Origin of the sequence: Acinetobacter sp. NIPH 1852 (assembly GCF_022549455.1) — a bacterium.
Taxonomy (GTDB): domain Bacteria; phylum Pseudomonadota; class Gammaproteobacteria; order Pseudomonadales; family Moraxellaceae; genus Acinetobacter.
The window spans coordinates 1-57,671 of record NZ_JAKZGG010000018.1 but is presented as its reverse complement, the minus strand read 5'-3'; the positions used below and the strand labels follow the sequence as shown (position 1 = coordinate 57,671).

General features: G+C 40.5%; 55 protein-coding genes (1 of these 55 running past the window's edge). 33 read left to right on the top strand and 22 right to left on the bottom strand.

The window, feature by feature from the left end; translation table 11 throughout:
- On the top strand, nt 1-593 hold the 3' portion of the coding sequence (locus MMO38_RS13480; protein ID WP_241323873.1) for a TDT family transporter. Its footprint begins 541 nt before the window's first position; the window shows 593 of its 1,134 coding nt (coding positions 542-1,134); its start codon lies beyond the left edge, outside the window; it ends in the stop codon at nt 591-593.
- Between the two features lie 72 nt (nt 594-665).
- Entirely contained in the window at nt 666-1,232 is a 567-nt protein-coding gene (locus MMO38_RS13475; RefSeq protein WP_241323872.1) for a 5'-nucleosidase, read from the top strand.
- Between the two features lie 100 nt (nt 1,233-1,332).
- Here MMO38_RS13475 and MMO38_RS13470 read toward each other — a convergent pair whose 3' ends face one another.
- The 12 genes from MMO38_RS13470 to ubiG form a co-directional block, all read right to left on the bottom strand.
- Entirely contained in the window at nt 1,333-1,716 is a 384-nt protein-coding gene (locus MMO38_RS13470) for a hypothetical protein (protein WP_241323871.1), read from the bottom strand.
- A 124-nt stretch (nt 1,717-1,840) separates the two neighbouring features.
- Nucleotides 1,841-2,452, bottom strand: coding sequence for a TetR/AcrR family transcriptional regulator (locus MMO38_RS13465; protein WP_004667910.1), 612 nt, complete (start codon nt 2,450-2,452; stop codon nt 1,841-1,843).
- Nucleotides 2,453-2,693: 241 nt separating this feature from the next.
- Entirely contained in the window at nt 2,694-3,494 is an 801-nt protein-coding gene (locus MMO38_RS13460; protein ID WP_241323870.1) for an ATP-binding cassette domain-containing protein, read from the bottom strand.
- 13 nt (nt 3,495-3,507) lie between these two features.
- Nucleotides 3,508-4,311, bottom strand: coding sequence for an aliphatic sulfonate ABC transporter permease SsuC (gene ssuC, locus MMO38_RS13455; protein WP_241323869.1), 804 nt, complete (start codon nt 4,309-4,311; stop codon nt 3,508-3,510).
- On the bottom strand, nt 4,308-5,483 hold the full coding sequence (gene ssuD, locus MMO38_RS13450) for an FMNH2-dependent alkanesulfonate monooxygenase (protein ID WP_241323868.1): 1,176 nt from the start codon (nt 5,481-5,483) through the stop codon (nt 4,308-4,310). The genes ssuC and ssuD overlap by 4 nt, the downstream gene beginning before the upstream one ends.
- 17 nt (nt 5,484-5,500) lie before the next feature.
- Nucleotides 5,501-6,481, bottom strand: coding sequence for a sulfonate ABC transporter substrate-binding protein (locus MMO38_RS13445; RefSeq protein ID WP_241323867.1), 981 nt, complete (start codon nt 6,479-6,481; stop codon nt 5,501-5,503).
- A gap of 67 nt (nt 6,482-6,548) precedes the next feature.
- On the bottom strand, nt 6,549-7,541 hold the full coding sequence (locus MMO38_RS13440) for a sulfonate ABC transporter substrate-binding protein (RefSeq protein WP_241323866.1): 993 nt from the start codon (nt 7,539-7,541) through the stop codon (nt 6,549-6,551).
- A 306-nt stretch (nt 7,542-7,847) separates the two neighbouring features.
- A complete protein-coding gene (gene argA, locus MMO38_RS13435; RefSeq protein WP_241323865.1) occupies nt 7,848-9,203 on the bottom strand; it encodes an amino-acid N-acetyltransferase in 1,356 nt (451 codons plus the stop codon).
- A gap of 111 nt (nt 9,204-9,314) precedes the next feature.
- Nucleotides 9,315-9,695 carry an RcnB family protein gene (locus tag MMO38_RS13430; protein WP_004667917.1) on the bottom strand — a complete coding sequence of 127 codons (381 nt, stop codon included), beginning with the start codon at nt 9,693-9,695 and terminating at the stop codon, nt 9,315-9,317.
- Nucleotides 9,696-9,871: 176 nt separating this feature from the next.
- Nucleotides 9,872-10,618, bottom strand: coding sequence for a YciK family oxidoreductase (locus tag MMO38_RS13425; RefSeq protein WP_241323864.1), 747 nt, complete (start codon nt 10,616-10,618; stop codon nt 9,872-9,874).
- Between the two features lie 27 nt (nt 10,619-10,645).
- On the bottom strand, nt 10,646-11,344 hold the full coding sequence (locus MMO38_RS13420; RefSeq protein ID WP_241323863.1) for an HAD-IA family hydrolase: 699 nt from the start codon (nt 11,342-11,344) through the stop codon (nt 10,646-10,648).
- Complete coding sequence (gene ubiG, locus MMO38_RS13415) at nt 11,344-12,057, bottom strand: bifunctional 2-polyprenyl-6-hydroxyphenol methylase/3-demethylubiquinol 3-O-methyltransferase UbiG (RefSeq protein ID WP_241323862.1); 714 nt, start codon at nt 12,055-12,057, stop codon at nt 11,344-11,346. The genes MMO38_RS13420 and ubiG overlap by 1 nt, the downstream gene beginning before the upstream one ends.
- A gap of 421 nt (nt 12,058-12,478) precedes the next feature.
- Here ubiG and MMO38_RS13410 point away from each other — a divergent pair, with 421 nt between their 5' ends.
- Nucleotides 12,479-13,099: a thiol:disulfide interchange protein DsbA/DsbL gene (locus MMO38_RS13410; protein WP_004667924.1), complete on the top strand. Its 621-nt coding sequence runs from the start codon at nt 12,479-12,481 to the stop codon at nt 13,097-13,099.
- Nucleotides 13,100-13,154: 55 nt separating this feature from the next.
- On the opposite strand, the gene MMO38_RS13405 is transcribed toward MMO38_RS13410, so the two are convergent.
- Together MMO38_RS13405 and MMO38_RS13400 are read right to left on the bottom strand one after the other, a co-directional pair.
- On the bottom strand, nt 13,155-13,787 hold the full coding sequence (locus MMO38_RS13405; protein WP_241323861.1) for a TetR/AcrR family transcriptional regulator: 633 nt from the start codon (nt 13,785-13,787) through the stop codon (nt 13,155-13,157).
- Between the two features lie 106 nt (nt 13,788-13,893).
- On the bottom strand, nt 13,894-14,544 hold the full coding sequence (locus MMO38_RS13400; RefSeq protein WP_121930435.1) for a TetR family transcriptional regulator: 651 nt from the start codon (nt 14,542-14,544) through the stop codon (nt 13,894-13,896).
- Nucleotides 14,545-14,857: 313 nt separating this feature from the next.
- Here MMO38_RS13400 and MMO38_RS13395 point away from each other — a divergent pair, with 313 nt between their 5' ends.
- The 6 genes from MMO38_RS13395 to MMO38_RS13370 all read left to right on the top strand — a co-directional run bounded on the left by MMO38_RS13395 (nt 14,858) and on the right by MMO38_RS13370 (nt 21,130).
- Complete coding sequence (locus MMO38_RS13395; protein ID WP_241323860.1) at nt 14,858-15,898, top strand: ferredoxin reductase; 1,041 nt, start codon at nt 14,858-14,860, stop codon at nt 15,896-15,898.
- A gap of 29 nt (nt 15,899-15,927) precedes the next feature.
- Nucleotides 15,928-17,118, top strand: coding sequence for an acyl-CoA desaturase (locus MMO38_RS13390; RefSeq protein ID WP_241323859.1), 1,191 nt, complete (start codon nt 15,928-15,930; stop codon nt 17,116-17,118).
- A gap of 124 nt (nt 17,119-17,242) precedes the next feature.
- On the top strand, nt 17,243-17,959 hold the full coding sequence (gene rph, locus MMO38_RS13385; protein ID WP_241323858.1) for a ribonuclease PH: 717 nt from the start codon (nt 17,243-17,245) through the stop codon (nt 17,957-17,959).
- Nucleotides 17,960-18,108: 149 nt separating this feature from the next.
- The gene (locus tag MMO38_RS13380; RefSeq protein WP_004667931.1) at nt 18,109-18,252 is read left to right on the top strand and encodes a hypothetical protein; all 144 of its coding nucleotides are present in this window, start codon (nt 18,109-18,111) and stop codon (nt 18,250-18,252) included.
- Nucleotides 18,253-18,276: 24 nt separating this feature from the next.
- Nucleotides 18,277-20,457 carry a phospholipase C, phosphocholine-specific gene (locus MMO38_RS13375; protein ID WP_241323857.1) on the top strand — a complete coding sequence of 727 codons (2,181 nt, stop codon included), beginning with the start codon at nt 18,277-18,279 and terminating at the stop codon, nt 20,455-20,457.
- A gap of 502 nt (nt 20,458-20,959) precedes the next feature.
- Entirely contained in the window at nt 20,960-21,130 is a 171-nt protein-coding gene (locus MMO38_RS13370) for a hypothetical protein (protein WP_155757132.1), read from the top strand.
- On the opposite strand, the gene nadC is transcribed toward MMO38_RS13370, so the two are convergent.
- Nucleotides 21,127-21,972, bottom strand: coding sequence for a carboxylating nicotinate-nucleotide diphosphorylase (nadC, locus tag MMO38_RS13365; protein WP_004667934.1), 846 nt, complete (start codon nt 21,970-21,972; stop codon nt 21,127-21,129). The two genes, MMO38_RS13370 and nadC, sit on opposite strands and share 4 nt — an antisense overlap.
- Before the next feature lie 144 nt (nt 21,973-22,116).
- Here nadC and ampD point away from each other — a divergent pair, with 144 nt between their 5' ends.
- A complete protein-coding gene (gene ampD, locus MMO38_RS13360) occupies nt 22,117-22,698 on the top strand; it encodes a 1,6-anhydro-N-acetylmuramyl-L-alanine amidase AmpD (protein WP_004667937.1) in 582 nt (193 codons plus the stop codon).
- A 73-nt stretch (nt 22,699-22,771) separates the two neighbouring features.
- Nucleotides 22,772-24,322, top strand: a complete 1,551-nt coding sequence (murJ, locus tag MMO38_RS13355; protein WP_241323856.1) for a murein biosynthesis integral membrane protein MurJ — start codon at nt 22,772-22,774, stop codon at nt 24,320-24,322.
- A 56-nt stretch (nt 24,323-24,378) separates the two neighbouring features.
- Here murJ and MMO38_RS13350 read toward each other — a convergent pair whose 3' ends face one another.
- The 5 genes from MMO38_RS13350 to MMO38_RS13330 all read right to left on the bottom strand — a co-directional run bounded on the left by MMO38_RS13350 (nt 24,379) and on the right by MMO38_RS13330 (nt 29,741).
- Nucleotides 24,379-25,062, bottom strand: a complete 684-nt coding sequence (locus MMO38_RS13350; RefSeq protein ID WP_241323855.1) for an FKBP-type peptidyl-prolyl cis-trans isomerase — start codon at nt 25,060-25,062, stop codon at nt 24,379-24,381.
- Between the two features lie 59 nt (nt 25,063-25,121).
- On the bottom strand, nt 25,122-25,829 hold the full coding sequence (locus MMO38_RS13345) for an FKBP-type peptidyl-prolyl cis-trans isomerase (protein WP_241323854.1): 708 nt from the start codon (nt 25,827-25,829) through the stop codon (nt 25,122-25,124).
- 200 nt (nt 25,830-26,029) lie between these two features.
- Nucleotides 26,030-28,213, bottom strand: coding sequence for a polysaccharide biosynthesis tyrosine autokinase (locus MMO38_RS13340; protein WP_241323853.1), 2,184 nt, complete (start codon nt 28,211-28,213; stop codon nt 26,030-26,032).
- A gap of 17 nt (nt 28,214-28,230) precedes the next feature.
- Nucleotides 28,231-28,659: a low molecular weight phosphotyrosine protein phosphatase gene (locus MMO38_RS13335; protein ID WP_241323852.1), complete on the bottom strand. Its 429-nt coding sequence runs from the start codon at nt 28,657-28,659 to the stop codon at nt 28,231-28,233.
- The gene (locus MMO38_RS13330) at nt 28,659-29,741 is read right to left on the bottom strand and encodes a polysaccharide biosynthesis/export family protein (RefSeq protein ID WP_241323851.1); all 1,083 of its coding nucleotides are present in this window, start codon (nt 29,739-29,741) and stop codon (nt 28,659-28,661) included. Before MMO38_RS13330 ends, MMO38_RS13335 begins: the two co-directional genes overlap by 1 nt.
- 316 nt (nt 29,742-30,057) lie before the next feature.
- Between MMO38_RS13330 and tviB the strand changes: the two genes are divergently transcribed.
- From tviB to pgi, 15 genes are all read left to right on the top strand, one after another.
- Complete coding sequence (tviB, locus tag MMO38_RS13325) at nt 30,058-31,335, top strand: Vi polysaccharide biosynthesis UDP-N-acetylglucosamine C-6 dehydrogenase TviB (protein WP_241323850.1); 1,278 nt, start codon at nt 30,058-30,060, stop codon at nt 31,333-31,335.
- 17 nt (nt 31,336-31,352) lie between these two features.
- Complete coding sequence (locus tag MMO38_RS13320; protein WP_241323849.1) at nt 31,353-32,378, top strand: NAD-dependent epimerase/dehydratase family protein; 1,026 nt, start codon at nt 31,353-31,355, stop codon at nt 32,376-32,378.
- A 4-nt stretch (nt 32,379-32,382) separates the two neighbouring features.
- Nucleotides 32,383-33,618 (top strand): oligosaccharide flippase family protein, encoded by a 1,236-nt coding sequence (locus MMO38_RS13315; protein WP_241323848.1) that lies wholly within the window; start codon nt 32,383-32,385, stop codon nt 33,616-33,618.
- On the top strand, nt 33,615-34,148 hold the full coding sequence (locus MMO38_RS13310) for an acyltransferase (RefSeq protein ID WP_241323847.1): 534 nt from the start codon (nt 33,615-33,617) through the stop codon (nt 34,146-34,148). The genes MMO38_RS13315 and MMO38_RS13310 overlap by 4 nt, the downstream gene beginning before the upstream one ends.
- Nucleotides 34,132-35,247, top strand: coding sequence for a glycosyltransferase (locus MMO38_RS13305; RefSeq protein ID WP_241323846.1), 1,116 nt, complete (start codon nt 34,132-34,134; stop codon nt 35,245-35,247). Before MMO38_RS13310 ends, MMO38_RS13305 begins: the two co-directional genes overlap by 17 nt.
- A gap of 2 nt (nt 35,248-35,249) precedes the next feature.
- The gene (locus tag MMO38_RS13300; protein ID WP_241323845.1) at nt 35,250-36,395 is read left to right on the top strand and encodes a hypothetical protein; all 1,146 of its coding nucleotides are present in this window, start codon (nt 35,250-35,252) and stop codon (nt 36,393-36,395) included.
- Nucleotides 36,396-36,399: 4 nt separating this feature from the next.
- Nucleotides 36,400-37,542: a glycosyltransferase family 4 protein gene (locus MMO38_RS13295; RefSeq protein ID WP_241323844.1), complete on the top strand. Its 1,143-nt coding sequence runs from the start codon at nt 36,400-36,402 to the stop codon at nt 37,540-37,542.
- Complete coding sequence (locus MMO38_RS13290; RefSeq protein WP_241323843.1) at nt 37,543-38,154, top strand: sugar transferase; 612 nt, start codon at nt 37,543-37,545, stop codon at nt 38,152-38,154.
- Nucleotides 38,147-38,800, top strand: a complete 654-nt coding sequence (locus MMO38_RS13285) for a NeuD/PglB/VioB family sugar acetyltransferase (RefSeq protein WP_241323842.1) — start codon at nt 38,147-38,149, stop codon at nt 38,798-38,800. The genes MMO38_RS13290 and MMO38_RS13285 overlap by 8 nt, the downstream gene beginning before the upstream one ends.
- Before the next feature lie 21 nt (nt 38,801-38,821).
- Nucleotides 38,822-39,922, top strand: coding sequence for a Fic family protein (locus MMO38_RS13280; RefSeq protein ID WP_241323841.1), 1,101 nt, complete (start codon nt 38,822-38,824; stop codon nt 39,920-39,922).
- Between the two features lie 189 nt (nt 39,923-40,111).
- A complete protein-coding gene (locus tag MMO38_RS13275; RefSeq protein WP_241323840.1) occupies nt 40,112-41,287 on the top strand; it encodes a DegT/DnrJ/EryC1/StrS aminotransferase family protein in 1,176 nt (391 codons plus the stop codon).
- A 151-nt stretch (nt 41,288-41,438) separates the two neighbouring features.
- On the top strand, nt 41,439-43,313 hold the full coding sequence (locus tag MMO38_RS13270; protein ID WP_241323839.1) for a nucleoside-diphosphate sugar epimerase/dehydratase: 1,875 nt from the start codon (nt 41,439-41,441) through the stop codon (nt 43,311-43,313).
- Nucleotides 43,314-43,326: 13 nt separating this feature from the next.
- Nucleotides 43,327-44,205: a UTP--glucose-1-phosphate uridylyltransferase GalU gene (gene galU / locus MMO38_RS13265; RefSeq protein ID WP_241323838.1), complete on the top strand. Its 879-nt coding sequence runs from the start codon at nt 43,327-43,329 to the stop codon at nt 44,203-44,205.
- Nucleotides 44,206-44,223: 18 nt separating this feature from the next.
- Nucleotides 44,224-45,483, top strand: a complete 1,260-nt coding sequence (locus MMO38_RS13260) for a nucleotide sugar dehydrogenase (protein ID WP_241323837.1) — start codon at nt 44,224-44,226, stop codon at nt 45,481-45,483.
- Nucleotides 45,483-47,159: a glucose-6-phosphate isomerase gene (gene pgi, locus MMO38_RS13255; protein ID WP_241323879.1), complete on the top strand. Its 1,677-nt coding sequence runs from the start codon at nt 45,483-45,485 to the stop codon at nt 47,157-47,159. Before MMO38_RS13260 ends, pgi begins: the two co-directional genes overlap by 1 nt.
- Before the next feature lie 60 nt (nt 47,160-47,219).
- Here pgi and MMO38_RS13250 read toward each other — a convergent pair whose 3' ends face one another.
- Together MMO38_RS13250 and MMO38_RS13245 are read right to left on the bottom strand one after the other, a co-directional pair.
- The gene (locus tag MMO38_RS13250) at nt 47,220-48,590 is read right to left on the bottom strand and encodes a phosphomannomutase CpsG (protein ID WP_241323836.1); all 1,371 of its coding nucleotides are present in this window, start codon (nt 48,588-48,590) and stop codon (nt 47,220-47,222) included.
- A gap of 124 nt (nt 48,591-48,714) precedes the next feature.
- A complete protein-coding gene (locus MMO38_RS13245) occupies nt 48,715-49,920 on the bottom strand; it encodes an amino acid aminotransferase (RefSeq protein ID WP_241323835.1) in 1,206 nt (401 codons plus the stop codon).
- Nucleotides 49,921-50,346: 426 nt separating this feature from the next.
- On the opposite strand from MMO38_RS13245, the gene MMO38_RS13240 reads away from it, so the two are divergent.
- The 7 genes from MMO38_RS13240 to MMO38_RS13210 all read left to right on the top strand — a co-directional run bounded on the left by MMO38_RS13240 (nt 50,347) and on the right by MMO38_RS13210 (nt 57,595).
- Nucleotides 50,347-51,057, top strand: coding sequence for a GntR family transcriptional regulator (locus MMO38_RS13240; protein ID WP_241323834.1), 711 nt, complete (start codon nt 50,347-50,349; stop codon nt 51,055-51,057).
- The gene (gene prpB / locus MMO38_RS13235; protein WP_004667983.1) at nt 51,050-51,931 is read left to right on the top strand and encodes a methylisocitrate lyase; all 882 of its coding nucleotides are present in this window, start codon (nt 51,050-51,052) and stop codon (nt 51,929-51,931) included. Before MMO38_RS13240 ends, prpB begins: the two co-directional genes overlap by 8 nt.
- 180 nt (nt 51,932-52,111) lie before the next feature.
- Entirely contained in the window at nt 52,112-53,269 is a 1,158-nt protein-coding gene (gene prpC / locus MMO38_RS13230) for a 2-methylcitrate synthase (RefSeq protein ID WP_241323833.1), read from the top strand.
- 1 nt (nt 53,270) lies between these two features.
- The gene (gene acnD, locus MMO38_RS13225; RefSeq protein WP_241323832.1) at nt 53,271-55,892 is read left to right on the top strand and encodes a Fe/S-dependent 2-methylisocitrate dehydratase AcnD; all 2,622 of its coding nucleotides are present in this window, start codon (nt 53,271-53,273) and stop codon (nt 55,890-55,892) included.
- Between the two features lie 73 nt (nt 55,893-55,965).
- Nucleotides 55,966-56,136 carry an acetyltransferase gene (locus MMO38_RS13220; protein ID WP_241323831.1) on the top strand — a complete coding sequence of 57 codons (171 nt, stop codon included), beginning with the start codon at nt 55,966-55,968 and terminating at the stop codon, nt 56,134-56,136.
- A complete protein-coding gene (locus MMO38_RS13215; RefSeq protein WP_241323830.1) occupies nt 56,136-56,528 on the top strand; it encodes a type II toxin-antitoxin system death-on-curing family toxin in 393 nt (130 codons plus the stop codon). The genes MMO38_RS13220 and MMO38_RS13215 overlap by 1 nt, the downstream gene beginning before the upstream one ends.
- Nucleotides 56,529-56,737: 209 nt before the next feature.
- Nucleotides 56,738-57,595 (top strand): hypothetical protein, encoded by an 858-nt coding sequence (locus MMO38_RS13210; protein WP_241323829.1) that lies wholly within the window; start codon nt 56,738-56,740, stop codon nt 57,593-57,595.
- The last annotated feature ends 76 nt before the right edge of the window (nt 57,596-57,671 follow it).

Here is a 57,671-nt window from a genome sequence, read left to right as displayed (position 1 = left end):
CAGCAGATCAACATGCTTTTTATATTTTGATCACGGGTTATGTGTTGTGGGGAATTTCTGTTTTGCCTGCTTTTGCGGTATTGACGATTTTGATGTTGCGCTTGGCCTTGCATCAACTGCCTGAAAAAGAAGTGGCGATCTCAAGTTGGTTGTGTTTAGGACCGATTGGCACAGGGGCGTTGGCCTTACTGTTATTGGGTGAACAAGCACCACGGATCATGCAAGCCATGGGTTTCGAAAGCTTAGCAATATTATTGCCTGCTCTCGGGATTGTGGGGAGTCTGGTGTTGTTAGGTTTTGGGGTGTGGTGGTTCGGTATCGCCATTTTAACCACACTGAGACATGCACGAACTGGCATTCCATTTAACTTAGGGTGGTGGGGTCTGACTTTTCCATTTGGGGTCTTTATCTTAGCGATCTTTAATTTGGCACATCAGTTACATATTGATGCGCTACAGTATGTCGCTGTGGTTTTAAGTCTACTTTTAGTTGGCTTATGGGCTTTGGTAATGAAGAAAACAGTGGCGGGCGCATATAGTGGCCAATTATTTTTCTCTCCTTGCTTGGTCGCATTGCAGCAGAAGATGCAATAATATTTGAGCTGTGGGAGACCACGGCTTTTTTTATATATGGTTTTCAATTTCACCTAAAACGAGTTCTAGTGTATGCGTGCTGATGTTGCCTTGATTATGGCTTTGCCAAATGAATCTAAAGGTCTGTTTGAACAGGCGGGGATTAATGTTCATTACAGCGGAATTGGCAAAATCAATGCGGCATTTAAAGCCTTTGAGGTGATTCAAAAAACAGGATGTAAGACTTTAATTAACTTGGGTAGTGCAGGGAGTTCGCATTTTAATGCACATAGTCTGGTTGAAGTAATCACATTTGTGCAGCGGGATATGGATGTGTCTCCCTTAGGTTTTGCGGTGGGTGTCACGCCAATGGATGATGATATTCCTGCCGAAATTCATGCACAGCCCCATTTTGAGTATTTACCTAAAGGGGTTTGTGGAACGGGAGACTCCTTCGAAACAGGACAGCCGAAAGTAAGCTGTAATTTAGTGGATATGGAAGGCTATGCTTTGGCAAAAGTCTGCCGTAAGTTGGATGTGCGCTTGATTTCAGTCAAATATATTACCGATGGTGCGGATGATACGGCCCATCTGGATTGGGAAGAGAACTTACTCTTGGGTGCTCAGAAATTATTGGCATTTTATCAAGCGCATTTTTAAGTGCAAAGATTAAACGTTACAGCGTGTAAGAGTGGACTTTTTGGTATGTGCTTGAAATTAAAATTTTATTTTATTTCGAGTTCGCATAAGCGCCATTATGTTAAATGAAGTTTATAAAAGGAAAAGTTCGCTTAAATTTTTCTAATATATGGGGATTTTTCTTTAGGTATTCAATGGATTGTTCTTGCGTAGAAATAGGGTCAAAAATATCTATTCCCCTTATATAAGAAATGCCCTCTAACGCTATTTTCTCTTTTTTTGATAGTCCAGAGCCTGGTACAAATCCAATAACTAAATGAATCATTGCTAATGAGTCTTCGAAATCTATAAGATCAAACATATAAAGTGGTATTTCATCTTGATTTAAATCGTTAATACAAAGCTCAACCCATTGCCTAAACTCATTTAAATTAATTGCTTCTGAAAATAGACACCCAATAGCAAACCCAAGATCAGAACTTTCTTCTTTATATATTTTCCACATACTTAAATTTTTCTAAAATTAATATAATACGGCTTATGCGTAATCATTTGGCAAGAAAAAGCGACTAACAAAGTCGCTTTTTTAGTGTATTTCAATCGCTAAAATTAAGGCTTGTGAAGAAAATTTAACGTGGTAATGCGCCGTACAGCATCAAATGTACTGTGTGCTCAACAGAGCGTTGGTACATGCTGCGATTGCGCAAGGTTTTACCCGTCACCATTTCCATTTGTGTGGAAAAATCAGCATAGTTTTGGGTGATTGCCCAGATATTGATAATAAACAGTTCAGGATCAATTTCTTTAGACAATTTACCTTGTTCTTGCCAAATTTGGATCACTTTGGTTTTGCGTTTAAATAGCTTTTTCAAAGGACCTTTTAAGATAGGTAAAATATGCGGTGCACCTTGGATAATCTCCAGTGCAAACAAACGCGATGCTTTCGGTTGATCGCGTGAGCTTTCTAGCTTTTGAATTAAATAGTGGGTGAGTGCTTCGGTCGGCTCAAGTTCTGATTCCAATGTTTGCAAGGGCGCAAGCCACTTTTGCAACACCGTGGTTAGCACCTCGACGTATAGAGACTCTTTATTTTCATAGTAATAGAAAATATTAGATTTGTGCATACTAGCGAGTTGTGCAATCTCATCCAAACTAGCGCCACTGAACCCATAGACGGAAAAAACATCTAGGGCAGCATTCAGCAGTTGATTGCGCTTTTGTGTACTTTTTTTCTGTTCCATCTGCGAGCTTGATTCAAAAAATGTCATTGACATTGTAAGATAAATTGTCGGTTTTGTGCACAAGAACACAGTTTTTTATTAAAAAAAATGTAGTTCTTAGATTAACGGTAACGATGTGTTTGAAAATGATGGATATCTAAAAATTGAATTACATGATTTGTAAATTATTCCTGCTGCATTGAAGGGCAAGCACTTCGCATTTTTATGGTATTAACTATATTTTAAAGTCGATGAGACGGTTTCAGGTAGCTAAAACCGCATCTAGGACGTGCTGTTCGAGTTGTGCAAACGCAATACTTTTTTTACGTGGACGTGGCAGGTTGACCTGAAAGTTGTGAGCGATGTGTCCTTGATCGAGTAAAATAATCCGATCGGCAAGTTGGACTGCTTCACTAACATCATGGGTGACCAAAATCGCCGTAAAGCCTTGTTCTTTCCACAACTGTTCAATGAGCTTTTGCATTTCCAAACGCGTCAGTGCATCTAATGCCCCTAATGGTTCATCCAGCAACAGAATACGTGGCGTATGGGAGAGGGCACGCGCTAAAGCTGCCCGTTGGCGCTGCCCCCCAGAAAGTTGTGCGGGCCACTGCATCGCTTTGTCTTTTAAACCAACTTTTGCTAAAAGCGTTTCTGCTAGGTGATGCTGGGTTTTGGTTAAACCTAATTGTACATTTTGTAAGATGTTCTTCCATGGCAGCAAGCGAGGGTCTTGAAACATCACTCGAATATCAGCACTGGTGATGCCTTCCCGAAAGTTACGTGCAGACTGGAATTTAATTTCACCGTAGCTTGGTTTTTCCAGTTGGGCAATCAGACGCAGTAGTGTGCTTTTGCCGCAACCACTACGCCCTACAATGGCAACAAACTCCCCAGCTTGAATATTCAGATCTAAATCTTCTAAAACTTTGACCTCGCCATAAAACTTATAGAGTTGTTCAATCAAGATGTCTGCACCATTTGCGGGAGCGGTTGGCGTTTCTGGCTCAGCCACAGGTTGGATCAAGCTGTCATCAAAGAAATTTAAATTTAAGTTGCTCATATTCATCTCCTTTTTATTTTTGATAGCCTGCATGCCAGCGCAATAAATAATGTTCTAAAGCTTGTGCCAATACGTCCGCTAATTTGCCCAGTAAGGCGTAGAGTAAAATGCCGACCAACACGATATCTGTTTGTAAAAACTCGCGTGCATTCATGGTCATATAGCCGATTCCTGCTTGCGCTGAAATGGTTTCCGCCACGATGAGTAAGACCCAAACCAACCCTAAAGAAAAACGCAGCCCGACCAAAATAGAAGGCATTGCACTGGGTAAAATAATCTCTTTATAGAGTTGCCAGCGATTGAGTCCGTAACTCTTACCCATTTCAATCAGTTGAGGATCGACTGAGCGAATACCGTGGTAGGTATTGATATACATCGGAAAAAATACACCGACAGCAACCAAGAATAGTTTGGCCGTTTCATCGATTCCGAACCATAAAATCACCAATGGAATCAGTGCCAGTGCTGGGATGTTACGGATCATCTGTAAGGTGGTATCAAGCAAGGTCGAAGCAATTCGTGATGAACCATTCACAAGACCTAAAATAAGCCCTAAACCACCCCCGACCAATAAACCCAACAACGCTCGACCAGCGCTGACTTTGACATGTTGCCAAAGCTCACCACTCACCAATAAATGCCAAAAAGCACTCACGACAGCCGTTGGTGCGGGTAGCACGCGACTTTGTAATACACCCACACTTGAGGCGATTTGCCAGATCATGACCAATAAAATGGGGAACAACCACGGCAGCAAACCTCTCCCTAAACTTTTTGTTCCACGTGAAACATCATTGAATAGCGTCTGTGCACTCATACGCTCTCCTTAACCACTTTTCTGGGTTGCTTGACCTCAGGCACATAGTTATTGGCAATGATTTCACCAAATGGTCCTGTTAAATGCGGTTGTGCCAATTTCTCTCGAGTTTTAAGTGGCAGTAAAGGGAACACCAATTCAGCAAAACGAATTGATTCTTCTAGATGTGGGTAGCCAGAGAAAATAAAGGTATCAATCCCCAAATCAGCATATTCTTGGATACGTGCTGCAACTGTTTCAGGATCACCGACTAAAGCAGTTCCTGCACCGCCACGAACTAAACCAATACCCGCCCAAAGGTTAGGTGAGACTTCAAGTTGATCTTTACGGCCCCCATGTAGCGCTGCCATGCGTTGTTGCCCAACCGAATCCATTTGAGCAAATTTTTTCTGTGCTGCGGCAATGGTTTCATCGTCGAGGTATTGGATCAGTTCATCCGCAGCAGCCCAAGCCTGTTCATTGCTTTCGCGGACGATGACATGTAAGCGAATACCATAGTTCAGCGTACGTCCTTTAGCCGCAGCTTTGGCACGCAAGTGTTCGATTTTTTCTTTCACCGCAGCAGGTGGCTCACCCCAAGTCAAATAGGTATCCACTTGTTCAGCGGCAAGCTCAGTTGCTTCCTCTGATGAACCACCGAACCATAAAGGTGGATAAGGCTTTTGTACGGGTGGATAGAGCAGTTTGGCATCATCGACACTGAGACGTTCGCCGTGAAAAGTAAATGATTCACCTGTATGCGAGCGAGTGAGAATTTCTCGCCAAATTTTTACATATTCAGAAGCTGTCTGATAACGAGTGCTGTGGTCTTCATACAGACCATCACCTTTTAATTCTTGCTCATCTCCGCCCGTAACAAGGTTGAGGAGAATACGACCATTCGACAAACGATCAAAAGTTGCTGCCATACGCGCAGCGAGTGACGCTGTGGTGATCCCTGGACGTAATGCAACGAGGAATTTAAGTTGTTTGGTTGCATCGATTAAACTCGCCGCCGTGATCCACGGGTCTTCACATGAGCGCCCTGTTGGAATCAAAACACCGGCATAACCTAAATGATCGACTGTAACGGCAATTTGTTTCATATAAGCATGATCGACCTGACGAGCACCCTTACTGGTACCTAAATAACGACTGTCACCGTGAGTGGGGATAAACCAGAAAATATTCATGTCGAGGTTCCTATAAGTTATGGAGCGAGCCAAACTGCCTGTTTGATATTGATCGATTTGGGAATAAGGCCTTGCTGGGTAAAAATGTCTGCTAATTGTTGTTGCTCCGCAATGACTTTGCTGTTGAGGGGAGCGGCTGCGGATGGACGAGGGCGACGTTTAATAAACAGTTCACTGGTGGAGGTGTTTAGACCTGTACTCTGTCCAATACTCTTTGCGGTTTCCACTTGATGGGACTGTACCCATTTGTCTGCTACATTGATTTGCTTGATCAAGCCCAACGTCGCTTTGGGATGCTTCTGTATGAAGCTCGGTGCGGCTAGATAAAAGGTATAATTTGGACTCAAGCCGTTGCCTGTTGCCAGCACCCTAGCTTGATCTTCCAATTGGGCTGAAGCATAGTAAGGATCCCAAATTGCCCAAGCATCCACTGCACCTTTTTGAAAGGCAGCTCGTGCGTCAGCAGGTGTTAGCCAGATCGGCGTAATATCGCTCCATTTCAAGCCTGCCTTACGGACAGCCTGCACCAGCAAATAATGTGAGCTTGAACCTTTTTGTAGAGCAATGCGTTTGCCTTTCAGGTCTTTCAGTTGCTTGAGTGTTGAATTCTTAGGTACTAGAAGCGCGGAGGAAAGTGGCTTGGCTGCCTCATAAGCGAAGTAATATAACGGTTTGCCTGCTGCCTGTGCATAGACCGGTGGTGTATCACCCGTAACCCCAATATCCAGAGAACCAACGGCTAATGCCTCCAAAATTTGTGGCCCTGCTGGAAATTCGTTCCATCTAATTTTGGCATTTGGAAACTCCTGCTCGAATAATTTTTGCTGTTTGGCAATCGCAAAGTTAATGGAGCTTTTTTGAAAACCAATCCGCAGTTCTTTAACGGTAGGATCAATCGCCCAACCTGAACTGCTAAATGCTGCACTCAAGCTAGTCATCACCAATAGATATTTTAAATGTTTAAACCAATCACTCTTGTTCGGTGGAGCATATTGCATTGTGATTTCCTTATATTGCTTTTGACGGACTAGCCAATATGGTTGTGGACATTGTCGGAGCTGCAATTTATTTCACTTCATTTTTAAGTACAGCATCTTGAATCACCAATTGCTTTGGAATGAGTTTCTGAGCAAAGAATGCATCGGCAACATATTGTTGTTCTTTGGCGACTTGTGCAGAAATGGGCTGAACACCAAATCCCATACGTGAAATCGATGTTTTTAAAACATCAAACCCCAGTCCAGTCGGTTTTTCTAATAATTTTGCTGCATCGTCAGGATGGTTTTTAACCCAATCTGTGGTTTGATTGAGGGTACTGACCAGCGTTTTTAGAGCTTCTGGATGACTTTCCGCAAATTTGCGATCTGCTAAATAAAACTGATGGTTGCTGACGAGCTGTTCGCCACTTGCAATTACTCGAGCATGAATTTGATGTTGTGCCGCTGCGAAGAAAGGATCCCAAATCACCCAAGCATCAACCGCACCTTTTTCAAAGGCAGCGCGGGCATCGGAGGGTGGAAGATAGACGGGTTGAATGTCATTTAAGCTGAGCTTATTTGCCTCTAAAAGCTTGAGTAATAAGTAGTGGACATTCGAGCCTTTATTGAGCGCAATACGTTTCCCTTGGAGATCTTGTATGGATCGAATAGTCGAGTCTTTTTGCACAATGAGCGCTTCAGCCGTCGGTGCAGGGGGCTGATTGGCGACATAGACCAAGTTTGGATTGGCTGCTTGCGCAAAAATTGGAGGCGCTTCGCCTGCTTCACCAAAAACCACACTGCCAACATTGAGACCTTCTAAAAGCTGGGGACCCGCAGGAAATTCAACCCATTTGACATGGACACCTTGAGCAGCAAGACTTTTTTCTAATTCACCCTTTGCTTTAACAATCGGCAAGATGCCATATTTTTGAAAGCCGATGCTTAATGTTGTGGTCTGTTGTTTTGTGGTGTCTTGCTGCTCAGTTTCTTTTGCACAACCTGCAATCCCGATCACGCTGGCAAGACTTACTGCCAGAAAAGTGTATGTTGCCCATGAGCGATGAATAGAATTGACCATGTTGGTGGTGCTCCCCGAAAAATCAAAAAGACTTCAATAAGATGAGCAACCAAGCTAAAACTTTTTTTAATGCATAAAAAATAAATAATCGGGCATTACTTATAATGAAAAGTGCAAAATAGAAGATCGAATAATCTTATCTTTAGAGTGAATAACAGGAAATCATTTATAATTTATTAAGATATTGTTTTAAATCATTTTTATTATTTTTATAGATAAAGTGGATCGATGTTCTCGTCGTTGTTAAACAGAAATCATCATGAATTAGAGATATCTTTATCAGAAATAAAAATATCTCCAGTTTCATTAGGCCAGTACTTTTTTAAACACCAGCGAGTTACGTTGGTAGTTATATAGGGCTTGGCGCGCATTGGGTAAATCATCAATATGAGCGGGTACAAAGCCATGTTCTAAAAACCAGTGCGCTGTTCGTGTCGTGAGTACAAATAGCTGTTGAATCCCTTGTTGTTTGGCTTTGTTTTCTAAGAATTGCAGAATTTGACTGCCACGATTGGATTTGCGGTAGCTAGAGTCCACGGCAACGCAGGCAATTTCAGCTGAACGCGTTTCATTTTCTGCCGATGAAATCGGGTAGAGTGCTGCACATGCCAAGATCATTCCATCGCGTTCAATTACTGCAAATTGCTCGATTTCACTTTCAAGCAGTTCACGAGAGCGGTAAACCAAAATCCCTTCTTGCTCAAGCGGGCGAAGTAAATTAATTAAGCCACCGACATCGTTGATATTGGCAATCCGCACTTCTTCATAATGTGCATCGGTGATCATGGTGCCAATCCCATCACGGGTAAAGAGTTCCTCAATCAACGCGCCATCATAGGTATAAGAAATCAAATGCACGCGATGCACGCCAGATAAAGAGGCTTGTTGTGCTTGTTTGAGATGCAGGGCAAATTCTGGATGGTGTGCTTGATATTGTTGAATATAGGATTCAAGTTGACGAGGGCTTAACTCACGTAATAATTGTTGTTTTTCATTCATTAGACCCTGTTTTTCGCCCAAGAAAATAAGCTTATCCGCGTTTAATGCAGTCGCCGTTTTGGTTGCTACTTCTTCTGCCAATAAGTTGAAGACCTCACCAGTGGTTGAGTAGCCCGTAGGTCCTAATAATACGATATTGTGGTTGTCCAAATGTCGTTGAATCGCATCGGTATCGATGGAACGCACTTCCCCTGTCAACTGGAAGTCAACGCCATCACGAATACCGTAAGGCTTGGCCGTGACAAAATTACCTGAAACCACATCAATGCGAGCGCCGTACATTGGCGAGTTTGCCAATCCCATGGAAAGGAGCGCTTCAATCTCTAAACGAATTGAACCCACGGCATTCATCACCGCAGGCAACGATTCACGAGTGGTCATACGGCGATTTTGATGAAAAGGCGTTTCAATCTTTCTTTCAAGTAGATTCTGATTGATTTGCGGGCGTGCGCCATACACCAATATCAAGCGAATACCGAGAGAGTGTAAGAGCGCAATATCATGAATGATATGTTGGAAGTTTTGGTGTTGGACCGCTTCGCCACTAAACATCAGTACAAAGGTTTTATGGCGGTGTGCATTGATATATGGTGCAGAATGGCGAAACCAATGTACATAATCTTGTGTTGTACTTTGTGAAGTTTCAGTGAGTTGATTCGCCATGCTGATCTCAGATATACATCAATAAATCTGATTCTAACTAAAAAAACCAAAAGATAAACCGATTCCTAAAACAACCGCTCAATTTTATTCAGTTTAATGAGCGTGAAGTGTTTAGAAACCCATGATACGAACAATACTATTATCATTGGAATTGACTAAGATATAATCATTATTGACTTTATACCATTGTTGATCTCGACCCGGTTTTGGTAGATTATTCTCTTTATAATCAATCTTATAGCTATTGCCTCGATAATGTTGAGGCATGACATAGCCTGCTTGCCAGCGATGTTGTTTTAACCGCTCCACGCCACGTTCTTCACGCATACGGCGTTCACGCATACGATTGTCATTATCTGGACGTTCAAAATTGCGACTGTGTTTATGACCACGTGAATCGTCATCACGATCAAAACGCGGATTTGCAAAACTCACCATGCTGCTAAACAGGGTGGCTGAACCTAAGATTAAGATAATGAATTTATTTCTCATGATACACCTAAGATCGGATGTCTCTCATGTGAAAACTGTACCTTAAAAATGCAGAGAAACTGTGAAGATCGATTCAGTATTCGATTAAAAATATGGAGCATCTCTCCCAGTTTCGATCACAAAGGCAGACTTAAGGTCAGTTTTCAATGTTGTTTTAAATTGTTCTAATCAAGTTATTAACTTTGCGCATCAATGCTTTGCCCATTCATCTCTAAACTATCATCGCCCATCAAATAAAGATATGCAGGCATGATGCTATCTGGTGTTGGCAATACTTTAGGATCTTCATCGGGATAGGCTTTGGCACGCATTGCGGTACGTGTTCCACCTGGATTGATGCAATTAAAGCGAATATTTGCATAACTATTTTCTAGAGCAAAAATTTTGCTCATGGCTTCAGTCGCAACCTTAGAAACTGAATACGCACCCCACAAAGCACGCGCTTCACGACCCACACCTGAACTGGTAAAGATCACAGAAGCATGTTCAGATTGTTCGAGTAAAGGCAGTAATGCTTGGGTCATGGCAAAGGGTGCACGTAAATTCACCGCCATCACATCATCCCAAACATCTACAGGATAATTTGCCAGCTCAACGCGATCACCTAACATCCCTGCATTATGCAAAATGCCATCTAAACGTCCGAATTGCTGTTGCAGCGTATCAACTAAAAGCTCATAGTCATGGCTCGACGCTGTTGAAAGTTGCAAAGGTAAAATAGCAGGTTGTGGCGCACCTAAACCTTCGATTTCATCATAGATGACTTCGAGTTTATTGAGGGTTCGGCCATGCAATACAACCGTTGCGCCGTGTAGGGCATAACTCATCGCAGCAGCTCGACCAATACCATCACCCGCACCAGTAATCAGGATGATACGATCTTTGAGTAGATCTGGACGAGGTTGATATTCTGAATATTTCATTGTTATGCCTCCTGTTATCTTGCCTATTTAACTCATCATACCCTGATTTTCTGACAACACCGTGATTTTCTGTTTGAGCAGTTGATGAAGTTCAGGGACGGTTTGAATAATTGCATCTGCTTGCCAAGCGGCGAGATTATCTCGTGATTCGACTGGTAAATAGCCATAAGCCGCTAAGATGGTATACATGTCTGCGTTGCGACCTGCGTCTATATCACGTGGATGATCACCAACATAAATAATGTCTTTGGCATCGAGACCTAACTGCTTTGCTGCTAAATACATCGGTTCAGGATCAGGTTTGGTCTTACTGACATCTTCTGGGCAAACCAATACCGCACAACGCTCTGTCAGTTGTAATGCAGCGAGCAGTAACTCACTTAAACCACGGGGTTTATTGGTCACAATACCCCAAGGTATCTGATGTGCTTCTAACGCTTCAAGTAAAGGATACATGTCTGCGAATAAGTCGGTATCGACCACGATATTGTCGCCATAGGCATCTAAAAAGCGTTGGCGGTGTGCGAGAAACACGGGATCAGTGACATCTAATTCTGGATAAACCAACTTCACCATGGCACGCGCACCCTCAGAAACTTGAGTACGAATGGTTTCTGCATCTACAACTGGGCGTTGCTCATCCCGACACATCTGCTGAATAATACGAATAAAGTCCGTAGCCGTGTCAATCAGCGTACCATCAAGATCAAATAAAACAGCTTTCATTACGCACCTGTATTCATGGTGTAAACCATGTAGTTGACATCGACATTCGGCGCTAACCAATAATGTTTGGTGATGGGGTTATAATGTAAGCCGGTCATCTCTTTTAGGCTTAGACCTGCACTGCGAATATCATGCGCCATTTCTGATGGGCGAATAAATTTATGATAGTCATGCGTGCCTTTAGGCAATAAACGCAACACATATTCCGCGCCTATAATCGCGAATAAATAGGATTTTGGGTTACGGTTAATGGTGGAGAAGAACACGTGTCCACCAGGTTTTACCAGTGTTTGACAGGCTTTTACGATAGAAGCTGGATCTGGTACGTGCTCCATCATTTCCATGCAAGTGACCACATCGTATTGGCCAGCTTGCTCTTGTGCCAGTTGCTCTACAGGTATTTGACGATATTCAATGTTTTGCACATTGTCTTGTTGTGCATGTAAGCGTCCAACAGCAAGTGGCGCTTCACCCATATCAATTCCCAATACATCTGCACCACGACGTGCCATGCTTTCTGCCAAGATGCCACCCCCACAACCGACATCCAGTACTTTCTTGCCTGCCAAGCCGCCGACGCGTTCATCTATCCAGTTAAGACGTAATGGGTTGATTTGATGCAGTGGACGGAACTCCGAATGTTGATCCCACCATTTGGCAGCCAATGCTTCAAATTTTGCGATTTCTTGCGGGTCAACATTCAATTGCGACATGGACGTACCTCTATCAGTATTTTATGGAGATGTGGGGTTGACCGAATTCCTAGAATGTTGAACTAGGCGGAGTCTTGCCGAGTTCTCATCCAATTTCGGGATAGACCTTCGGTTCGACCTACTTTTCTTTCGGGAAAAGTAGGCAAAACCATTGTCATCTGCAAAACCTGTTCACTTCTTTCACTTATCTAATCTATTGCAAAAACAATATATTGTAGATAACCAACAGGTTGCAGATGACGTTGTCGAGTATCTAATTTCAGAGAGTATTTTGATTCTGAACTTAGCTTAGTGTAGCGATTCTGGCAAAAAAAGCGATAAATCGAATAAAAAACTTCACAGAAGCAAAACGAATTGCTCGTGTTTGTTTTATATTTAGCATATAAACTTACGAAAAATGCTTAGAGGAAAAGCAAAGGCAATGAAAAAGTTAGTATTAGGTGTTTTAAGCACGGCTGTTATCTCATTTTCGATGAATGCAATGGCTGCAGATTTTGTAGCAGGCAAAGATTATACCGTGGTGGCAAATCCGGTTAAAACGACTGCACCTGCTGGTCAACTCGAAGTGCGCGAATTTTTTTGGTACGGTTGTGGACATTGTTTTAACCTTGAACCGCACATGCAAACATGGTTAAAGAAAATTCCAAAAGATGTTTATTTCCTACGCACCCCAGCAGCCATGAATAAAGTATGGGAACAGGGTGCTCGTGGTTACTATGTGTCTGAAGCTTTAGGCGTGCGTAAGAAAACCCATATTCCACTTTTCCATGCCATCCATGACGGTGGTCAGCAGATTTTTGATCAAGCGTCTCAAGCAAAATTCTTTGCGCGTTATGGTGTGCCTGAACAGAAGTTTAATAGCATGTTTAACTCGTTCCCGATTACTGCAAAAATCGCGGAGTCAAATAAATTGGCACAGCAATATCAGTTGACTGGTGTTCCAGCGGTTGTGGTCAATGGTAAATATGTGGTGCAGGGTGAGGATGCTAAAGTCACTCAAGTGGTTGATTATTTATTAGAAAAAGAGCGTAAAGCTAAGTAAATTACCAATGCTTTAGACTAAAAAGGACTGTATCAACAGTCCTTTTTTGCATTTATTATTGTTCTGGTTGGAACTCGGTTAAGTCAATTTTCACAGTTTGAGTGGGTAAAGACAAAGCTTGGTTGACATATAAATTAATCAATTTTTCACGAGAACCAATTGAACGTTGGTAATAGCTCGAATTAAGTAATAGTGCTGCGCCGTAAGTCAGTGACCAGATATAAGATAGATAATCACGAATCGACATATCATAATTGAGTGATTTTAAATATTTCTCAGTCATGTCTTTGAGTGAAACAATACGTTGCTGTCGAATCGCATACAGCTCATCAAAGAGATGCTTCAGCTTAGACTCCGTCATGGTCAAGTGTTCTTCTAGCTGATGCAGCAAAATAGTACGACTAGGCGCCATAAGGTGATGCAACATATAGCGCGGCGCATATTCTTTGATATCAGTATGGTATTGGTCTGAAATTTTTAAAATTTCTTTTTCATTTTGAATAATAAGCTCAAGCAATAATTCATTTTTACTTCTGAAGTGCTTGTATAAGGTTCCTTTGGCGATGTCCAATTCGGCAACCAGTTCATCGAGGGTCATTTCTTGGTTATTTTCTAATAATAACTTTTCAGCAACCTGTAAAATTTTTTCTTTACGAATTAAGAACTGAGTATGACGATCAGGATTCATGATGCTTATAAGCTCCTCATAGTGTTCTAAACGGCATCGCATTATTGTCTAATGCATACTAACGCTAAGCAATGCTTTTATATATCAAACCGAGTCTTCGATATGATCAAGCGTTTTGTGGTTCCCAGTTAGAGATACCCCGAAACAACAACCGTACTTGAGTGGTTGCATTCTCAATAAACAAATTTTGTTGTTCTAATAAATCATCAATCGAAAATTGTTTAGGTAGATTGATCCACGTCATCGCCCACGTAAATGACATGTTGATCAAGATGGTTGAGAGGACTTGTAGATATTTGTCTTCTTTAATGTGCTTAAAGGTGTCGAGTTTGTATAAATCAACCGCCAAATCTTCAATCAGAAATTCAATCTCGCGTGCGATAGCAATGCGTACCGTTTCAGATCCACCCCAACGTTCCGCAATCATAAACTGCCACTGTTGTGGGCTATGATTCACGGCTTGTACAAAAAGTTCGATACTGTTGCGAGTTTTAGCTGCGCCGCTGTGTTTTAGATAGCTTTGACCCAATTGATGAATCAAGCTCTTAAGATGCAATGACACCTGATCAACCAGTTCTTGACCTAGTGCCTCCATATCTTGGAAATGACGATAAAAAGCGGTTGGTACTAAACCAACTTCGCGAGCAACTTCACGCAAACTAATACTACTAAATGAGCGCCCAGACGTGCTGAGATGGAGCGCTGCATCCAGTAGAGCCTGACGACTCTGTTGTTTTCGTTCATCTCTAATCGACATGAATAAGATCCATAAAATTTATACTATAGAGTCTAGCAAAAAAAATAGGTTTTTTTTAGTCTTAATCGGTTGCTAAATCAGATAGATTCTTCGGCTTTTGAAATGAATGGCTTTGTTTTAAAGGCTAAATGTGCCCCATGCCTTACTTATTTCTTTATTCTTTTTAATTATTTAAAAAAAAGTAGAAAAAATAATCAAAAAATTAGTGAACAAGTGTTGACTCAGTGAACACAAATAAATATAGTGTACACATGTTCACTATACGAACAGTTGTTCACTCAATATAAATAGCCAGATACAAAACGAGGAACTTATGAGCGCACAGTTAAGCTATCAGCCACATTGGGTTAGAGAAGATTTCGTTGATTTTATCCTTGCAAAGGTTAACCCGATGTGGACTTTGCGCCGCATTATGGCAAAAATCGAAGCGATTGAGCCTATTGCAGATGAAATGATCAAGGTCACCTTAAGCAGTAACAATAAATTTACAACCTATCAGCCTGGTCAATTTGTGATGGTGACGGTTCGTATTGATGGTGTGCAGCATCAACGAGCGTATAGCTTGGTGAGTTCACCAAGTCACGACAAATTGGTGTTAGGTATCAAAAAACAAGGTTGTGTATCTAACTATTTAGCTAACAGCGCACGTGCTGGTGATGTGATTGAAATTACTCAGGCGATGGGCGAATTTACGCTAAAAGACTTTGATACAGAAGAAGGTAAACAACCGATTCTTTTGGTATCTGCGGGTAGTGGTATTACGCCGATTATTCCGATTGCGAAAGAGGCATTAGCCCGTTCAAATCAACCTGTGACGTTGATTTATTACTCACGTGATCCAGCGTTTCGTACTGAATTGGAAACACTGGCAGCAGAATATGCGCACTTTAACCTACACATTATTGTCGATAGTGCTGAACAACCTGCTTATTTTGATGAAGAAACTTTGGACCGTTTGTGTGCCGATGCTGTTCAACGTCAAACCTATGTGTGTGCTGCTCCAGGTTTGATGAAAGCGACGCGTCAAATCTGGACGAAACGTGGTTGGTTAGACCGTTTAACGCAAGAAAGCTTCTTGCCAGTGACGATGGATGTGGATGCTCAAATCCAACCAGTCAATTTCCGTCGCAGTATGCAAGAGTTTGAAGGCCGTGGCAACCTGTTGGCCAGTGCTGAAGCTGCGGGTTTGAAACCATCTTTTGGTTGCCGTATGGGGATTTGTAATACCTGTGTTTGTACCAAGATCAGTGGTGCAGTGAAAAATCAACTTACAGGTGAAATCGATAACCAAAACAATGTGCAAATCAAATTGTGTGTGAGTGAAGCAGTGAGTCCCGTTGAGATTGACCTTTAATTCATATTGACCAGATAGAGTATAATATTATGAACATGATGACAGTAAATCCGACTAAAACGATTCCTCCAATCAAATTTGGCAGTAACACAAGTCGTGCATTAACACCAGAAGAAGTACAAGAGTTTGGCCGTAAGATTGATGCCATCCGTACTGAAACCATGGCTAAAATTGGCAAAGAAGATTCTGATTATATCTATAAAGTACGTAACTTTGTACGCTACACCGAAATTGCATCACGTGGCATGTTGATGTTCGGTGGCTGGATTCCACCTGTTTGGTTACTTGGTACAGCGATGTTGGGTGTGTCTAAGATCGTCGAAAACATGGAATTGGGCCATAACGTGATGCACGGTCAGTTTGATTGGTTAAACGATCCATCGCTTAACGGTGCAACCTATGACTGGGATACGGTGTGTACCGGTGAAGACTGGAAATATACTCATAACTATAAGCACCATACCTATACCAATGTGTATGGCATGGATCATGACATCAGCGGTTATGGTGTGATGCGCATGAGCCGTGAGCAAGAGTGGGAACCACGCTTTTTGTTCAACGTGCCAATGGGATTGTTTTTATCGACGGGTTTTGAATGGCTATTGGCTTTGCAACGTCTAGAGATGGAAAAAGTGTTGTTTGATGGCACTAAAACCTGGAAAGAAGTATATGTAGAATCTAAAAATCTACGTAAAAAAATGCTACGTCAGTTTGGTAAAGATTATGTGTTATTCCCACTGATTGCTGGCCCAATGTTCTTGCCCGTATTGGCTGGTAACTTTTTTGCCAACTTGATCCGTAACTACTGGGCATCGACTGTGATTTATTGTGGTCATTTCACAGAAGACTCTGAAATTATCACTGACAACATTGATAATGAAACCAAAGCAGAATGGTACTTACGTCAGATTCGTGGTTCAGCCAACTTTACTGGCGGTAAAATCATGCATTTCTTGAGCGGTAACTTGAGCCATCAAATCGAACATCATTTGTTCCCTGATGTGCCTGCCAACCGTTATATCGAGATGGCACCTAAAGTACGTGAAGTCTGTGCAGAGTATGGTCAACAATACAATACCGCTCCTTTTGGATCTCAGATTGTGAGTGTCTATAAACGTCTGGCGGTGCACTCTTTGCCTGACAATGTGGTAGATCGTTTGGTGGCAACCAAACGTACCTTTACTGCTGCGGTGAAAGGCATGTTTGGTAAAGCTGCTTAATCAAGATAGAGCATCGTTTGAGCCATAAAGCGGTGCTCGTCACCAATAAGTAAAAGGGAAAGTGCGTGTAATTGAGATATACTATGGGGCAATTATATTTGTGCCATCGTTTTAAGGAATCGTTATGCGTATTGACCAAAGAGCATTAGACCAATTACGTGAGGTAAAAATTACCCGTAATTATACCCGTTACGCAGAAGGTTCAGTTCTGGTTGAGTTTGGTCATACCAAAGTATTGTGTACTGCAAGTATCGACAATTCGGTTCCACGCTTTTTAAAAGGGAAAGGACAAGGTTGGGTCACGGCTGAATACGGCATGTTACCGCGCTCAACCCATACCCGTAGTGATCGTGAAGCAGCCCGTGGTAAGCAGTCAGGTCGGACACAGGAAATCCAACGTCTGATTGGTCGTAGCCTCAGAGCGATGGTTGACCTTAAAAAACTTGGTGAAAATACCATTAACATTGACTGCGATGTGATCCAAGCGGATGGTGGTACGCGTACCGCAGCGATTACAGGAGCAGCCGTGGCATTGGTTGATGCCATGAATGTGCTGTTGAGTAATAAAAAGATTAAACATGACCCGTTAAAAGGTTTAGTGGCAGCCATCTCGGTGGGGATGTATCAAGACGAAGTTCACCTCGACTTGTGCTACGAAGAAGATTCAAATTGCCAAACCGATTTAAATGTGGTGATGACACAGGCGGGCGAATTTATTGAGATTCAAGGAACGGCAGAAGATAAACCGTTTACTCGCCAACAGTGTAATGCCATGTTAGAGGTTGCTGAAAAAGGAATCGCGGAATTGATTCTGAAGCAACAGCAAGCACTCGGTTGGTAAGCTCCAGTTGATAGTGCGGGCGGTCTGTAAATTTTAGACCGCCTTTTTTTTTGCCTATTTTTTCTGTCATTGAATTGCTATCAAACAATCATCGAATTGTCATTTATATTGTATTGACTATCTGCACGAATATTTTAACGGATAGTAAAATGCGAAATACCTTCTTAGCTTTACTCACCAGTAGTATTTTCTTATTAAGTGCTTGTAATGAAAATGATAATGGCGATAACAACAATACCACGCCAAATCCAAAACCGCCGACTTCAGACTGTACTATTCACTGTGCACCCTAAATAATAACAATAAGGAAATAATCAATGAACCGTCGTGACTTTTTATTAAATTCAACCAAAGCATTATTTGGTACCGCCGCACTTGCCAGTTTCCCAATGAGTATTCAAAAAGCCCTCGCAATTGATGCCAAGGTCGAGACAGGAACCATTAAAGACGTTAAACATGTGGTGATCTTGACCCAAGAAAATCGTTCTTTTGACAATTATTTTGGGACGTTAAAAGGGGTACGTGGTTTTGGTGATCGTTTTACCATTCCTTTAAGCCAAGGTCGTACAGTGTGGGAACAATATGATGCCAATAAAAATAAAGTTTATCCTTATCATTTAGACAGTAGCCGTGGCAATGCACAGCGGGTGAGTGGCACACCACATTCATGGACAGATGGTCAGTATGCTTGGGATCATGGACGGATGGGCAATTGGGTGCAATATAAGCAGCCGCAATCGATGGGCTATTACAAGCAACAAGAAGTTGAATTCCAATTCGCATTAGCCAATGCTTTTACCCTATGTGATGCATATCACTGTGCCATGCATACAGGAACCAACTCAAACCGTATGTTTATCTGGACAGGAACCAATGGCCCAACAGGCGCCAACGTTGCCAGTGTAGTCAATGATTTGGACTCAATCGGGCCATCCACCGTCGGCTATGACTGGACCACCTATCCTGAACGCTTACAACAGGCGGGTGTAACGTGGAAGGTCTATCAAAACATGCCTGATAATTTTACCGACAATCCCTTGGCTGGTTTTAAACAATACCGTCGTGCCAATGTGTTATCAGGTAAACCTGTGAATAATATTACCATTTGCCCAGCCTATGATCCGGCTATTGATGCCACTCAGCCTTTGTATAAAGGGATCGCCAATACCATGCCAGATGGTGGTTTTTTGGGTTCGTTTAAAGAAGATATTGCCAATGGACAGTTACCCCAAGTAAGTTGGTTAATTGCACCAGCAACCTATAGCGAACATCCTGGACCGTCTAGCCCAGTTCAAGGAGCGTGGTATATCCAAGAAACGTTAAATGCGTTAACTGAGCATCCAGAAGTATGGAGTCAGACAGTTTTCTTAATCAATTTTGATGAGAATGATGGTTTCTTTGATCATATACCTTCACCAAGCGCACCCTCAATGGATGCTTCAGGTGCAGTACATGGCAAATCCACTTTAAGCCCAGAGCAGATGTCCTATGAGTATGCCACGCATGCTAAAGCTTCAGCAGGACAGCCAAACTTTACTGATCCAAAAGTGAGTAATGGCGTGGGGGTCTACGGCCCAGGTGTTCGAGTACCGATGTACATTATTTCCCCATGGAGTCGTGGTGGCTGGGTCAACTCACAAGTATTTGACCATTCTTCGGTGATTCGTTTCTTGGAACAATGTTTTGATGTACAAGAACCTAATATTAGTCCGTATCGTCGTGCGGTGTGTGGGGACTTAAGCTCAGCATTTAACTTTAAAACGCCAAATCTTTTACCTTTGCCTGATTTAGCTGGTAAGAAAACAAAAGCAGAAGTTGATGCGATTCGTAAAGCTCAGGAACGCTTGGCACAGGTCAGTCGTCCTTTAAGCCAAACTTATCCTGTTCAAGACATGGGAATACGACCATCACGTGCATTGCCGTATATTTTGCATAGCAGTGCCAAAGTCGATGTGTTCACGAAAACTGTTAAATTAATATTCTCCAATACAGGAGCACAGGCCGCAGTATTCCATGTTTATGATAAATTGAATTTAGACGCGATCCCACGCCGTTACATGGTGGAAGCAGGGAAGCAACTCGATGATATCTGGCAGACTAAAGATCATCAATATGATCTATGGGTGTTGGGACCGAATGGTTTCCATCGCAGTTTTGCTGGGAACTTGATACAAGCCACGCAGTTAGAAGCACTTCCAGAAATTCGCGTGTGTATGGAGGAGTGCGATTCCAAGCTTTTCTTGAAAGTGCGAAATGATGCAGCCCAAACAGCGCAGTTGGTTGTGACAGCCAATGCTTATTTACCCAATAAAACATGGCAAATCGAAACTGCGGCGAGTGAAACAGAGCTGAGTTGGGATATGTCTGAGTTTGGTGGATGGTATGATTTTACGGTCAGCATTCAAAACGAACCAAGTTATCGCCGTCGTTTTGCTGGGCGCATTGAAACCAATGAAGATTCTATTTCTGATCCATATATGGGCTTTATTCAATCATAAGCGCTTTATATTGGTTTGAAATAAGCAGTCTAGGCGGATGCTAGGCTGCTTATGCTGAAAGCTAACGAAAAAAGAACCAGTAAACACAAAGTAAAATAATCAATAGCCAAGTGAGGAAACCAACTATACACACTTCATCGCTATCAAAACTTATGCGCTTATGATGACGATAAAAATGAACAATAAAATACCCCGTAGTACGGAATAATCTCTCAACAATAAGTTCAACAAAAGCCCTGATGATGATGTCGATAAAGATGAATCGGACAATTTTAAAAATGATGTGAAATACGGTTTCAAAAATACTATCCATATCGTTTAATTCATTTTTTATTTTAATAAATTTAGTTGTTTAGATTATATGCTTGCGAGTGTAAAAACGAAAGTGGAGATGGCTCATATCTTAAACATAAGCACACTGAGCCTTTGCATACTGTAACAGAGCATGCGAATTTGCCCCATTTTGCTTTGCTATATTGAGGACACTGCAAGAAAAGAGATAATGATGTTACAAGTTTTTTTAATATTTCTCACCGCCGTCACTTTTATTTTAATGGCGATTGACCCACGATCTAGCCAATCGACTGAAGCGAAATCAGCATGGCAAGAGACCGAATCTCAAGCACTGGATTCGCCACAATCGACTCAGCAGCAAAAAGACCAACAGGTTTAAGCATTAAAACGCATAGATAAATCCACAGCGCGAACATCTTTGGTTAAAACACCCATCGAAATGTAATCCACGCCAGTGCTGGCAACTTCACGCAAATTTTCAATGGTGATATTGCCAGAGGCTTCTAATTTACAACGCCCCGCAACATGCTTCACTGCATCAATCATTTGTTGTTGGCTGAAATTATCCAACATCACAATATCAGCACCTGCTTCCAGTGCTTGATTAAGTTCATCCCACGTTTCAACTTCAACTTCGACAGGTTTTCCAGGTGCAATCTGATGCGCTTGAGCAATCGCTTGAACAATACCACCAGCCGCCATAATGTGATTTTCTTTAATCAAAAAGGCATCAAATAAACCAAGACGATGATTTTGACCACCACCCACGGCAACGGCATATTTCTGCGCGATACGTAAACCCGGAAGTGTTTTACGGGTATCAAGCAATTTGGTGTGTAGACCATCGAGCTGTTTCACGTAGCTGGCTGTTTTGGTCGCCACAGCGGAAAGAGTTTGTACAAAGTTTAAAGCTGGGCGCTCCACCGTTAACAAACTACGTGCCGAACCAGCAAGTTTTAAAAAAGCTTCATTAGCCGTAACCACATCGCCTTCTTGTTTTAACCACGTGATTTGTACTGAGCTGTCAAAAGCCTGAATTAAAGCGTTAACCCAAGGTTGACCTGCCAGAACCATATCCTCACGCGTGATAATGGTGGCTGTAGCTTGTTCATCCGCAGGTGAAAGCATGGCGGTAATGTCGCCGTCCCCAATATCTTCTTGTAATGCTTGTTGAATATTGATTTGAATAGATTGTTCAAGCAAAGATTGAGGAATACTCATAGCATTTCCAGTATATTCTGACCAAAAAACGTGTGCATTATATTAGCATCGTCCTCGTAAAAAATAAGTATTTGATCTCGATTATTGCGAATAAAGCATGTCAGAATGGGAAATATTAATATTAAATTGCTGATTCGAGTGACAATGCCGCAATCTAGATTTGCTCAAGTTCGAGATGGAATATTACAAGGTGCAACGCAAATTGCTTCACCTAACTTTAATTCGCGTCCTGCAGAGACGGACATTCAGCTGATCGTGATTCACAATATTAGCTTGCCGCCATCTCAATTTGGTGGGGGTTATATTCAACAATTCTTTCAGAATCAGCTGGATTGGTCGGTACATCCTTATTTTCAAACCATCGAAGGTATGCAAGTTTCAGCGCATCTGCTGATTTTACGCACAGGCGAAGTGATTCAATTTGTCAATTTTAATGATCGGTCTTGGCATGCAGGTCGTTCTAGTTATTTAGCCCAACCAGAATGCAATGATTATTCGATTGGCATTGAGCTAGAGGGTAGTGATGATTTGCCGTTTGAACCACAACAGTATCAGTCACTGGTCGAGGTGGTGCAGATATTACGTCAAGCTTATCCCAAAATCCAAAATCATCTTGCAGGCCATTCTGATATTGCACCTAAACGTAAAACAGATCCGGGTTTACACTTTGATTGGTCGTTGTTCCGTCGTTTGCTAGCGATTCAGGCAAGCTCTAAAAAAACATGATCGAATTTATGATTTCACAACGAAATCTATTTTTACTTTCATTACAATAACGCTTTTGAAAGATAAGCCGTAGGTGAGTGCGATGGCATTGTGGCGATCGACAGTAATTGTCAGTGCAATGACGATGTTATCCCGAGTTCTGGGATTGGTACGTGATATCGTGCTGTTGAATGTATTTGGAGCGGGCAAAGATTTTGATACCTTTGTGGTTGCCTTTCGTATTCCCAACTTTTTTCGGCGTTTGTTTGCTGAAGGGGCATTTTCTCAAGCCTTTATTCCTGTTCTGACGGAATATAAAACCAGTCGCACCCATGCAGAAGTTCAAATTCTGATTAGTCGTGTTTTTGGCTGCTTAATGACGGCAATGACACTGCTCACTTTTGTGGCGATGGTTGCTGCACCTGTGATTATTTATATCTATGCGCCCGGTTTCCATAGCGATACTGAGAAGTTTAACCTTGCTGTTGACCTGTTTCGTCTAACTATCCCTTATCTGATGTTTATGTCACTGACGGCTTTTGCCAGCAGTATTCTAAATAGTTATGGTTCATTTGCTTCACCTGCATTTGCCCCAGTATTGTTGAATATTGCCATGATTGCAGGAGCGTGGTGGTTAACTCCCTATATGGCAGAACCGATCATGGCGCTTGGATGGGCCGTGGTGGTCGCTGGTGTTTTGCAACTGGCCATTCAAATTCCTGAGCTATGGAAGAAAAATTTACTGATACCACCTAAAGTTGATTTTAAACATGAGGGTGTGAATCGTATTTTAAAGCTGATGCTGCCTGCATTATTTGGTGTATCCGTCACGCAAATTAACTTATTGCTGAATACGATCTGGGCATCCTTTATGCAGGATGGTTCAGTGTCATGGCTATACAGTGCAGAACGTATGACTGAACTACCACTGGGATTGATTGGGGTTGCGATCGGGACGGTGATCCTGCCATCACTTTCAGCACGCCATGCTGAACAAGATCAAAGTAAGTTTCGAGGGATGTTGGATTGGGCGGCTAAGATCATCATGTTGGTAGGGATTCCAGCCAGTATTGCTTTATTTATGCTGTCCACACCGATTATTCAAGCGCTGTTTCAACGTGGTGAATTTACTTTAGAAGATACACAAATGACTGCTTTGGCCTTGCAGTGTATGAGTGCTGGTGTGATCTCGTTTATGTTGATTAAGGTGTTTGCCCCAGGTTTCTATGCCCAGCAAGACACCAAAACACCAGTACGGGTCGGGTTAATCGCCGTGGCGACCAATGCGATTTTAAACGTGATATTTATTGGTATCTTTAAGTTGAATGGTTGGCAAGCAGAGCATATGGCGCTGGCGATGGCCTCTTCAGGTTCAGCGTTGGTCAATGCAGGTCTACTTTATTTCTATTTACACAAACGCAATATCTATCGCTTTGGCGCGCATTGGAAAAAACTGGCATTCCAGTTTGCAGTGGCCAATCTCATTATGATTATCGCGTTATGGTATGGCCTTACGTGGTATCAAGGTGAGATTTCTCAATGGCTACGTGTGGCTGAAGTTGCTGGTTTGTGTGTGCTTGGTGTTGTGGCGTATGTGGTCGGATTATTGCTAACAGGATTTAGACCGAGGCATTTAAAGCATTGAATTTGAGCGTTGCCCCCTTTGAACTGCGGATGTCGCAGCTCGAAGGGGATTTTAAATTATTTTATTTCTAGTAATTCAATATCAAAAATTAGGGTGCTATTTGGCCCAATTCCATCACCAGCACCCACCTCACCATAGGCGAGATTGGCTGGGATATAGAAACGGCTTTTACCACCTACCTTCATGGTTTGAACGCCTTCAGTCCAACCTGCGATGACTTGATTCAGTTGAAACTCGACAGGATGGTTGCGTGCGATCGAACTATCAAACACGGTCCCATCAAGTAACCGCCCTTCATAATTGACTTTAACCGTAGAGCTCGCTCTCGGTGATTTACCTTTGCCCGCTTGAAGGGCTTGGTACTGTAAACCTGATCTGGTGGTTACAATATTGGCCTTTTTCGCATTTTCAGCGAGAAAGGCTTTTCCTGTTTGATCATTCTTTTGAGCGATCTCTTGAAATTCAACCAGTTGCTTTGCTTCTATACGTTTTTTATATTGATTAAGCACATTTGCCATGTCTTCATCAGTCAAAGATGCTGCTTTTCCCTGTGTCGCTTCTTTCAAGCCTTGCACGAATGCATTAATATCCAAATCTTTCAGGGTGTTGGCATTGCCTTTACCCATCAAATAACCGTAACTATAACCCAACTGCTCTTGTTGTGGGCTTTTTAAAGTAATCGGTGCTGCATAAGCAGTACCCATCACGGATGTCATTAAAATAAGACTTAATTTTTTCATTATTTCTTCCAAAGTGCTTTTGCAAAAATAAGGGAGAGCACATGCTCTCCCTATATCCGTTATTTTACTGCGATGAGTTCGACATCAAAAACCAAAGTACTATTCGGTGGAATAGAACCAGGCACACCTTGTTCGCCGTAACCTAAGTTGGCAGGAATATAAAGTGTTGCCTTACCGCCTTCTTTCATTAATTGTAAGCCTTCAGTCCAGCCAGGTATAACTTGATTGAGCGGGAATTCGATTGGTTCACCACGGTCATATGAACTATCAAACACAGTGCCATCGGTCAATTGACCTTTATAATGAACTTTGACCACAGACGCAGCCGTTGGTTGTTTACCTGTTCCTGCTGTAATAATTTTATATTGCAACCCAGAGGCTGTGGTTTTCACACCTTCTTTTTTCGCATTTTCAGCTAAGAAGGAGTTACCTGTTGCTTCTGCTTTCTGGGTTGCTTCAATTTGTTTTTGCTGTAATTCTTTTTGGAATTCTACATAAGCAGCTTGTAGTTCTTCCTCGGTGTAGGCAGCAGGTTTTTCTGCATGGCCATCGCGGAAACCAGTGATGAAAGCAGCTGTTTCTAATTCTGGTGGCGTTTGTTTCGCAACTTCATAACCTAAAGCATAACTGATTTTTGCGCCTGGCCCTGCATTTTTGTCTGCTTTTACGCCAAGTTCAGTGGTAGGGTGTTGAGTTGCATAATAAATCGGTATAAGGGCTGCTCCGCCTAAAACGGCTGCGACAATAACAGGTAAAGCTTTACTCATGAGATGTCCAAAGGTGAGATTTTAGTAAAAAATATGGCACTGATCTTAGCATGTCTACGCTTCAGCATTGAATAACTGATCTGAAAAATGCGTGTATTTTTTATAGGGTTTATGTTTATTCAGTTTTGTTATATTTTCAAAATAAGTATAAAAAAGCCAGATCATACGATCTGGCTTTTTAGCTCATGTTTGCAGCTTAATTAATCATCTTTCTGTGCTTTGTAAGCATACGCATAGTTATATCCATAGCCATATCCAGCACTTGCACGTTGAATATCATTGAGAATAAAGCCATTCACTTTAACGCCAGCCTGCTCAAAGCGATTTAAGCTCAGTTCAAGCTCTTTCATTTGTGATTTAGCATAACGAGCAACCAACAAATTGACGCCAACATATTGCGAAATGATAATCCCATCAGTCACTGCCAAAATAGGCGGCGTATCAATAATGATATGATCATATTCGGAACTGAGTTTTTCGAGTAAAGCTTTAAATTGCTCAGAACCAAAAATCTCAGAAGGATTGGTTGGGTTTTTCCCTCGAGTAATCATACTTAAGCCCGCGACTTCAGTTTCATGAATCACTTGACCTAGCTCAGCTTGACTACTCAGCAACTCAGATAAGCCTGGTTTTACGTCTAAATTAAAGTACTTATGCAAATAACCACGACGTAGATCCGCATCAATCAATAAAACCTTTTTATTGCTTTGGGCAAAGATGGTTGCAAGGTTGGTGGAAATAAAAGACTTACCAACCTCAGGTGATGGGCCTGCGATCATAATAATATTATTTTTTTCATTACTCAGTGCAAAATGGATCGCGGTACGAATACTACGTAAGCTTTCAATCGCAATATCATCACTGTTTTTGACTGCAAGAATAGGAATACTCTTCTTCTTCTTCAGAATACTCATGCGCGTTTCTTGAATAGGAGAGTGGGGAACCGTTGCATAGACAGGTAGATCAAGCTCGCGCTCAATTTGGCTTGAATCCTTAATTCCCATACGTAACATATTGCGTAGTAGGGCAATTAAAGTACCAAGGAAGCCACCTAGGAAAATAGCAAGAATAAGGATTTGAAGTTTCTTTGGTTTAATTGGTTCGACGGGCTCAACCGCAGTATCGACAATACGGACATTACCGATCTCACCGGCTTTTGCGATTCTTAACTGCTGGTAAGAGTTTAAAAGAGCCGTATAGAGCTGCGTTTTAACTTCCACTTCACGATACAGCTGCAAATATCGTCTTTGTAAATCTGGCAATTGTTTTAAGGTGTTGTTCAGTTCACCAATCATTTTATTTAATGCGGTAATCTGAGCATTAATCTCACGCATCGCAGGGTGTTCAGCAGTGTATTTGGCAGCGATATCCGCCTGTTGCTGCTGTAATTCAATTTTCTTGGTTTCTAAAGTAATACTTTGCGTCAGGTATAACTCAGACTCTTTGGTGACATCAACAGTATTATATTGTTGGCGGAATTTATTGAATTCGCGCTCAGCCACGTCAAGTTGTTGTTTCAGCTCTGGAAGTTGTTCATCGAGAAATTTAAGTGTTTGTGCAGTTTCTGCAGATTTGCGTGCCACATTTTGTGCGCTATAAGCAGATAGGATTGCATTGAGTACTTTGGTAATGTGTTCTTTGTCTTGGCCTTGATAACTAAGACCCAATATACCAGTCAACTTGCCTTTTTCAGCAACAGAATAATTTGCACTGATGGCGCTAACAGCAGTTGGTAAAGATCGTTTTAGGATCTCATAATCTGTATTGAATTGGTCTTTTGTGGCGATGTTGATTTTCCATACACCATAACGATTTGACAGTTGATTAAGCTGATTTAACGGTGCTGTTAATAGGATTTCATCGGTTTTGCTATCGATTAATTGGAGTTTTCCTTCGTTTAACTTTAAACGTAGCGTTTTATCGAGGAAGTTTTGTGGCACCTCAAACTGACGAAATTCAAGTGCTTTTTCAGCGTCACGGAAAATGACCGCTTTGGGTAAGTACTCTGTGGCATAACTGGGTTTGCTGAGTAAACGCTGAGCAAAAGTATCTTCGACACTGGAAATACTGAGGTCAAGGTGCAATGCTTCAATCACTGAACCTAACACTAAGCGTGATTTTAAGATTTCGATCTCAGATTGAGCAGGAGACTTTTGATCGATCATTTGTGAAAGATCACCCAACAGCGCAGCAGAAGCACCTTTGCTGTTTTCAACCTGTACTAGGGCATCAACTGCGTATGTATTTGGTGTCGTGCGCAAATACAATAATGCACATACAAGACTCAGGATGACGCATAGCGCAATAAGCTTCCATTGCGCGAGCAAGGAGAAGAACAGTTCTTTTAGGTCAATTGTATCTTCAGTATTGGTATTTTGGCTCATAATCTTAAATCTAAAAGTTAAATGTAATTTTTCCAATCAGTCACACACTGCTGAATCAGCTGGCATGTACTATCAAAAAAAGCTTGATCGTGTTGATAGGGATCAGACACATTTTTATTTTGCCAATGTCCGAGGCGGAAGACTTTACCTTTAGCAAAGGGCCAGGTCTGCTCAATATGTTTTTGCTGATTTTGGCTCATCACCAACACCAAATCCGCTTTTTTAAGATGCTCTGTGGTGAGTTTTTTGGCGATATGTGCACTCATGTCAATATTGAGTGTGCGCATACAGTATTGCGCTTTTTCATCCGCTGGATGGCCAGTCAGACCAGCGATACCAGCAGACTCAATATCGAGCTGGGGATGAGCTTGTTTCAGCAAATACTCTGCCATCGGGCTGCGACAGATATTTCCCACACAAATCACCAAAATACTTTTAATCTGCATCAGTTCCCCAAACGATCAATATTATATAAGGCGTTGGAGAAAGGAATGACTTGATTGATGACACGTTGCCAGCGTGTCAAACCTGTTGCATCAACATACACAATATCATTGCTATGTAACTTAAATTGGTTGGCCAAGCCAAAATCACCCAAGCTCATCAGGTTCATATGATAGAGCGCGGTACTACGATCATTTGGATTGCTTCTCAATACATAGATACGGCTGGCGCTGGCAGAATTAGGATTGATCCCTAAACTTTCACCTAAGGCATCACTGAGGGTCATGCCTTGATCACGCATCGGTAAGGCTTGGTTTTTACCTGATTCACCCATCACATAAACCTTTTGATTTTCCCGAGTGCTGACATAAATGGTGTCATTGGGCTGAACTAAAAGCTTGTGCAGTGAATAGCCAGATTTTTCAAGCTCAATGGTGTTGAGGTCGTAGGTTTGGCCATTGCGAATCAGCTGAATATAGGTATTCGCCCCTTTATCATTGATACCACCTGCCATACCGAGAGCCGTGTAAATACTGGTAGGTTGGTCATTTAAATAGAACTGTCCACCTTTGAGCACGCTACCTTGAACTGAATAACGTTGCCCTTGATAGGACAAAACACGAACAATAACATCTGGGTTTTTTAAATAACGTGTGAACTGGCTTCTCAGCTCTGTATTCAGTTGAGCCAAGCTTTTCCCAGCAGCTTTATAGCGTCCGACTAAGGGAAGTTGAATATAACCGCTCGCATCAATCGGGTAACCACTTGCTTTAAGATCAGCAGTGTTGCCAGTAATTTCAGGATATGCCCAGAGCTGAATCGACAGTACATCACCTGAACTCAAGCGATACACTTGTTGTTGTTTTTGAAATAGCGCTTTGTAGTCGTGTTGATAGTCAACTTGTGCTGGCTGTACCGCAGCTAAGTTTTCTTGCTCAATTTTGATGACATTCACAGTTGTTCCAAGATCGGTGGTATAGACCCCTTCAGTTGGAATGTCATGCGTTTGCAAACCTGAGGTAACAGCACAACTTGCAGCAGCAATACTAATGGTAAGAATAGAAAAAAGCTGATAGTACTTCACACACGACCCTTGGATTATTTATATCTAATTAATATCAGTTGCCAAAAACGGATTCGTCTTGAGGCCCAGAATTTGTCCAATTCTAGCTGAAAAGTAGCAAAAAAGCATTGCGAAATCTATCGGCTTTGTATGTTTAGTATTTCTAAAAAGAAATCCACATAAGTGAGCTTTCGACTAAAATGTGAACCAGTACACAGCTTGTTAACACATTCATACAATTGCAATGTGGCTGTTATAAATATTCTGATATAGTACGCGCAAATATTCACGACTGTTATATACACAGCAAAAAATTGTAAGGAATAAGGCTTTATTTATGCTAACACTTGCCGAATTAAAAATAGCAATTATTGGTTTAGGCTATGTCGGATTACCACTAGCCGTGGAGTTTGGGAAAAAAGTTCCAGTTGTTGGTTTTGATATCCATCAAAAACGTGTAGATGAACTTAAGAGCGGGCATGATCATACTTTAGAAGTTTCGTCTGACGAACTAAAACAAGCAGAGCATTTGACTTATACGGCAAATCTAGATGATTTAAAAGACTGTAATTTTTTTATTGTCACCGTGCCTACACCGATTGATGATTATAAACAGCCTGATTTAACACCTTTAATTAAAGCTTCAACCAGTATCGGTAAAGTGCTAAAAAAAGACGATATCGTAGTCTATGAGTCTACTGTTTATCCAGGTGCGACCGAAGAAACCTGTATTCCAGTGTTAGAACAAGTGTCTGGCCTGAAATTTAATCAGGACTTTTTTGCAGGTTATAGTCCTGAGCGAATCAATCCGGGCGATAAACTACATCGTGTCACCAATATTTTAAAAATTACATCTGGTTCTACGGCAGAAATAGCTGACTTTGTTGATCAGGTTTATAACTTGGTTATTGAGGCTGGAACACATAAAGCACCGAGTATTAAGGTGGCTGAAGCGGCTAAGGTGATTGAAAACACGCAGCGTGATGTCAATATTGCATTGATCAATGAATTGGCTGTGATCTTTAACAAGATGGGTATTGATACCGAAGCAGTACTTGAGGCTGCTGGAACTAAATGGAACTTCTTACCATTCCGCCCAGGTTTAGTAGGCGGGCACTGTATTGGGGTTGATCCATACTACCTAACCCATAAAGCTCAAGCAATTGGTTATCACCCTGAAATTATTCTTGCTGGTCGTCGTTTAAATGACAATATGGGAGCTTATGTTGTAACCCAGTTAGTCAAAGGAATGATAAAAAAGAAAATACAGGTAGAAGGAGCAAAAGTCCTCATCTTAGGTTTGAGTTTTAAAGAAAACTGTCCAGATATTCGTAATACAAAAATTATCGATATCGTGACTGAGTTAAAAGAATACCAGACACAGGTCGATGTGTATGATCCGTGGGTTGATCGTGCAGAAGCTGAGCATGAATACGGGATTACACCAGTTCAGTCAGTTGAAGAAAATACTTATGATGCTGTGATTTTAGCAGTTGCGCATGAGCAGTTTAAAGAAATGGGCGCTGCTGCTATCCGTGCTTTAGGTAAAAACAATCATGTTTTATACGACTTGAAATATGTTTTATCCCAAGCAGAATCGGATATCCGTTTATAAGTTATAAGGAAACAAGAATGAGCCAATATCAAACAGTATGTGAGCAGTTAAAACAATCTCCAAAAACATGGTTAATTACGGGAGTTGCGGGTTTTATTGGCTCAAATTTATTAGAGACACTATTAAAATTAGATCAAAAAGTAGTTGGTTTAGATAACTTTGCAACAGGCCATCAGTATAACTTAGACGAAGTACAAGGCTTAGTTAGTGCTGAGCAATGGTCAAGATTTGCATTTATCCAAGGCGATATTCGTAGTATTGAAGACTGCCAAAAGGCTTGTACAAATGTGGATTATGTGTTGCATCAAGCTGCTTTAGGTTCAGTTCCGCGCTCTATTGCTGATCCAATTACAACGAATGCAGCAAATATTACAGGTTTTCTAAATATGCTCGTTGCTGCTCGTGATGCACAAGTGAAAAGCTTCACTTATGCAGCAAGTAGTTCGACTTACGGTGATCATCCAGCTTTGCCAAAAGTGGAAGAAAATATTGGTAATCCGCTTTCACCTTATGCGGTGACGAAGTATGTCAATGAACTCTATGCAGATGTATTTGCGCGTACTTATGGGTTTAAAACGATAGGGTTGCGTTATTTTAATGTATTTGGTCAGCGGCAAGACCCGAATGGTGCTTATGCAGCAGTGATTCCAAAGTGGACTGCGGCCATGATTGCTGGTGATGATGTTTTCATTAATGGTGATGGTGAAACCAGTCGTGATTTCTGTTTTATTGAAAACACGGTTCAGGCCAATGTTCTGGCAGCCGCTACGCAAAATGATGAAGCTAAAAATCAGGTTTATAATGTGGCAGTGGGCGACCGTACGACTCTAAATGATTTATTTAATGCCATTAAAGCTGCGTTAAATGAAAATGGTGTGACATATACGAAAGAGCCTGTATATCGTGATTTTCGTGCTGGCGATGTTCGACATTCTCAAGCTAGTATTGAAAAGATTAAAAGTTTACTGGGATATAGCCCAGAATTTGTAATTGCGCAAGGAATTGATCAAGCAATGCCTTGGTATACAAAGTTTTTGAAATAAAGCCATGTCAATTAAGAAAAATATTGGTTTTTTAATTGGAGGGACTGCATTAGCTCAATTATTTACTTTTGGCATCTCTCCTATTTTAACTCGCCTATATACTCCAAAGTCATTTGGAGTATTAGGTATCGTGTTAGCAGCTAGTAGTATTATAGCTGTTTTTGCTCATTTAAGACTAAATTTAGCTATTGCACAAAGCAATAATATAAATGAAGCTAATATAATACTAAAAACTTCCATATTTTTTTCGATTCTACTATGTTTTTTATCTTCTATCGTTCTTATTGTAAGTAATATTATATTTGATAATTCATATACTTTAATTATAGTAATCTTTATTTTTTTAATTTCATTGGCAAATGTTTTAATAGATATATTCAATTATTGGCAAAGTTACAGAAACAGACATTCACTAAATGCACGAAATAGCATTTTTAGATCTTTATTAACTGGATTTACCCAAATAATATTAGGAACCATAACAAATTTCGGCCTCATATTTGGAGTATTGATAGGAGGTATAGGCTCGTTAGCTTTATTTTTAAAAGAATATATGAGTTTAGATAATAAAAAAGGTAATAGTATATTAAGCAATAAAAAGATAAGTTTTGTTTTAAAGAAATATAAAGACTTTCCACTCTATAGTATGCCACAAGGGTTTATTGCATCTGCAAGTTTAAACTCAGTGCCTCTTATGTTAGGGGCATCGTTTGGGATTGCCGTTGCAGGTCAATATTGGTTAGCTTACCGAATTTTATTAGCACCGATAGCATTGATTGGAGGTGCATATCGACAAGTATTACATCCAATATTTTCTAATAAAAAAATAAATATAATTGAAAAGAAAAAAATTTGTAATACTCACACTATTCTTTTGATTTTATTTATTATACCTATGGTAATAGGAGGGGTTTTTTATTTAGAGAATATATTTGTTTTTTTATTTGGGTTAGAGTGGGGGGTAGCTGGATTATTTGCGGGATGGTTAGTTTTATGTTTTAGTTTAGATATAATTAAAGTCCCAATGACTTGCTTGGCATTAAGTAATAATTTACAGAAAGACTTGCTTATTTCGGAAATTATACTTGGTATTTTAAGGTTTTTGACTATATTAATATCATTGAGTTATAAAGATTCAGTATTTAGTATAAAGATGTTTGCGTTGGTAAGTATGATTTTTACAATATTAAATATTATTTATATAAATTTTAAGATTCCTTCAAGAAGGATGAAGTTATGAGAAACTTATTTAAAATAATTTTTGATTTATTTTTGTATATTCGTTTAGGTAGTATTGGGTATGCCAGAAAAAAAGGTGTTTCAATTGGTAAAAATTGTCGAATTTATATTAAATCCTGGGGATCGGAACCTTTTTTAATAAAAATTGGTAATAATGTTACTATTACTTCTGGAGTAAGATTGATTACTCATGACGGTAGTGTAGGATTATATGAAAAAGATGGGTATAGATATCAATATTATAAGAATATTGATATTGGAAATAATGTGTTTATAGGCGTCAACTCGATAATTATGCCTGGAGTGAAAGTAGGTAGTAATGTGATTATTGGTGCAGGTAGTATCGTAACAAAAAATATAGAATCAAATGCAGTCGTAGCAGGAAATCCTGCTAAATATATTTGCAGTTATAAAGATTATGAAAAAAAAGTAAGAAACAGAGCAATAACAGAAAAAGAATTAAAAAACTGTAAAAGCTATTATGATAAAGTTATAAAAGCTATTGAGTTGTGTGATGGAAAGAAAGATTAAAAGTTACTTATTTGTTAGCCCTACAGCTGTTTTAGGTGGGGCCGAGCGTGTTATGTTTAACTTAATGTTAAGTTTGCTTGAAGACGGACATGTCGTTATATTTGTTTGCATGTCAAGAGGTAAACAGTCAGGATGGGATGAAGTTTTAAAATATAAAAGCTTCTATCCCTATTTTAAAGAATACCCCTCTGAAAAAACATCTATATTTCCTTTCATAAAATTTATATATAAAATATGCCGTGAGCAAGATATTCATCTTACCTTTTCTTCTCATACTCACGTTAATGGCCTTCTGAGTTTTTTAAGAAAAATTAAAATTTTAAATACAGAATATTTGATTTCGAGAGAGTCAACAGTTATTTTTGATAGATTTTTTGGGATTTGGCGTTATATTTTTTTATTTATATATAAGTTTATGTATGGAAAGCAAGATCTTTTAATTAATCAAACTGACTATATGCAATCACAACTAATTAAAAGCTTAGGAAAAGTACCATGTAAAAAAATAAAAGTATTAGATAATCCTGTAAATCTTAATTATATCAATTTAAAATTGAAGGAAACTTATAATATAAATTATAATTCATCAAAGAAAATCATAGTTGGATGTGGTCGTTTTATTCCCTTAAAGAAATTTGATAATTTAATATTAGCATTTTCAAAAATGGAAAAAAGAGAAAATTATGTTCTTATCTTAATTGGAGATGGACCTGAACGTTCTAATTATGAAAGAATTATTGAGAAGAATAATTTGAGTGAAAGTGTTATTTTTACGGGAAAAATTTCAAACCCATTATCCATATTTTCTATTTCTGAAATTGGTGTGATTTCATCAGAAATAGAGGGATTTCCTAATGTTTTATTAGAAATGATGGCATCAGGTACAAAAAAAATTATTTCTACCCCATGTAGTCCTGGTGTTATGAAATTACCAGATATATATCTGACAAAAAGTTACAGTGTTGATGATATTTTATTCACTTTAAATAGTTTAGCTGACTGTAGTCAATCAAACCATCTTAGATATAAAGAATATATAAAATCTCATAGGAGTTCTGAAATTTTTATTAAAAAAATATATAGAGAAGTAGGGATATAAATATGGATTTTATAGTAATAGACAATTATATATGGCCTCCAATTTTATTTATTTTTTTTATTATTGTGTCTTTGAAGTTGGGGTATTTTTTTAAAATTAGTTTTAAAGTTAGTTTAGCATTGTTTTTATGGCATGCTATATTTGGTTTGCTATACTTTTGGTTTGCATTAACTTTTGGAGCAGATTCGAATAAATATTATTTTAGAGCTTTAAATGATCCTTTCGTTGAAATAAATTTAGGTACTTCTTTTATTGTACTATTGACGCGGTTTCTTCATAATTTTCTAGGCTTAGGATTTCTTGATCAGTTTCTTATTCATGGATTTATTGGATATATAGGTTTACTTGCATTTGCTGGTGCAATAAGACAGGCTATTTGGAATAAAACAAGAACTATAAAGTTATTAGGCTGGCTTTTAGTATTCTTACCATCGGTAAGTTTTTGGACCTCTGGACTTGGAAAAGATGCCATTTCTTTTATGAGTATAGGACTAGTTTTATGGGCTGCACTTGATTTTAAAAATAGAAAATTTTTATTGTTTTTTGCAATTATATGCATGTTTATTGTACGTCCCCATATTGCCGTTGTTATCTTAATTGCGTTCATCTTTTCTTTAGTTTTTGATAAGCGTATCAATATTTATTCTAAAATCTTTTTTGGTATTTTTTCATTATCAGGTGCAGCTATTATTTTACCAATTATGCTCAATTATATTGGTCTATCTGAAGCAAATGATTTGTCTGATGTCGATAGTTATGTTGATAAGCGACAGAATAGTAATTTAAGTGGTGGAAGTAGTCTTGACCTTACCTCCATGAGCTTGCCTACACAAATGATAACTTATTTATTTCGACCTTTACCTTTTGAAGCTTCTACAATATTTGCACTTTTAGCTTCATTAGATAATGTTATTTTACTGATTTTAACAATTATGGGTGTATTCTCTTTTATTAGTAGGAATACTCCTTCAATAGAGTCTAATCGAATTTTTTTATGGGTTTATTTCTTTATTTGTTTGTCTGTTTTAGCCATGACTACAGCTAATTTGGGTATTGCTATGAGACAAAAATGGATGTTTGTTCCAGTATTTATCTTCTTATTGCTTAGTATTATCGGATCTAAAACTAAAAAAAATATGAAGGTATAATGCATTGAATTTTATTATCATTTCTAGCTTCCTCCCTTCTGTATTAAACTTCCGTGGAAAGTTACTCGAAGCGATCCATCAGCAGGGCTATGAAATCCATATTATTGCACCTGATTTGCCTTCTTTCCCTACCGAGCATGAAAAGCTCTTAGATTTAGGTTATTACGTACATGAAGTTGCTATGCAGCGTACAGGAACCAACCCGGTAGCAGACTTAAAAGCCTTAGGGAGCCTGTATACGCTTATAAAAAAAATCAAACCTGATTATATTCTATCTTATACCATCAAGCCGGTTATATATGGGACACTGGCTGCATGGCTGGCAAAAGTACCGCATCGCTATGCCTTAATTACAGGTTTAGGCTATGCATTTCAAAATGTAGAAACTCAGACTAAGCGTAGTATTTTCCAAAAACTAGTTCATGGCTTATACCAGCAGGCATTATCGCGCAGCCATAAGGCATTTTTCCAAAACCCGGATGACTTAAAGCTTTTTCAAGATTTAAAGCTTGTAAACGCTCAAATACCTACAGTGGTCGTGAATGGTTCCGGGGTCAATGTTGCCGACTTTAATGTATTGCCTTTGCCTGTAACGGCTGATCAAAAAATTAAAATATCCTTTTTACTGATTGCACGTTTACTGGTAGATAAAGGCGTCCATGAATATGCCGAAGCAGCAAAAATCATCAAACATAAATATCCGCATGTAGAGTTTAATCTGGTGGGCTGGATCGATGAAAATCCGTCAGCCATTGCTCAGCAAGAACTGGATCAGTGGATAGCCAGTAATACATTAAACTACTGGGGGAAATTATCCGATGTTCGTCCTGCAATTGCAGAGAGTTCAGTTTATGTCTTGCCGTCCTATCGTGAAGGTACACCCCGTACAGTTTTAGAAGCTATGGCAATGGGTCGGGCAATTATTACCACCGATGCGCCTGGTTGTCGTGAAACTGTTACCGATGGCGATAACGGATTTCTGGTTGAAGTAAAATCCGTAGAAAGTTTAGTAAAAGCAATGGAAAAACTGATTATTCAGCCAGAGCTTATCGCTAAAATGGGAAGTCGCTCCCGAGAAATTGCACTTCATAAGTATGATGTACATCAGGTAAACGCACATATGCTGCAAGAAATGGGTTTAATCTAAATGTTAAAACGCTTACTCGATATTATCATTGCTTCCATTGCCCTGATCCTGCTTTCACCGCTCTATGCTTTCGTGGCCTATAAAGTACGAAAAAATCTGGGTTCTCCGGTCTTGTTTCGCCAAGTACGCCCTGGTTTACATGGTAAGCCTTTTGAAATGATCAAGTTCCGCACTATGAAAGATGCGGTGGATGAGCAGGGCAATCCACTTCCGGACAGTGAACGTCTAACGCCTTTTGGTCAAATGCTGCGCTCCACCAGTCTGGATGAAATGCCGGAACTATGGAATGTGATTAAAGGTGATATGAGCATTGTTGGCCCACGCCCATTGCTGATGGAATACCTGCCGCTTTACAGCCCTGAACAGGCCAAACGCCATGACGTGCGCCCGGGTATGACCGGTCATGCACAGGTCAATGGCCGCAATGCCATAGGCTGGGAAGAGAAGTTCAAGCTGGATACCTGGTATGTGGAAAATCGATCCACTTGGCTCGACTTTAAAATCATGTTTAAAACCGTACATAAAGTTTTAGCAAAAGAGGATATCAGTGCCGAGGGTGAAGCGACCATGACCAAATTTACCGGTACAAAAACGGACAAAATTCATGATTGAAATCTATGCCGTGTATGGTGCTTCAGGTTGTGGCCGAAGCTTGATGCCTGTGGCTCGCCAGCAATTACAGCGGCAGAATATAAATGCCGAAATCTATTTTATTGATGATAGCTTGATCGAAGAAATAACGGTTAATGGGCATACAGCCTTAAATTACGCAGCATTTAAAAATCTAAAGGCGGATAGAAAGACAGTTCTCATTGCGATTGCCAATAGTCAGATCCGTGAAAAAATAGCGATAAAACTTGAACAAGATGCAATTGAGCTCTGGACGGTTCAGGCAGATAATGTCGTACGTATGGATGACATTGAGATTGCCCTAGGTGCAGCCCTGAGTCCGTTTGTAACCATCACTTCTAATATCAAGATTGGTAAATGTTTTCACGCCAATCTCTACAGTTATATTGAGCATGACTGTGTCATTGGTGACTATGTCACTTTTGCTCCCGGCGTGAAATGTAATGGCAATATCCATATTGAAGATCATGCTTATATTGGTACTGGTGCGGTGATTAAACAGGGAGCACCTGACAAGCCTTTGGTCATAGGAAAAGGTGCGATTGTGGGCATGGGTGCTGTGGTCACCAAGAGTGTTCCGCCTGGTGTAACAGTGGTTGGCAATCCTGCACGGATTTTAGAGAAATAAGTATTCTTAGGTTTGAAATATATGAGCCATTTTCCTTTGCTTCCTCACATTGGGGATGTTGAAAGTAAGGTTGTATTGAAAAAAGCAGCCAAGGCACATCAAGCACTTGCTGAGCTGAAAGGTGTGGTTGCGAGTATTCCTAATCAGGCAATTTTATTGAATACACTTTCGTTGCAAGAGGCAAAAGATAGTTCCGCGATTGAAAATATTATTACTACGCAAGATGATCTATACCAAAGTGATAGTTCAACACAGCAGTTTCTTAGTCTTGCGGCTAAAGAAGTGCATAGTTATGCAATAGCATTAAGAAATGGTTTTGAACAAGTATTATCTACAGGGCTGTTGACGGAAAGACATATTTTAGAGATTCAGATATGTATTGAAGAAAATAATGCAGGCTATCGTACACAAGCTGGGACAGTGCTAAAGAATAAGAAAACAGGAGAAATTGTTTATGAACCTCCTCAACATTCTGATGCAATTATTCAATACATGCGTAATCTTGAGCAGTTTATCAATGATGATGAACTTTGTGACTGGGATGATCTCGTGAAGATGGCTGTTATTCATCATCAGTTTGAGAGTATTCATCCTTTCTATGACGGTAATGGGCGCACAGGACGGATTATTAATATTTTATTCCTCGTAAAGCAAGGTTTACTTGGTTTACCCATTCTCTATCTTTCTCGTTATATCAATACTCATAAAGTCGTTTACTATGATCTATTGCAACAGGTTCGGGATCATGGAAAATGGGAGGAGTGGATACTTTTTATGCTAGATGCAATTGAACAGACTTCACGTCAAACAACGATTTTAGTGTCTAAAATACGAGATTTAATGCAACATCATAAGATCTTGCTGCGTGATCAATTGCCTAAGATTTATAGTCAAGATTTGATCAATAATATGTTTTGTCATCCATATACAAAAATTGATTTTGTCGTCAATGAGCTACAGGTGACACGTCAAACAGCTTCTCGCTATTTGGATGATATTGTCGAGATTGGCTTATTATCAAAACATAAGATTGGTAAAGATAACTATTATCTAAATGATGATTTATATAATCTACTTTTAGCTGTCGGAGAAAAAATACCTTCTTCTCGCAAAGATGGATAATGTTTGATTCAATAAAATAAGTGACATGTTAAGAAAATCCCATTTTCTTAACATGAGAGCAAGAACATGTTAAGAAAATCCCTTTTTTTTAACATGAGGGTAAGAGCGTGTTAAGAAAAATCCATTTTTTTAACACGAACAGGCAATCGCTGAAATATAAATGTTAATTGGAAAACATAGAGGGTAATCATGTTAAACACAGCATTTGAACCATGGCCGAGTTTTACTCAACAAGAAGCCGATGCCGTATCGAGAGTATTGCTTTCAAACAAAGTAAACTATTGGACAGGGCAAGAATGCCGTGAGTTTGAGAAAGAGTTTGCCACCTTTTCAGGAACACAATTTGCTGTGGCATTGGCGAATGGAACTGTTGCATTGGATGTCGCGCTCAAAGCCCTAAACATCGGTGCAGGGGACGATGTAATCGTAACGTCTCGAACTTTCCTTGCTTCAGCAAGCTCGATCGTGACCGCAGGAGCAAACCCAATTTTTGCGGATGTTGAATTAGATTCTCAAAATATATCTAGACGGACTATCGAAGCCGTTTTGACACCAAATACCAAAGCCATTATTTGTGTGCACTTGGCAGGTTGGATGTGTGATATGGATCCGATTATGCAGCTTGCTGAAGAAAAAGGTTTATACGTCATTGAAGATTGTGCTCAAGCACATGGCGCACAATATAATGGTAAACCCGCTGGATCAATTGGTCATATTTCAGCTTGGTCATTTTGCCAAGATAAAATTATGACGACAGGGGGCGAAGGCGGTATGGTCACCACCAATGATAAAAGTCTTTGGAAGAAAATGTGGTCTTATAAAGATCATGGCAAAAGCTTTGACAGTATTTATAACAAACAGCACCCACCAGGTTTTCGTTGGTTACATGATTCATTTGGAACCAACTGGCGTATGATGGAAATGCAAGCCGTGATTGGTCGAATTCAATTAACACGAATGCTTGAATGGACTAAAAATAGAACCCAAAATGCAGAGAAAATATTCAAGGCATTTGAAAACTCTCCGTACTTCACGGTACATCGACCAGCAGATAACTATGTACACGCGCACTATAAATGTTATGTACAGATAAATTTGGATGCGCTGCCTGAAGGGTGGTCGCGTGATCGAGTGATGCATGAAATCAATGCTCAACAAGTGCCGTGCTTTAGCGGTTCATGTTCAGAGGTTTATTTAGAACATGCTTTTGATAATACGCCTTGGCGACCCGCTGAACGTTTGAAAAATGCAAAGCAACTTGGTGAAACAAGTTTAATGTTTCTGGTTCATCCTAATTTGAGTGAAGAAAGTTTGATAAAAACTGTAGATGCTATTCAAAAAATACAAGCAGCTATAGCCAGTTAAAATCAGTAACTAATCAATAGAAAATAGCAGGATATGAGACGTATATCCTGCTATTTTAAGTATTGCGTATTTGATGTGTAAAAGTTATTTTCAGTTACATTAGAAGTGCGTATAAAGATCAAACTGAATGTGGGATGATTAGAAGATCACTGTGAAAAAGATTATTCATCAATTTGCCTCAGCGCCTAGGCTGTATAAACAATTTTTCCTTGTTATTTTGGATATCTTAGCTTTTCCTGTCATTTTGTGGCTGTGTTATGTCATTCGTTTATTTGATTTGAACGCAGATGTTGTTTCAGGCATTGATCATGGATCTTTGCTCGTTAGTTTGATTGCGATTAGTTGTCTTGCTGTTACAGGTGTCTATCGTTTTATTGTCCGAACCTTTAATGAAGTTTTTATCGTCAAACTCGCATTGGCTGTTTTTTTGACTATGTTGGGCTTATATGCATTGACATATATCACCAAAGCACATATTCCGATGTCTATTCCGTTTATGTTTGGTTTTATGATGTTTACGTGGGTTTGGACGAGTCGAGCGTTTATTCGTTTCGTGGTCAAAGTTTCATTTTATTCAGAGTTGGGACGCAAACGGATCGCGATTTATGGTGCAGGTGATGCAGGACAGCAAATTGCAGCGGCATTACATCGTTCAGATGACCATCTTCCGATCTTTTTTATTGATGATTATGCTTCGTTACAAGGCCAAATCGTTGGCGGTTTAAATGTTTATTCTGTTGAAAAAGCCTTACAGCGTTTTGAAAAAGAACATATTGATGAAATTTTACTTGCACTACCTTCTGTTGGGCGAGTACGAAAAACTGAAATTATTCAACAGTTTGAATCTTCTGGTTTAAAGATTACTGAATTACCAGGCTTGACTCAGTTAGTCGATGGAGAAATCCGAGTTTCTGATATTCAAGAAGTCGATATTATTGATTTACTCGGGCGTGATCCTATTCCGCCTATTGCCCATCTTTTGGTTAAAAATATTCAAAATAAAGTGGTGATGGTCACGGGTGCAGGTGGTTCGATTGGTTCGGAGTTATGCCGTCAAATTATTAAGAATCAACCGAAATTATTGGTTTTATATGAGTTAACCGAATTTGCTTTATACAGTATTGATAAAGAATTACGTTTAACTGCAAACTGTGAGATTGTATCGATTTTGGGTACAGTACAAGATCAACAAAAATTAGAACGAATTATTGAACAATATCAAGTGCAAACGGTCTATCACGCTGCCGCTTATAAACATGTGCCTTTGGTTGAATGCAATCCAATTGCAGGTTTAAAAAATAATGCGATTGGTACTGCAAATAGTTTAAATGCAGCCGTAGAAAAAGGCGTTGAAACATTTGTTTTGATTTCAACTGATAAAGCAGTCCGACCAACCAATGTCATGGGTGCATCTAAGCGTATGGCAGAGTTATACTGTCAAGCAGTTGCTGAAACAAAACCCAACACTCAAATTAGTATTGTCCGTTTTGGTAATGTCCTAGGTTCTTCAGGTTCAGTGGTTCCCTTGTTTAAACAGCAAATCGCAGTCGGTGGTCCGATTACCGTGACTCATCCAGACGTGACGCGTTATTTTATGACTATTCCTGAAGCATCGCAGCTTGTGATTCAAGCGGGAGCCTTAGGGTCAGGTGGAGATGTGTTCTTGTTGGATATGGGTGAACCTGTTCGAATTCAAGATTTGGCACGTCAAATGATCAAATTGAGTGGTCTAAAAGTTCGTGAGACTGGTTCAAGCACAGGGGACATTGAAATTGCTTATAGTGGTTTACGCCCAGGTGAAAAGCTATATGAAGAACTTTTGATTGATCAGGATAATACTGAATATACGCAACATACTCGGATTTTACGGTCATTTGAAAAGCATTATCCTTTACAAGAAGTACAAGCGATCTTTGCTAAAATTAATCAAATGACCGCAGTTGACCATGATGTGGATTGGGCTTTAACGCAGCTTGAACATTATGTTGATGGGTATAAACGTAGCGGTGACGTTCGAGTTAACTAAATTGAGAGAGAATATGATTAAAAAAGCCATTTTACCTGTTGCAGGTTTAGGTACACGGTTTTTACCAGCGAGTAAGTCAATTCCAAAGGAAATGGTCACGGTGGTCGATCGTCCAGCAATTGAATATGTGGTTCGGGAAGCGGTCGAGGCAGGTATTGAACAGATTATTTTAGTCACGCACTCCTCCAAGGCTTCGATTGAGAATTATTTTGATCGTAATTTTGAGCTTGAAACCACGCTAGAACAAAAAAAGAAATTTGATTTACTCAAAGAAATTACTGATATTTTACCTAAGCATGTCAGTGTGGTCAGCGTACGCCAGCCCCAACCTTTAGGATTAGGTCATGCAGTATTGTGTGCCAAAGATATTGTGGGTGATGAAGCTTTTGCTGTGTTATTACCCGATGTTTTAGTTAAAAATAATCAGCATACAGAGAATGATCTGTCTTTGATGATTCAGCGGTTTCAACAATCCCAAGCGTCCCAGATTATGGTTGAGGCTGTACCTGATCATTTGGTTGATCAATATGGTATTGTGGATGTGACGGTTTCACCGAGTGAAGGCGAAAGTATCGTCATGCAAGGGATTGTTGAAAAGCCAGAGGTTGGAACAGCACCTTCAAATTTGTCGGTGGTGGGGCGTTATATTTTGCCAGCGCAAATTATGGCATTGTTAGAAACAACACCACGTGGGGCTGGAAATGAAATTCAATTGACTGATGCGATTGCGGCATTACAGCAGTCACAGATAGTCGAAGCTTATCGTATGAAAGGTCAAACTTTTGACTGCGGAAGCAAGATCGGATATCTCAAAGCGGTATTGCACTACGGTATTGAACATCCAAAGTTGGGTGCTGATTTTAAGGGCTTAATTCAAGAATTAGCCCTATAGTTTTTAGGGCGAATGGTTATGAAAGTTGCAATCTTTGGCAATACCTTATATGCAGGGGTGATGTCCGCTTTATTGTCAGAATCAGGGCACAGTGTGTATTGGTGTTCACATCCCAATGCTGTAACAGATGATCTGCAATATTCATTTCATGATGAAAATGTCAGTCGATTGTTGGAAAAACAACAGAGCAGTGGTTTTCTCAACTATCGTGATTTGGACAGTATCCCCCTAGATATTGATGTCTATTTGTTTAGCTTTAATCAGACCCAAGAAGCACAAGTTTTTCAACTTTTGCAATCGTTAAGACAACGTCCAATCATCCATCCAAAATTGATGATCAATGCTTCAACATTTGGTTTGCATGGCACTGAAAAATTCCAACAGATATTGTCAGATGATGACTGGGTCTATTTACCTGATACCATGCAGGAAGGTAATGCTTTACAGAGCTTAACGCAAGCGAAGCAGTTGATCGTTGGGTGTATGCAAGTTGATGTGCAAGCAAAAGTGAAAGAACTATTACGGCCTTTTTTCCCATTGGCACAGCATTATTTATTTATGCCAGTTTTAGATGCGGAATTTACTAAGCTGAGTATTTCTGGCATGTTGGCGACACGGATTAGTTATATCAATGATCTTGCGGTTGTTGCAGAAAAGTTGGGTATTGATATTGCTTCGGTACGTCAGGGCATGGCTGCGGATAATCGGATTGGTACGGCTTATTTAGCGCCTGGTGCTGGTTTTGGTGGTGAGAACTTTTCACATGATATTTTGACGCTTTCAAATACTGTGGCCAATACAGGGGTCAAAAGCCAATTGCTTGCTCAAGTTTGGGAGATCAACGAGCAGCAGAAAGAAATCTTATTCCGTAAGTTTTGGAATTATTACCACGGTGATTTACAAGGCAAAACAGTTGCCATTTGGGGAGCTTCTTTTAAAGAGAATACCTCGAGTATTCAACAGTCCCCGATTCATCAAATGTTGGCTGCACTCTGGGCGCAGGGGGTAACTGTTCAGTTACATGATCCACAAGCCTTAGAAGAAATTAGTACGATGTATGGTCAGCGTGATGATCTGATCTTATGTGATGATCAATATGCGGCTGTTCAAAATGTTCATGGTTTATGTGTTTTGACGGCATGGAAACAATATTGGAGTCCTGACTTTAAGCGATTGGCACAGTGTATGACACATCCGTTGGTGTTAGATGGGCGTAATATATATGACCCACAGTATGTGAAAGCACAAGGTTTTGCATACATGGGCGTGGGGCGTTAATTATGATGAATCCTATGCATCCATTTCCAGTCAAAGATCAGCGTACTGTATTGGAACACTTATCTAGTTTGAAAGCACAATTTAAAGAAATGCACCTGAATCAATTATTTGCTGCGGATGCATCACGTTTTAACAAGTTTTCAGTGGAATACGATCAAATTGTTTTAGATTTTAGTAAACACCGGATTGATCAGCCTATTCTAGATGGATTAGTGGATTTAGCGCACAGCCAAGATTTAACGCAATGGATCAAAAAACTATTTTCATCAGCGCAGATTAACTTCACAGAGCATCGTGCTGCGATGCATTGGGCCTTAAGGTTACCAAAAACCAGTCCAGATTTTTCTAATATTAATCAGCATGTTCAATCACAACTCGAGCACATGTATGCCTTGGTGGAAAAGATCCATACTGGACAATATCGTGGTGCAACAGGTGAAGTGATTCAGGATGTGGTGAATATTGGGGTGGGTGGATCTGATCTGGGGCCATTGATGGTGACGCATGCACTGTCAGATTTTAAGGTCAAGACAGCAAAACCCTTGGATGTTCATTTTGTTTCAACCATGGATGGTAGTCAGCTTTCGGCATTACTCCATCAGCTACGTCCTGAAACGACTTTATTTATTATTTCGTCAAAATCTTTTGGTACGATTGATACGCTTTCGAATGCCGAAACGGTACGTCAGTGGTTAGAAAAATCCTTGGGTACAGATGCCAAAATTCTGACCAATCATTTTATTGGGGTTTCAACCAAAGCAGAAAAAATGACGGAATGGGGAATCGCTCCTGATAAGCAATTGTTATTGTGGGATTGGGTGGGCGGTCGTTATTCACTGTGGTCATGTATTGGTTTACCGATCGCATTAATGATTGGTGTGGATGGGTTTAAGCAGCTTTTAGCTGGTGCTTATGCGATTGACCAACATTTCCAAACTGCGCCATTTGCTCAAAATATTCCAGTATTAATGGGCTTGTTGGGCGTGTGGAACAATAATTTCCTTGATATTCAGACCCATGCGGTCTTGCCTTATGATGGTCGACTTAAGTATTTTGCCTCCTATCTACAACAATTAGAAATGGAGTCCAATGGTAAGTCAACTCAACGTAATGGCGAAAAGGTGGAGATGGCAACCTGTCCAATTGTATGGGGGGAAGTGGGTCCAAACGCTCAGCATGCATTTTATCAGTTGTTACATCAAGGCACACATTCGGTCAGCTGTGATTTTATTGCCCCTGTTAAACGGTATAATGCCAATCAATTTACCTATGTCGAAAGTGCCGATGCATTGGTTGAACAGCATCATCTCGCATTATCAAATTGTTTAGCCCAATCTCGTTTATTGGCATTTGGTAATCAGGCACTCGCAGCAGATGAACTCAGAGATTTACCCGCATATAAACAATACGAAGGCAATCAGCCAAGTTCGACCATTTTATTAAAAGAGTTGAATCCTTATAGTTTAGGTATGTTGATTGCGCTTTATGAACATAAAGTTTTTGTGCAATCTGTACTATGGAATATCAATCCATTTGATCAATGGGGCGTAGAAAAAGGCAAAGAAATCGCTAATCAGCTTTTGCCAATTTTAAACCGCGAACAAGATGATTTATCAGTGTTTGATGCATCGACACAAGGTCTATTGAGAGTATTATTAGGCAAGACAGAAACTTAAAATACAATGGTGTTATAGAAGGAAATCTTTTGCTCTAAAAAGATTTCCTTCTTTTATTTGCTAAGCTGAAATTAAACGCGTCAACTCATCGACATAAACCTGCATCGGTTGAGGATTTTTGTCGGCACGGCTTTCAATATTTAAGCGCAACAATGGCTCTGTATTTGAGGCGCGTACATTTAAACGCCAAGCACCAAAATCGAGACTTACCCCATCAGTACGGTCGATCTGTGGGTTTTGATCCGCATAATGATCAAAGATCTTTTGTACCGTTGTTTGAGTATCAGCCACTTTAAAGTTGATTTCACCGCTACATGGAAATTTTTCAATCATATTTTCAACGAGAGTCGAAAGTGATTGATCTGTCTCAGAGAGTAGGGCAATGGTGAGTAGCCAAGGGATCATCCCGCTATCGCAATAAGCAAAATCACGGAAATAATGATGTGCACTCATTTCGCCACCGTAAACGGCATTGTGTTCACGCATCACATCTTTAATAAAGGCATGACCAGATTTTGACTGTACCGCAATCCCTTGATATTTATCTACAATATCGAAGGTGTTCCAAACAAGACGTGGATCATGCACGATCTTCTCACCTGATTGTTTGATCAGGAACGCTTGAGCCAATAAGCCAACAATATAATAGCCTTCTATGAACTGACCTTTTTCATCAAATAGGAAGCAACGGTCAAAGTCACCATCCCATGCAATCCCCATATCGGCTTGATGTTTAAGTACTGCATCACGAGTGCTGTCACGATTCTCGATCAGGATCGGATTAGGAATACCATTTGGGAATGTTCCATCCGCTTCGTGATGAATCTTAATAAATTCCACTGGAATATTGAGCTGTTGGAACTTCTGTTCGATCGCATCAATCACATGACCAGCTGCACCGTTACCAGCATTTACCACCAATTTAAGCGGTTTAATTTTTTGTGGGTCAATATAGGTCAGTAGGTGCTCGATGAACTCAGGCAGAATATTATAGTTTTCTGTCGTTCCTTTTTGTGCGACTTCAACGAACTGACCTGATTCAGCCAATGCTTGAATCTCTTTTAAGCCAGTATCCGCACTGATTGGACGGGCATTTTCACGGACCAATTTCATGCCGTTGTAATCCATTGGATTATGGCTGGCAGTGATTTCAATACCGCCCTCAACATCGAGGTGGAATGCGCCGAAATAGACTTCTTCCGTCCCTGTCATTCCTAAATCAAGGACATTCACACCTGCATCATTGAGTCCACGAATGGTGGCTTGTTTTAAGCCTTCACTGCTTAAACGGATATCACAACCGATCACAATGCTGTTCGGTTGATAGATTTGTCCATAAGCGCGACCAATCTTATAGGCAATCTCTTCATTGAGTTCTGTACCGAGTTTGCCACGAATATCATAGGCTTTAAAGCAAGTGAGTTGTGTCATATTTGAAAGCGCTGTTTGTTGTTTATTAATACCTTGCAGTATACAAAGACAGCGGAAAATAAAAAATGGCTGCTTCAGTTGAAACAGCCATTCTTAAGTAAAGAAGTGTAGATGAATTTATAAGTTAAGCAGATTTCGCTAAAACTTCAGCAACCGCTTTCGCAACTTTATAGACATTATTCATGTTTAAACCAGCAACGCAGATACGACCACTACGAACGAGGTAGATTGCGTATTCTTCACGCAAGATATCCACTTGTTCAGCAGTTAAACCTGTGTAACTGAACATGCCTTTTTGATTCACCAAGTAGCTAAAGTCACGTTCTGGCAATGCTTTGGTCAGCTCATCTCTTAAGATGATACGCATTTTAAGGATACGCTCACGCATCTCTTTGACTTCGTCTTGCCATTGTTGGTTCAGTGCAGCGTCATTTAACACTTGATCCACTAACCATGCACCTGTTGTTGGTGGGCTAGAGTAGATACGACGAACCGTTGCTTTCAACTGACCGAATGTGCATTTTGCTGCTTCTGCATCATCACAAACGAAAGTCAAACCACCAACACGCTCGCCGTACAGCGAGAAGATTTTAGAGAATGAGTTGCTGACGATGAAGTTTAAGCCAGATTGATCTAGGGCGCGGATTGCATAGGCATCTTGTTCCATACCATCGCCAAAACCTTGGTAAGCGATGTCGAGGAATGGAATCAAATTACCTTGTTTTAATACCGCAATCACTTGATCCCATTGTGCTGGATTCAAATCCGCACCTGTTGGGTTATGACAGCAAGGATGTAACAACACAATGCTTTGTTCTGGCAATGTTTTTAGCGTAGACAACATGCCATCAAAATCGACACCACGCGTTTCAGCATCGAAGTATGGATAGAAATTGCTTTTGATGCCTGCACCATTGAAGATGGCAACATGGTTATCCCAAGTCGGTTGGCTGACCCAAACTTCTGAATTTGGAAAATACGTTTTTAAAAAGTCTGCACCGACTTTCAATGCACCTGATCCACCCAATGTTTGAATCGTCGCAACACGACCTTGTTGAATTGCTGGGCTATTCGCACCAAACAATAAGGCTTGAATCGCTTCACGGTAAGGTTTGAAACCTTCCATTGGAAGATAAAGCTTGGTTTGCGTATTCTTCGGTGCAATGCGTTTTTGCGCTTCGATAATGGTATCAAGCTGAGGAACGATGCTGTCTTCGTTATAGTACAAACCAATACTGAGGTTCACCTTTTCAGCGCGTGGATCAGCATTGAACTGTTCCATCAATGAAAGAATTGGATCGCCTGCATAAGGTGGGATATGTTGAAACATTAACAATGTCCTTTTATTCAACAAGGGGCATGGAGGTGTTTTTGAATGCCCAATAATGTACCAATAAAGTGCAGATGAAGCACTCTATTATTTGCATTTCTAGTGCAGTATTTACTTACAAAATTAGTCAATGACCAACAGATTATCAGGATTGTTGACAATCAAGCTGTCATACCATCGTCGTAGAATCTCAAGGACAAAGTTCGTTGGGTGTTAAAAAGAAAATCAAGATGCAGTTGCCTCTGTTTTATAAGCTTTTGTTTTATCTGTTTTTAGTCCGAGGTTTGATTTGATTGCTACTTTAGTTCTCGCAACGATATAGCAATAAGGTTGACAGTAGACCTACTATTTATTGTTGACAATCCTATTGCAATTTTTGTCATATCTCGTTATAAAATCATCAAAACGGTAGAGATTGTCGACAATATGCAGGATACCCTTGTTCCACAAGCCATCAGCACCAGTCAGGGAAGAACACTGACGGAACACGTATTTAAGCAAATTCAATCGGCGATTGTTCTGGGGCAGATTCCTGCGGGAAGTAAGATTTCTGAACCTGAACTGGCACGTATTTATGGGATTAGCCGTGGGCCTTTGCGGGAGGCGATTCATCGTCTCGAAGGACAGAAGTTGGTGGAGCGTACTGCGCATATTGGCGCACGTGTCGTTTCTCTCTCGCTGCAACAGTTCCAAGAGCTGTATCAGATTCGTGCTTCTTTAGAAGGGTTGGCTTGCAAACTCGCTGCGCAACATATCGATAAAAAACAAATCTTGGCATTACGCGATGTATTACGGTTGCATGCGGAGGATGAAAATTTTAAAGCAGGTAAAGGCTATTATTTACAAGAAGGGCAGGATGATTTCCATTACTGCATTATCAAAAGTAGTGGCAATAAGACCCTCGAAAAAATGTTGTGTGATGAGCTATATCACCTCATTCGTATGTATCGAATCCAGTTTTCAAATACCACTGATCGACCAAGTAAGGCTTTGGACGAACATATCCGCATTTTAGATGCGATTGCTGAAGGTGACGGTGAACTCGCCGAAATGCTGATGCACCGTCACATCAATGCATCCTACAAAATTGTTGAGCAAACATTGCTGCAAACTCAAGGAGAATATCAACATGGCTAAACAGTCTGCTGGTCAGCTATTCCGCGACGCGGTCGCACAAGAAAAACCATTACAAGTGGTAGGTGCAATTAATGCAAACCATGCTTTATTGGCAAAACGTGCAGGTTATAAAGCCATTTATTTATCAGGTGGCGGTGTCGCGGCAGGTTCGTTGGGCTTACCTGATTTAGGCATTAGCAACCTTGATGACGTATTGACAGATGTGCGTCGTATCACTGATGTTTGTGACTTACCATTATTGGTGGATGTGGATACGGGTTTCGGCGCATCTGCATTTAATATCGCACGTACCACCAAGTCGATGATTAAGTTCGGTGCAGCAGCAATGCATATCGAAGATCAAGTCGGTGCTAAACGTTGTGGTCACCGCCCAAATAAAGCAATCGTGACACAACAAGAAATGGTTGACCGCATTAAAGCAGCGGTTGATGCACGTACTGATGATAGTTTTGTGATCATGGCACGTACGGATGCTTTGGCGGTTGAAGGCTTACAAGCAGCGATTGATCGTGCAGGTGCATATATTGAAGCAGGGGCGGATATGTTATTCCCTGAAGCAATTACTGAATTGGCTATGTATAAGCAGTTTGCTGATTTGACCAAAGTTCCTGTATTGGCGAACATTACTGAATTTGGTTCTACACCATTATTCACCACGGAAGAATTGGCTTCTGCTGATGTTAGTATTGCTTTATATCCACTTTCTGCATTCCGTGCGATGAATAAAGCGGCAGAAAATGTGTATGAGACTTTACGCAAAGAAGGTACACAAAAGAATGTGGTGGACACCATGCAAACTCGTCAAGAATTGTATGAGCGTATTAACTACCATGCGTTTGAACAATATCTAGATGGAACTTTTGAAAAGAAATAAGTAATAAGTAATAAATCTCCCCCCTTGCGGAACCATGTTCCTCATCTTTGAAAAAGAGGGGAATAACATAAATCTTAGATTGTCTAGGATGAATGTGAAGTCCCCCTTTTAAAAGGGAGATTTAGGGGGATTAGGGAATTGGCAAGTTTTAACCCAAAGATATAAAAAAAGGACAATCTTATGAGCAGTAATGAAACGCCAACAGGCTTCAAACCAAAAAAATCAGTTGCACTCAGTGGTCAAGTTGCTGGTAACACGGCATTGTGTACTGTAGGGCGCAGCGGCAATGACTTACACTATCGTGGCTATGACATTCTTGACCTCGCAGTGGGCAGCCAATTTGAAGAAGTGGCACACTTGCTGGTCCATGGCAAACTGCCAAACAAAGCTGAACTGAAAGCCTATAAAGCAAAACTCAAAGCACTGCGTGGCTTACCAGCAGCACTTAAAACGGCACTTGAGCAACTTCCACCTTCGGCACACCCGATGGACGTGATGCGTACTGGCGTTTCAGTTCTGGGCTGTTTAACGCCTGAACATGAAGATCACAACGAAGCGGGCGCAAAAGACATTGCTGATAAATTGATGGCGAGCCTAGGTTCAATGTTGTTGTATTGGTATCACTTTAGCAACAATGGTCGCCGTATCGAAGTTGAAACTGATGATGACTCAATTGCTGCACATTTCCTGCATCTACTTCATGGCGAAAAACCATCTGAAGAATGGATTGAAGCGATGCATACCTCATTGATTCTGTACGCAGAGCATGAGTTCAATGCATCAACATTTACCTCACGTGTGGTGGCAGGTACAGGGTCAGACATGTACTCAGCGATTACAGGCGGTATTGGTGCGCTACGTGGACCAAAACATGGTGGTGCGAACGAAGTTGCGTTCGTGATTCAACAGCGTTATGACAATGCCGACGAAGCAGAAGCAGACATTCGTAGTCGTGTTGAAAAGAAAGAAGTGATCATCGGTTTTGGTCACCCTGTATATACCATTTCTGATCCACGTAACGAAGTGATCAAGAAAGTGGCTTATGATCTTGCTGAAGCGCAAGAAAATAACAAAATGTATTTGATCGCTGAACGTCTAGAAGCGGTGATGAAAGAAGTGAAGAACATGTTCCCGAACCTTGATTGGTTCAGTGCAGTGAGCTATCACTTGATGGGTGTGCCAACCGCTATGTTTACGCCATTGTTCGTGATTGCACGTACCGCAGGTTGGTCAGCGCATGTGATTGAGCAACGTCAAGACGGCAAGATTATCCGTCCAAGCGCGAACTATACAGGTCCTGAAAATCTAGAATTCAAAGCTTTGGCGGAGCGTGGCTAATATGAATAACACACAATATCGTAAACCGCTGCCAAATTATAATGGCGATACCCAGCTCGAATACTATGACGTGCGTCAAGCCATTGAAGATATTCAGCCAGGCGCATATGCAACTTTGCCGTATACCTCGAAAGTATTGGCAGAGCAATTGGTACGTCGTTGCGACCCAACATTGCTCAACGATGCTTTAACTCAGTTAATCGAACGCCGTCAGGACATGGATTTTCCTTGGTATCCTGCACGTGTAGTTTGTCATGACATCTTAGGTCAAACCGCTTTGGTTGATCTCGCAGGTTTGCGTGATGCCATTGCGGAGCAAGGTGGCGATCCAGCGAAAGTCAATCCAGTGGTTCCAACACAATTGATTGTGGATCACTCACTTGCAGTTGAGTTTGGTGGTTTTGATCCTGACGCGTTTGAAAAAAACCGTGCCATTGAAGACCGTCGTAACGAAGACCGTTTCCACTTTATTGAGTGGACGAAGACAGCATTTAAAAATGTCGACGTGATCCCTGCGGGTAACGGCATCATGCACCAAATCAACTTGGAGAAAATGTCTCCAGTGATTCAGGCGCGTGATGGAATCGCATTCCCAGATACCTGTGTGGGTACAGATTCACACACACCACATACCGATGCGCTTGGCGTAATTTCGATTGGTGTCGGCGGTTTAGAAGCTGAAAATGTCATGTTGGGTCGTGCTTCGTGGATGCGTCTGCCTGATATTATTGGGGTTGAGTTTGTCGGTCAACGTCAAGCAGGCATCACTGCAACCGATATCGTATTGGCGCTCACTGAGTTCTTGCGCAAAGAGCGTGTGGTCGGTGCGTACTTAGAGTTCTTCGGCGAAGGCGCAGACACCATGTCGATTGGTGACCGTGCGACCATTTCCAACATGACCCCTGAGTATGGCGCAACTGCGGCGATGTTCTACATCGACCAAAACACCATTGATTATTTAACCTTGACAGGTCGTGAAGCAGACCAAGTCAAACTGGTTGAGCAATACGCCAAAGAAATTGGACTTTGGGCTTCGGATATGACCCAAGCACAATATCCACGTGTACTTCGTTTTGATCTTTCAAGCGTAACGCGCAACATCGCTGGTCCATCAAACCCGCATGCGCGCGTGTCTACGGCTGATTTGAAAGCCAAAGGCATTGCTGGTGTGGTTGAGAACCGTACTGATGGTTTGATGCCTGACGGTGCAATCATCATTGCCGCAATCACTTCGTGTACCAATACTTCAAACCCACGTAATACCGTGGCGGCAGGTCTATTGGCACGTAAAGCCAATGAACTTGGTTTAACACGTAAGCCATGGGTGAAATCATCATTTGCACCGGGTTCAAAAGCTGCTGCGCTATATCTTGAAGAAGCGGGCGTACTGAAAGACCTAGAGAAACTTGGTTTTGGTATCGTGGCTTATGCATGTACCACGTGTAACGGCATGTCAGGTGCATTAGACCCTGTGCTTCAACAAGAAATCATTGATCGTGACTTGTATGCGACTGCGGTACTTTCGGGTAACCGTAACTTTGATGGTCGTATTCACCCATACGCAAAACAAGCATTCTTGGCATCACCTCCATTGGTTGTTGCTTATGCGATTGCAGGAACGATTCGTTTTGACATCGAAAAAGACGCTTTAGGCACAGATAAAGATGGTAATCCAATTTACCTGAAAGATATCTGGCCATCGGATGCTGAAATTGATGCCTTAGTGAAAGAGTCGGTCAAGCCTGAACAGTTCCGTAAAATCTACATTCCAATGTTTGATTTGGGTGTCAATGAAGAAGCAGCAAGCCCATTGTATGATTGGCGTCCAATGAGTACTTATATTCGCCGTCCGCCGTATTGGGAAGGGGCATTGGCTGCGCCACGCACTTTATCCAATATGCGTCCACTTGCGATCTTGGGTGACAACATCACCACCGATCATTTGTCTCCATCAAATGCGATTGTACTCGACAGTGCTTCTGGTGAGTATTTGGCGAAAATGGGCGTGCCTGAGGAAGACTTTAACTCATACGCAACCCATCGTGGCGACCATCTCACCACACAACGTGCGACATTTGCCAACCCGAAATTGTTTAATGAAATGGTGGTTCGTTCAGACGGCACCATTAAGCAAGGTTCAAAAGCGCGTGTCGAGCCTGAAGGCGAAGTGATGCGGATGTGGGAAGCGATTGAAACTTACATGAATCGTAAGCAACCGTTGATCATCGTTGCGGGTGCGGATTATGGTCAAGGTTCAAGCCGTGATTGGGCAGCGAAAGGTGTTCGTCTCGCAGGTGTTGAAGCGATCGTGGCTGAAGGTTTTGAGCGTATTCACCGTACTAACCTAGTCGGTATGGGTGTATTACCGCTTGAGTTTAAAGCGGGCGTCAATCGCAAGACCTTAAAGTTAGATGGTACTGAGCTTTATAGTGTGATTGGTAATATCTCGCCACGTTCTGACTTAACTTTGGTGATTGAACGCTCGACGGCTGATGGTCGTGAAGAAATCGTTGAAGTGCCTGTGACTTGTCGTTTAGATACAGAAGAAGAAGTTTCTGTGTATGAAGCAGGCGGTGTATTACAACGTTTTGCACAAGACTTTTTAGAAGGTCAAGTGGCTTGATCATGCTTTAACATTGTAAAAATGACAGGAAAGCTCTATCTTAGGATAGAGCTTTTTTTATTGGAATTGGTTGATGAATAAAAAAGTAGAAAAATATGGTGTTGCTGCGGTTGAACGCCCAAAAGTACAGGCAACGAAGCAATTAGATTTGTCAGGGGATGCTGGTCGCCAGATCATCAAATCTGAAACGAAACTAGCGTTGCGTACACATAGCAAAACATTTAAACGTCTTGCTGATATGTAATGGATATTATTTGTTTTCCATTTGAGCGTGTGATTGAGATTAATGCCTTTATTTTAGCTACAGAAAAAGGTATGAAAGGTGCAGCGGATGTTGGAAAGCTGCAAGGTGCTTTAGCTCGTGTTGATAATGCGATTGTTTATGAAGGTTTAGACGATGTGTTTGAAATAGCAGCTAAATATGCCTCAAGTATCGCAAATGCTCATGCATTGTCTGATGCGAATAAGCGGACTGGATTAGCTGTTGCCTTGGAATATTTGTCTTTAAATGATTATGAACTGCTACAAGATAACGAGCTGTTAGCTGATGCTGTCAGAGACTTAGTAATTGGCGAGGTCACTGAAAATGATTTTGCAGATATTTTGTATGCCCATTATGTGGCAAATGGCGAATAATTTTTGAAATAATAGAGAAAAATATAAATGCTGTGACGTGCCGTTTAGATACAGAAGAAGTTTCTGTTTATGAAGCGGGTGGTGTATTACAGCGTTTTGCTCAAGACTTTTTAGAAGGTCAAGTGGCTTGATACTTTAGTTAAAAGTAATTGATATTGTTTAAAAAAGACCCTATCTTGATGATGGGGTTTTATTTAAAGATATAGAATATGGCTAAAAAGAAAATTTTAACAATTGGCTTTTCTTTGTATGGAGATGATGCTGAATATTGTGATTTTGATTCAGAAACTTCGTTGTTAGATTGGGATATAATTTTAATCCAGCCTGATATTAGTGATTACTTATTTAGAGGGGGTGATTATTTTCAAGGGAAAAAAAGCCTTTCGGATTACGATTCCTTTACTCTTAAATCTAAAACAGAGCACTGGAAAAGAGAAATAAAAGCAGCAATGGATCATGGAAAGTTAGTTGTTGTTTTCTTAGATAAGTTGCAAGAGGTATTTATAGCAACAGGAGAAAAACAATATTCTGGTACTGGAAAAAATAGGCAAACTACTAGAATAGTAGCTTCATATACTAATTATGATATGTTGCCTATTAAGTTGAAAATTACAAATTCGAAAGGTAGAGAAATAAAATTAGCGCCTAAAAAATCAGAAGTAGTATCTACCTATTGGAGTAGCCTTGGTGACAATTCCTCATATCAAGTATTAGTTGAAGGAGCCGTTGTACCTTGCTTGCAAACTAAACATGGAGATAAAACAGTAGGTTTTATTTTGAATGCAAGTAATTCAAATGGAGCTTTAATAGGTTTGCCTAATATGAATTTTTCAGATGATTCCTTTTTTGATGAAGGGCAAGAAGAATGGAGTGTAATAGGTCAACAGTTTTCTCATAATTTTATTAAACAAATAGTTAGCTTAGAAAAAGCAGTTAAGCAAGAAGGAGATTTAACAGTAGAACCAGATTGGGCGAGGGTTGATCAATTTAAATTAAAGAATGAAGAGATAGAAAATAATAAACTACTTATTTTGGAGGAAAAACTAAGTAACCTGAATCGCGGATAAGAAATTAGCTTGAAAAAAAGGTGGCTGAAAACCATTAGGGAGTTACCACACAACCTATGCCTTCAGCCACCATGTT

Excerpts from the sequence above, each read along its gene's own strand:
- MMO38_RS13475 (WP_241323872.1), top strand. The coding sequence starts at position 666 with ATGCGTGCTGATGTTGCCTTGATTATGGCTTTGCCAAATGAATCTAAA.
- MMO38_RS13470 (WP_241323871.1), bottom strand. The coding sequence starts at position 1,716 with ATGTGGAAAATATATAAAGAAGAAAGTTCTGATCTTGGGTTTGCTATT.
- MMO38_RS13465 (WP_004667910.1), bottom strand. The coding sequence starts at position 2,452 with ATGGAACAGAAAAAAAGTACACAAAAGCGCAATCAACTGCTGAATGCT.
- MMO38_RS13460 (WP_241323870.1), bottom strand. The coding sequence starts at position 3,494 with ATGAGCAACTTAAATTTAAATTTCTTTGATGACAGCTTGATCCAACCT.
- ssuC (WP_241323869.1), bottom strand. The coding sequence starts at position 4,311 with ATGAGTGCACAGACGCTATTCAATGATGTTTCACGTGGAACAAAAAGT.
- ssuD (WP_241323868.1), bottom strand. The coding sequence starts at position 5,483 with ATGAATATTTTCTGGTTTATCCCCACTCACGGTGACAGTCGTTATTTA.
- MMO38_RS13445 (WP_241323867.1), bottom strand. The coding sequence starts at position 6,481 with ATGCAATATGCTCCACCGAACAAGAGTGATTGGTTTAAACATTTAAAA.
- MMO38_RS13440 (WP_241323866.1), bottom strand. The coding sequence starts at position 7,541 with ATGGTCAATTCTATTCATCGCTCATGGGCAACATACACTTTTCTGGCA.
- argA (WP_241323865.1), bottom strand. The coding sequence starts at position 9,203 with ATGGCGAATCAACTCACTGAAACTTCACAAAGTACAACACAAGATTAT.
- MMO38_RS13430 (WP_004667917.1), bottom strand. The coding sequence starts at position 9,695 with ATGAGAAATAAATTCATTATCTTAATCTTAGGTTCAGCCACCCTGTTT.
- MMO38_RS13425 (WP_241323864.1), bottom strand. The coding sequence starts at position 10,618 with ATGAAATATTCAGAATATCAACCTCGTCCAGATCTACTCAAAGATCGT.
- MMO38_RS13420 (WP_241323863.1), bottom strand. The coding sequence starts at position 11,344 with ATGAAAGCTGTTTTATTTGATCTTGATGGTACGCTGATTGACACGGCT.
- ubiG (WP_241323862.1), bottom strand. The coding sequence starts at position 12,057 with ATGTCGCAATTGAATGTTGACCCGCAAGAAATCGCAAAATTTGAAGCA.
- MMO38_RS13410 (WP_004667924.1), top strand. The coding sequence starts at position 12,479 with ATGAAAAAGTTAGTATTAGGTGTTTTAAGCACGGCTGTTATCTCATTT.
- MMO38_RS13405 (WP_241323861.1), bottom strand. The coding sequence starts at position 13,787 with ATGAATCCTGATCGTCATACTCAGTTCTTAATTCGTAAAGAAAAAATT.
- MMO38_RS13400 (WP_121930435.1), bottom strand. The coding sequence starts at position 14,544 with ATGTCGATTAGAGATGAACGAAAACAACAGAGTCGTCAGGCTCTACTG.
- MMO38_RS13395 (WP_241323860.1), top strand. The coding sequence starts at position 14,858 with ATGAGCGCACAGTTAAGCTATCAGCCACATTGGGTTAGAGAAGATTTC.
- MMO38_RS13390 (WP_241323859.1), top strand. The coding sequence starts at position 15,928 with ATGAACATGATGACAGTAAATCCGACTAAAACGATTCCTCCAATCAAA.
- rph (WP_241323858.1), top strand. The coding sequence starts at position 17,243 with ATGCGTATTGACCAAAGAGCATTAGACCAATTACGTGAGGTAAAAATT.
- MMO38_RS13380 (WP_004667931.1), top strand. The coding sequence starts at position 18,109 with ATGCGAAATACCTTCTTAGCTTTACTCACCAGTAGTATTTTCTTATTA.
- MMO38_RS13375 (WP_241323857.1), top strand. The coding sequence starts at position 18,277 with ATGAACCGTCGTGACTTTTTATTAAATTCAACCAAAGCATTATTTGGT.
- MMO38_RS13370 (WP_155757132.1), top strand. The coding sequence starts at position 20,960 with ATGATGTTACAAGTTTTTTTAATATTTCTCACCGCCGTCACTTTTATT.
- nadC (WP_004667934.1), bottom strand. The coding sequence starts at position 21,972 with ATGAGTATTCCTCAATCTTTGCTTGAACAATCTATTCAAATCAATATT.
- ampD (WP_004667937.1), top strand. The coding sequence starts at position 22,117 with ATGCCGCAATCTAGATTTGCTCAAGTTCGAGATGGAATATTACAAGGT.
- MMO38_RS13350 (WP_241323855.1), bottom strand. The coding sequence starts at position 25,062 with ATGAAAAAATTAAGTCTTATTTTAATGACATCCGTGATGGGTACTGCT.
- MMO38_RS13345 (WP_241323854.1), bottom strand. The coding sequence starts at position 25,829 with ATGAGTAAAGCTTTACCTGTTATTGTCGCAGCCGTTTTAGGCGGAGCA.
- MMO38_RS13340 (WP_241323853.1), bottom strand. The coding sequence starts at position 28,213 with ATGAGCCAAAATACCAATACTGAAGATACAATTGACCTAAAAGAACTG.
- MMO38_RS13335 (WP_241323852.1), bottom strand. The coding sequence starts at position 28,659 with ATGCAGATTAAAAGTATTTTGGTGATTTGTGTGGGAAATATCTGTCGC.
- tviB (WP_241323850.1), top strand. The coding sequence starts at position 30,058 with ATGCTAACACTTGCCGAATTAAAAATAGCAATTATTGGTTTAGGCTAT.
- MMO38_RS13320 (WP_241323849.1), top strand. The coding sequence starts at position 31,353 with ATGAGCCAATATCAAACAGTATGTGAGCAGTTAAAACAATCTCCAAAA.
- MMO38_RS13315 (WP_241323848.1), top strand. The coding sequence starts at position 32,383 with ATGTCAATTAAGAAAAATATTGGTTTTTTAATTGGAGGGACTGCATTA.
- MMO38_RS13310 (WP_241323847.1), top strand. The coding sequence starts at position 33,615 with ATGAGAAACTTATTTAAAATAATTTTTGATTTATTTTTGTATATTCGT.
- MMO38_RS13305 (WP_241323846.1), top strand. The coding sequence starts at position 34,132 with ATGGAAAGAAAGATTAAAAGTTACTTATTTGTTAGCCCTACAGCTGTT.
- MMO38_RS13300 (WP_241323845.1), top strand. The coding sequence starts at position 35,250 with ATGGATTTTATAGTAATAGACAATTATATATGGCCTCCAATTTTATTT.
- MMO38_RS13290 (WP_241323843.1), top strand. The coding sequence starts at position 37,543 with ATGTTAAAACGCTTACTCGATATTATCATTGCTTCCATTGCCCTGATC.
- MMO38_RS13285 (WP_241323842.1), top strand. The coding sequence starts at position 38,147 with ATGATTGAAATCTATGCCGTGTATGGTGCTTCAGGTTGTGGCCGAAGC.
- MMO38_RS13280 (WP_241323841.1), top strand. The coding sequence starts at position 38,822 with ATGAGCCATTTTCCTTTGCTTCCTCACATTGGGGATGTTGAAAGTAAG.
- MMO38_RS13275 (WP_241323840.1), top strand. The coding sequence starts at position 40,112 with ATGTTAAACACAGCATTTGAACCATGGCCGAGTTTTACTCAACAAGAA.
- galU (WP_241323838.1), top strand. The coding sequence starts at position 43,327 with ATGATTAAAAAAGCCATTTTACCTGTTGCAGGTTTAGGTACACGGTTT.
- MMO38_RS13260 (WP_241323837.1), top strand. The coding sequence starts at position 44,224 with ATGAAAGTTGCAATCTTTGGCAATACCTTATATGCAGGGGTGATGTCC.
- MMO38_RS13250 (WP_241323836.1), bottom strand. The coding sequence starts at position 48,590 with ATGACACAACTCACTTGCTTTAAAGCCTATGATATTCGTGGCAAACTC.
- MMO38_RS13245 (WP_241323835.1), bottom strand. The coding sequence starts at position 49,920 with ATGTTTCAACATATCCCACCTTATGCAGGCGATCCAATTCTTTCATTG.
- MMO38_RS13240 (WP_241323834.1), top strand. The coding sequence starts at position 50,347 with ATGCAGGATACCCTTGTTCCACAAGCCATCAGCACCAGTCAGGGAAGA.
- prpB (WP_004667983.1), top strand. The coding sequence starts at position 51,050 with ATGGCTAAACAGTCTGCTGGTCAGCTATTCCGCGACGCGGTCGCACAA.
- prpC (WP_241323833.1), top strand. The coding sequence starts at position 52,112 with ATGAGCAGTAATGAAACGCCAACAGGCTTCAAACCAAAAAAATCAGTT.
- acnD (WP_241323832.1), top strand. The coding sequence starts at position 53,271 with ATGAATAACACACAATATCGTAAACCGCTGCCAAATTATAATGGCGAT.
- MMO38_RS13220 (WP_241323831.1), top strand. The coding sequence starts at position 55,966 with ATGAATAAAAAAGTAGAAAAATATGGTGTTGCTGCGGTTGAACGCCCA.
- MMO38_RS13215 (WP_241323830.1), top strand. The coding sequence starts at position 56,136 with ATGGATATTATTTGTTTTCCATTTGAGCGTGTGATTGAGATTAATGCC.
- MMO38_RS13210 (WP_241323829.1), top strand. The coding sequence starts at position 56,738 with ATGGCTAAAAAGAAAATTTTAACAATTGGCTTTTCTTTGTATGGAGAT.